Annotated in this window: 63 protein-coding genes (2 of these 63 running past the window's edge); 51 read left to right on the forward strand and 12 right to left on the reverse strand. The window is 31.3% G+C overall.

Annotated features, from left to right (window positions below):
* The 25 genes from ACCQ42_RS04360 to ACCQ42_RS04480 all read left to right on the forward strand — a co-directional run.
* A protein-coding gene (locus ACCQ42_RS04360; RefSeq protein ID WP_265236593.1) for a hypothetical protein crosses the window boundary here: on the forward strand, nucleotides 1-677 show its 3' end. Its footprint begins 808 nt before the window's first position; the window shows 677 of its 1,485 coding nt (coding positions 809-1,485); its start codon lies beyond the left edge, outside the window; the stop codon is at nucleotides 675-677.
* Nucleotides 678-726: 49 nt separating this feature from the next.
* The gene (gene rdgB, locus ACCQ42_RS04365) at nucleotides 727-1,323 is read left to right on the forward strand and encodes an RdgB/HAM1 family non-canonical purine NTP pyrophosphatase (protein ID WP_106460209.1); all 597 of its coding nucleotides are present in this window, start codon (nucleotides 727-729) and stop codon (nucleotides 1,321-1,323) included.
* Nucleotides 1,304-1,777, forward strand: a complete 474-nt coding sequence (locus ACCQ42_RS04370) for a YfcE family phosphodiesterase (RefSeq protein ID WP_106460210.1) — start codon at nucleotides 1,304-1,306, stop codon at nucleotides 1,775-1,777. The genes rdgB and ACCQ42_RS04370 overlap by 20 nt, the downstream gene beginning before the upstream one ends.
* A gap of 9 nt (nucleotides 1,778-1,786) precedes the next feature.
* The gene (locus ACCQ42_RS04375; RefSeq protein ID WP_106460211.1) at nucleotides 1,787-2,188 is read left to right on the forward strand and encodes a hypothetical protein; all 402 of its coding nucleotides are present in this window, start codon (nucleotides 1,787-1,789) and stop codon (nucleotides 2,186-2,188) included.
* Complete coding sequence (locus tag ACCQ42_RS04380) at nucleotides 2,181-2,924, forward strand: HAD family hydrolase (RefSeq protein ID WP_106460212.1); 744 nt, start codon at nucleotides 2,181-2,183, stop codon at nucleotides 2,922-2,924. Before ACCQ42_RS04375 ends, ACCQ42_RS04380 begins: the two co-directional genes overlap by 8 nt.
* A gap of 183 nt (nucleotides 2,925-3,107) precedes the next feature.
* Nucleotides 3,108-3,821: a hypothetical protein gene (locus ACCQ42_RS04385; protein WP_410035492.1), complete on the forward strand. Its 714-nt coding sequence runs from the start codon at nucleotides 3,108-3,110 to the stop codon at nucleotides 3,819-3,821.
* Between the two features lie 28 nt (nucleotides 3,822-3,849).
* The gene (gene ruvC / locus ACCQ42_RS04390) at nucleotides 3,850-4,344 is read left to right on the forward strand and encodes a crossover junction endodeoxyribonuclease RuvC (RefSeq protein WP_106460214.1); all 495 of its coding nucleotides are present in this window, start codon (nucleotides 3,850-3,852) and stop codon (nucleotides 4,342-4,344) included.
* Nucleotides 4,344-4,931: a Holliday junction branch migration protein RuvA gene (ruvA, locus tag ACCQ42_RS04395; RefSeq protein ID WP_106460215.1), complete on the forward strand. Its 588-nt coding sequence runs from the start codon at nucleotides 4,344-4,346 to the stop codon at nucleotides 4,929-4,931. The genes ruvC and ruvA overlap by 1 nt, the downstream gene beginning before the upstream one ends.
* Nucleotides 4,932-4,941: 10 nt before the next feature.
* On the forward strand, nucleotides 4,942-5,949 hold the full coding sequence (gene ruvB / locus ACCQ42_RS04400) for a Holliday junction branch migration DNA helicase RuvB (RefSeq protein WP_265236602.1): 1,008 nt from the start codon (nucleotides 4,942-4,944) through the stop codon (nucleotides 5,947-5,949).
* A complete protein-coding gene (queA, locus tag ACCQ42_RS04405) occupies nucleotides 5,950-6,972 on the forward strand; it encodes a tRNA preQ1(34) S-adenosylmethionine ribosyltransferase-isomerase QueA (RefSeq protein WP_265236604.1) in 1,023 nt (340 codons plus the stop codon).
* 8 nt (nucleotides 6,973-6,980) lie between these two features.
* Complete coding sequence (gene tgt, locus ACCQ42_RS04410) at nucleotides 6,981-8,099, forward strand: tRNA guanosine(34) transglycosylase Tgt (RefSeq protein WP_106460218.1); 1,119 nt, start codon at nucleotides 6,981-6,983, stop codon at nucleotides 8,097-8,099.
* Nucleotides 8,099-8,359 (forward strand): preprotein translocase subunit YajC, encoded by a 261-nt coding sequence (gene yajC / locus ACCQ42_RS04415; RefSeq protein ID WP_106460219.1) that lies wholly within the window; start codon nucleotides 8,099-8,101, stop codon nucleotides 8,357-8,359. Before tgt ends, yajC begins: the two co-directional genes overlap by 1 nt.
* Nucleotides 8,360-8,422: 63 nt before the next feature.
* The gene (recJ, locus tag ACCQ42_RS04420) at nucleotides 8,423-10,153 is read left to right on the forward strand and encodes a single-stranded-DNA-specific exonuclease RecJ (protein WP_106460220.1); all 1,731 of its coding nucleotides are present in this window, start codon (nucleotides 8,423-8,425) and stop codon (nucleotides 10,151-10,153) included.
* A 4-nt stretch (nucleotides 10,154-10,157) separates the two neighbouring features.
* Nucleotides 10,158-12,338 carry a RelA/SpoT family protein gene (locus ACCQ42_RS04425; protein ID WP_410035493.1) on the forward strand — a complete coding sequence of 727 codons (2,181 nt, stop codon included), beginning with the start codon at nucleotides 10,158-10,160 and terminating at the stop codon, nucleotides 12,336-12,338.
* Complete coding sequence (gene dtd / locus ACCQ42_RS04430; RefSeq protein ID WP_410035494.1) at nucleotides 12,338-12,787, forward strand: D-aminoacyl-tRNA deacylase; 450 nt, start codon at nucleotides 12,338-12,340, stop codon at nucleotides 12,785-12,787. Before ACCQ42_RS04425 ends, dtd begins: the two co-directional genes overlap by 1 nt.
* Nucleotides 12,787-13,389, forward strand: coding sequence for an MBL fold metallo-hydrolase (locus ACCQ42_RS04435; protein WP_410035495.1), 603 nt, complete (start codon nucleotides 12,787-12,789; stop codon nucleotides 13,387-13,389). The genes dtd and ACCQ42_RS04435 overlap by 1 nt, the downstream gene beginning before the upstream one ends.
* An 11-nt stretch (nucleotides 13,390-13,400) precedes the next feature.
* Nucleotides 13,401-15,149, forward strand: a complete 1,749-nt coding sequence (aspS, locus tag ACCQ42_RS04440; protein ID WP_106460224.1) for an aspartate--tRNA ligase — start codon at nucleotides 13,401-13,403, stop codon at nucleotides 15,147-15,149.
* Between the two features lie 6 nt (nucleotides 15,150-15,155).
* Nucleotides 15,156-15,569, forward strand: coding sequence for a SoxR reducing system RseC family protein (locus ACCQ42_RS04445; RefSeq protein ID WP_106460225.1), 414 nt, complete (start codon nucleotides 15,156-15,158; stop codon nucleotides 15,567-15,569).
* Nucleotides 15,570-15,612: 43 nt separating this feature from the next.
* The gene (der, locus tag ACCQ42_RS04450; RefSeq protein WP_106460226.1) at nucleotides 15,613-16,932 is read left to right on the forward strand and encodes a ribosome biogenesis GTPase Der; all 1,320 of its coding nucleotides are present in this window, start codon (nucleotides 15,613-15,615) and stop codon (nucleotides 16,930-16,932) included.
* The gene (gene plsY, locus ACCQ42_RS04455; protein WP_106460227.1) at nucleotides 16,929-17,507 is read left to right on the forward strand and encodes a glycerol-3-phosphate 1-O-acyltransferase PlsY; all 579 of its coding nucleotides are present in this window, start codon (nucleotides 16,929-16,931) and stop codon (nucleotides 17,505-17,507) included. The genes der and plsY overlap by 4 nt, the downstream gene beginning before the upstream one ends.
* 8 nt (nucleotides 17,508-17,515) lie before the next feature.
* The gene (locus tag ACCQ42_RS04460; RefSeq protein ID WP_410035496.1) at nucleotides 17,516-18,499 is read left to right on the forward strand and encodes an NAD(P)H-dependent glycerol-3-phosphate dehydrogenase; all 984 of its coding nucleotides are present in this window, start codon (nucleotides 17,516-17,518) and stop codon (nucleotides 18,497-18,499) included.
* 66 nt (nucleotides 18,500-18,565) lie between these two features.
* The gene (locus ACCQ42_RS04465; protein ID WP_106460229.1) at nucleotides 18,566-19,126 is read left to right on the forward strand and encodes a cell division protein SepF; all 561 of its coding nucleotides are present in this window, start codon (nucleotides 18,566-18,568) and stop codon (nucleotides 19,124-19,126) included.
* A gap of 27 nt (nucleotides 19,127-19,153) precedes the next feature.
* A complete protein-coding gene (locus ACCQ42_RS04470) occupies nucleotides 19,154-19,921 on the forward strand; it encodes a YlmH/Sll1252 family protein (protein WP_106460230.1) in 768 nt (255 codons plus the stop codon).
* Nucleotides 19,918-20,358: a signal peptidase II gene (lspA, locus tag ACCQ42_RS04475; protein WP_106460231.1), complete on the forward strand. Its 441-nt coding sequence runs from the start codon at nucleotides 19,918-19,920 to the stop codon at nucleotides 20,356-20,358. The genes ACCQ42_RS04470 and lspA overlap by 4 nt, the downstream gene beginning before the upstream one ends.
* Nucleotides 20,345-21,040: a uracil-DNA glycosylase gene (locus tag ACCQ42_RS04480; protein ID WP_410035497.1), complete on the forward strand. Its 696-nt coding sequence runs from the start codon at nucleotides 20,345-20,347 to the stop codon at nucleotides 21,038-21,040. The genes lspA and ACCQ42_RS04480 overlap by 14 nt, the downstream gene beginning before the upstream one ends.
* Here the strand turns inward: ACCQ42_RS04480 and ACCQ42_RS04485 are convergent.
* Entirely contained in the window at nucleotides 21,035-21,949 is a 915-nt protein-coding gene (locus tag ACCQ42_RS04485) for a ribonuclease H-like domain-containing protein (RefSeq protein WP_106460232.1), read from the reverse strand. The two genes, ACCQ42_RS04480 and ACCQ42_RS04485, sit on opposite strands and share 6 nt — an antisense overlap.
* Nucleotides 21,950-22,017: 68 nt before the next feature.
* On the opposite strand from ACCQ42_RS04485, the gene ACCQ42_RS04490 reads away from it, so the two are divergent.
* From ACCQ42_RS04490 to ACCQ42_RS04585, 20 genes are all read left to right on the forward strand, one after another.
* The gene (locus tag ACCQ42_RS04490; protein WP_410035498.1) at nucleotides 22,018-23,127 is read left to right on the forward strand and encodes a cysteine desulfurase family protein; all 1,110 of its coding nucleotides are present in this window, start codon (nucleotides 22,018-22,020) and stop codon (nucleotides 23,125-23,127) included.
* Nucleotides 23,127-24,290 (forward strand): tRNA uracil 4-sulfurtransferase ThiI, encoded by a 1,164-nt coding sequence (gene thiI, locus ACCQ42_RS04495; RefSeq protein ID WP_106460234.1) that lies wholly within the window; start codon nucleotides 23,127-23,129, stop codon nucleotides 24,288-24,290. The genes ACCQ42_RS04490 and thiI overlap by 1 nt, the downstream gene beginning before the upstream one ends.
* A 98-nt stretch (nucleotides 24,291-24,388) precedes the next feature.
* Nucleotides 24,389-24,700 carry a 50S ribosomal protein L21 gene (gene rplU, locus ACCQ42_RS04500; protein ID WP_265213177.1) on the forward strand — a complete coding sequence of 104 codons (312 nt, stop codon included), beginning with the start codon at nucleotides 24,389-24,391 and terminating at the stop codon, nucleotides 24,698-24,700.
* Nucleotides 24,700-25,017, forward strand: a complete 318-nt coding sequence (locus ACCQ42_RS04505) for a ribosomal-processing cysteine protease Prp (RefSeq protein ID WP_106460236.1) — start codon at nucleotides 24,700-24,702, stop codon at nucleotides 25,015-25,017. Before rplU ends, ACCQ42_RS04505 begins: the two co-directional genes overlap by 1 nt.
* The gene (gene rpmA, locus ACCQ42_RS04510; protein ID WP_072537410.1) at nucleotides 25,014-25,295 is read left to right on the forward strand and encodes a 50S ribosomal protein L27; all 282 of its coding nucleotides are present in this window, start codon (nucleotides 25,014-25,016) and stop codon (nucleotides 25,293-25,295) included. Before ACCQ42_RS04505 ends, rpmA begins: the two co-directional genes overlap by 4 nt.
* Nucleotides 25,296-25,348: 53 nt before the next feature.
* Nucleotides 25,349-26,629 (forward strand): GTPase ObgE, encoded by a 1,281-nt coding sequence (gene obgE / locus ACCQ42_RS04515; RefSeq protein WP_265236629.1) that lies wholly within the window; start codon nucleotides 25,349-25,351, stop codon nucleotides 26,627-26,629.
* 8 nt (nucleotides 26,630-26,637) lie between these two features.
* Entirely contained in the window at nucleotides 26,638-26,922 is a 285-nt protein-coding gene (yhbY, locus tag ACCQ42_RS04520; RefSeq protein ID WP_106460238.1) for a ribosome assembly RNA-binding protein YhbY, read from the forward strand.
* Nucleotides 26,922-27,518, forward strand: coding sequence for a nicotinate (nicotinamide) nucleotide adenylyltransferase (gene nadD, locus ACCQ42_RS04525; protein WP_410035499.1), 597 nt, complete (start codon nucleotides 26,922-26,924; stop codon nucleotides 27,516-27,518). Before yhbY ends, nadD begins: the two co-directional genes overlap by 1 nt.
* Nucleotides 27,511-28,095 carry a bis(5'-nucleosyl)-tetraphosphatase (symmetrical) YqeK gene (gene yqeK, locus ACCQ42_RS04530; RefSeq protein ID WP_265213184.1) on the forward strand — a complete coding sequence of 195 codons (585 nt, stop codon included), beginning with the start codon at nucleotides 27,511-27,513 and terminating at the stop codon, nucleotides 28,093-28,095. The genes nadD and yqeK overlap by 8 nt, the downstream gene beginning before the upstream one ends.
* Nucleotides 28,070-28,378: a ribosome silencing factor gene (gene rsfS / locus ACCQ42_RS04535; RefSeq protein ID WP_265213186.1), complete on the forward strand. Its 309-nt coding sequence runs from the start codon at nucleotides 28,070-28,072 to the stop codon at nucleotides 28,376-28,378. Before yqeK ends, rsfS begins: the two co-directional genes overlap by 26 nt.
* Nucleotides 28,379-28,402: 24 nt before the next feature.
* Complete coding sequence (locus ACCQ42_RS04540; protein WP_265213188.1) at nucleotides 28,403-29,056, forward strand: DUF655 domain-containing protein; 654 nt, start codon at nucleotides 28,403-28,405, stop codon at nucleotides 29,054-29,056.
* Between the two features lie 8 nt (nucleotides 29,057-29,064).
* Complete coding sequence (locus ACCQ42_RS04545; RefSeq protein ID WP_265213190.1) at nucleotides 29,065-29,466, forward strand: RrF2 family transcriptional regulator; 402 nt, start codon at nucleotides 29,065-29,067, stop codon at nucleotides 29,464-29,466.
* Nucleotides 29,467-29,475: 9 nt separating this feature from the next.
* Nucleotides 29,476-32,094: an alanine--tRNA ligase gene (gene alaS / locus ACCQ42_RS04550; protein ID WP_410035500.1), complete on the forward strand. Its 2,619-nt coding sequence runs from the start codon at nucleotides 29,476-29,478 to the stop codon at nucleotides 32,092-32,094.
* A 4-nt stretch (nucleotides 32,095-32,098) separates the two neighbouring features.
* The gene (locus ACCQ42_RS04555; protein WP_106460245.1) at nucleotides 32,099-32,359 is read left to right on the forward strand and encodes an IreB family regulatory phosphoprotein; all 261 of its coding nucleotides are present in this window, start codon (nucleotides 32,099-32,101) and stop codon (nucleotides 32,357-32,359) included.
* Nucleotides 32,352-32,771, forward strand: coding sequence for a Holliday junction resolvase RuvX (ruvX, locus tag ACCQ42_RS04560; RefSeq protein WP_265213194.1), 420 nt, complete (start codon nucleotides 32,352-32,354; stop codon nucleotides 32,769-32,771). Before ACCQ42_RS04555 ends, ruvX begins: the two co-directional genes overlap by 8 nt.
* Nucleotides 32,764-33,006, forward strand: a complete 243-nt coding sequence (locus ACCQ42_RS04565) for a DUF1292 domain-containing protein (protein ID WP_106460247.1) — start codon at nucleotides 32,764-32,766, stop codon at nucleotides 33,004-33,006. The genes ruvX and ACCQ42_RS04565 overlap by 8 nt, the downstream gene beginning before the upstream one ends.
* Nucleotides 32,996-33,436 (forward strand): Fur family transcriptional regulator, encoded by a 441-nt coding sequence (locus ACCQ42_RS04570; protein ID WP_106460248.1) that lies wholly within the window; start codon nucleotides 32,996-32,998, stop codon nucleotides 33,434-33,436. Before ACCQ42_RS04565 ends, ACCQ42_RS04570 begins: the two co-directional genes overlap by 11 nt.
* Nucleotides 33,436-35,112, forward strand: a complete 1,677-nt coding sequence (locus tag ACCQ42_RS04575) for a ribonuclease J (protein ID WP_106460249.1) — start codon at nucleotides 33,436-33,438, stop codon at nucleotides 35,110-35,112. Before ACCQ42_RS04570 ends, ACCQ42_RS04575 begins: the two co-directional genes overlap by 1 nt.
* Nucleotides 35,099-35,725: an O-methyltransferase gene (locus tag ACCQ42_RS04580; RefSeq protein WP_106460250.1), complete on the forward strand. Its 627-nt coding sequence runs from the start codon at nucleotides 35,099-35,101 to the stop codon at nucleotides 35,723-35,725. The genes ACCQ42_RS04575 and ACCQ42_RS04580 overlap by 14 nt, the downstream gene beginning before the upstream one ends.
* 1 nt (nucleotide 35,726) lies before the next feature.
* On the forward strand, nucleotides 35,727-36,962 hold the full coding sequence (locus tag ACCQ42_RS04585) for a peptidase U32 family protein (RefSeq protein ID WP_265213202.1): 1,236 nt from the start codon (nucleotides 35,727-35,729) through the stop codon (nucleotides 36,960-36,962).
* 74 nt (nucleotides 36,963-37,036) lie between these two features.
* Here ACCQ42_RS04585 and ACCQ42_RS04590 read toward each other — a convergent pair whose 3' ends face one another.
* Together ACCQ42_RS04590 and pepT are read right to left on the reverse strand one after the other, a co-directional pair.
* A complete protein-coding gene (locus tag ACCQ42_RS04590; protein WP_265213204.1) occupies nucleotides 37,037-37,267 on the reverse strand; it encodes an elastin-binding protein EbpS in 231 nt (76 codons plus the stop codon).
* A 79-nt stretch (nucleotides 37,268-37,346) separates the two neighbouring features.
* Nucleotides 37,347-38,567, reverse strand: coding sequence for a peptidase T (gene pepT / locus ACCQ42_RS04595; RefSeq protein WP_311530746.1), 1,221 nt, complete (start codon nucleotides 38,565-38,567; stop codon nucleotides 37,347-37,349).
* A gap of 78 nt (nucleotides 38,568-38,645) precedes the next feature.
* On the opposite strand from pepT, the gene dut reads away from it, so the two are divergent.
* The 6 genes from dut (at nucleotide 38,646) to ACCQ42_RS04625 (ending at nucleotide 46,254) form a co-directional block, all read left to right on the forward strand.
* Nucleotides 38,646-39,071, forward strand: coding sequence for a dUTP diphosphatase (gene dut, locus ACCQ42_RS04600; RefSeq protein WP_311530748.1), 426 nt, complete (start codon nucleotides 38,646-38,648; stop codon nucleotides 39,069-39,071).
* Nucleotides 39,071-39,601: a hypothetical protein gene (locus ACCQ42_RS04605; protein WP_311530750.1), complete on the forward strand. Its 531-nt coding sequence runs from the start codon at nucleotides 39,071-39,073 to the stop codon at nucleotides 39,599-39,601. The genes dut and ACCQ42_RS04605 overlap by 1 nt, the downstream gene beginning before the upstream one ends.
* A gap of 64 nt (nucleotides 39,602-39,665) precedes the next feature.
* Complete coding sequence (mutS, locus tag ACCQ42_RS04610) at nucleotides 39,666-42,275, forward strand: DNA mismatch repair protein MutS (RefSeq protein ID WP_311530752.1); 2,610 nt, start codon at nucleotides 39,666-39,668, stop codon at nucleotides 42,273-42,275.
* A complete protein-coding gene (gene mutL, locus ACCQ42_RS04615) occupies nucleotides 42,275-44,053 on the forward strand; it encodes a DNA mismatch repair endonuclease MutL (protein WP_199792144.1) in 1,779 nt (592 codons plus the stop codon). The genes mutS and mutL overlap by 1 nt, the downstream gene beginning before the upstream one ends.
* On the forward strand, nucleotides 44,043-44,987 hold the full coding sequence (gene miaA / locus ACCQ42_RS04620; protein ID WP_410035501.1) for a tRNA (adenosine(37)-N6)-dimethylallyltransferase MiaA: 945 nt from the start codon (nucleotides 44,043-44,045) through the stop codon (nucleotides 44,985-44,987). Before mutL ends, miaA begins: the two co-directional genes overlap by 11 nt.
* Entirely contained in the window at nucleotides 44,977-46,254 is a 1,278-nt protein-coding gene (locus ACCQ42_RS04625) for a methionine gamma-lyase family protein (RefSeq protein ID WP_311530755.1), read from the forward strand. Before miaA ends, ACCQ42_RS04625 begins: the two co-directional genes overlap by 11 nt.
* 44 nt (nucleotides 46,255-46,298) lie before the next feature.
* Here ACCQ42_RS04625 and ACCQ42_RS04630 read toward each other — a convergent pair whose 3' ends face one another.
* From ACCQ42_RS04630 to priA, 9 genes are all read right to left on the reverse strand, one after another.
* Nucleotides 46,299-47,288, reverse strand: coding sequence for a tyrosine recombinase XerC (locus tag ACCQ42_RS04630; protein WP_311530757.1), 990 nt, complete (start codon nucleotides 47,286-47,288; stop codon nucleotides 46,299-46,301).
* Between the two features lie 452 nt (nucleotides 47,289-47,740).
* The gene (gene rny / locus ACCQ42_RS04635; RefSeq protein WP_106460261.1) at nucleotides 47,741-49,297 is read right to left on the reverse strand and encodes a ribonuclease Y; all 1,557 of its coding nucleotides are present in this window, start codon (nucleotides 49,295-49,297) and stop codon (nucleotides 47,741-47,743) included.
* Between the two features lie 102 nt (nucleotides 49,298-49,399).
* A complete protein-coding gene (gene epsC / locus ACCQ42_RS04640; protein ID WP_410035502.1) occupies nucleotides 49,400-49,927 on the reverse strand; it encodes a serine O-acetyltransferase EpsC in 528 nt (175 codons plus the stop codon).
* Nucleotides 49,914-50,831, reverse strand: coding sequence for a cysteine synthase A (gene cysK, locus ACCQ42_RS04645; protein WP_410035503.1), 918 nt, complete (start codon nucleotides 50,829-50,831; stop codon nucleotides 49,914-49,916). Before cysK ends, epsC begins: the two co-directional genes overlap by 14 nt.
* Nucleotides 50,832-50,969: 138 nt before the next feature.
* On the reverse strand, nucleotides 50,970-52,508 hold the full coding sequence (gene nhaC, locus ACCQ42_RS04650) for a Na+/H+ antiporter NhaC (RefSeq protein ID WP_410035504.1): 1,539 nt from the start codon (nucleotides 52,506-52,508) through the stop codon (nucleotides 50,970-50,972).
* Between the two features lie 263 nt (nucleotides 52,509-52,771).
* A complete protein-coding gene (gene tsf / locus ACCQ42_RS04655) occupies nucleotides 52,772-53,440 on the reverse strand; it encodes a translation elongation factor Ts (protein ID WP_265213226.1) in 669 nt (222 codons plus the stop codon).
* 14 nt (nucleotides 53,441-53,454) lie between these two features.
* Nucleotides 53,455-54,294 carry a 30S ribosomal protein S2 gene (gene rpsB, locus ACCQ42_RS04660; RefSeq protein WP_265236659.1) on the reverse strand — a complete coding sequence of 280 codons (840 nt, stop codon included), beginning with the start codon at nucleotides 54,292-54,294 and terminating at the stop codon, nucleotides 53,455-53,457.
* 129 nt (nucleotides 54,295-54,423) lie between these two features.
* A complete protein-coding gene (gene ftsY / locus ACCQ42_RS04665) occupies nucleotides 54,424-55,698 on the reverse strand; it encodes a signal recognition particle-docking protein FtsY (protein WP_410035505.1) in 1,275 nt (424 codons plus the stop codon).
* Between the two features lie 9 nt (nucleotides 55,699-55,707).
* On the reverse strand, nucleotides 55,708-57,671 hold the 3' portion of the coding sequence (priA, locus tag ACCQ42_RS04670; protein ID WP_410035506.1) for a primosomal protein N'. The gene runs 406 nt beyond the window's last position; 1,964 of the gene's 2,370 nt are visible here — the last part of the coding sequence; the start codon falls outside the window, past its right edge — the gene reads right to left on this strand; its stop codon occupies nucleotides 55,708-55,710.

A 57,671-nucleotide genomic window follows, 5' to 3' on the forward strand; every position in this document is an offset into this window, starting at 1 on the left:
AGAAATATACTTTTAAAGATATAAACTTTAATACACGATTAAATTTTGTATCTAAAGATTTCATATCAATTGATTATACTGATAAAAATAACGAAAACCCAATCAGAAAATACGCACTAATGGAAACTGATAACATATCGACGAAGCAGTTTATATCTCTTGAAGAATTTACTGGAGAGGAACAAAGTGATCAGATATTTAGGGAGAAAGTAAAAGAAGAGCTTAAAAAGGCAATCCCTAATGCTAATCCAGAAAAATTTGCATTTGATAATACAAACTTTGGTATAATCAGAAATCAGGGATACTGGGCTTTCCAATCATCAATATTTGCAGGCAAAGGCGATAGCTTTATTCAAAACTTTTTCAATGTGGATATTGCAATTGGAGACTCACTACTTAATCCTACAAATGCTATTATTACAAGAGATCAAGTGTATAATATAAATACACAATTTAAGGACTATGTGGTATTAGCTAATCAAAGGTATATTGCTATTCAAACACCAGATGAAATTTTAATTCACAGGATTAAAGATGGATTAATAGAAAAATCACCAGTATATGCAATTGCAACAAGGATGCCAGCCACAATCATTAGCATTGACCAATACTTAGGTTCAAATGCTCTAGATTTGGAAGAAGCTTTTACTAAATATAACTTAATTATAGAAAAATAAATTTTGACTTAAACTAATGATATTTGTTATCATGTTAATAGGAGATTATATGGAACTATTATTTGCAAGCAATAATGCTAATAAATTAGAGCAAGTTAAATTATTGCTAGATCATGAAAATGTCCTTCTACCAAAAGATATAGGAATCTTGGACTTTAATGTAGTAGAAGATGGAAACACTCTTAGAGAAAATGCTTATAAAAAAGCATACGCTCTTTTTAAGCTATCCGGAAAGAAAGTTTTTTCTGATGATACGGGTCTTTTTGTAAAAAGCTTAGATGGAAGGCCAGGTCTTTACTCTCATAGATATGCTGGAAATGATGCTAGTGATAAGGATAATAGAGATAAGCTTTTATCCGAGCTAGAAAATAACGCCGATAGACAAGCTTACTTTTTAACAGTCGTTTGTTTCATAGATGAAAATGGCAGAGACTATTATTTTGAAGGTAGGCTTGATGGAAGAATTGCCGATAAAGAATATGGGACAGGTGGTTTTGGATATGATAAAATATTTTATGTCGATGAATATTCAAAAACTCTTGGACAAATGGATATAGAATTTAAAAATACAATAAGTCATAGGGCAAAGGCAGTGCTAGCATTTAAGAAGTTCTTGGTTGATAATTATGAAAATATTAATTACTAGTGATAGTCATGGAAATTATAATAAAATTTCAGATTTTATACTAGAAAGTGGAGATATTGATCTTATGCTACATGCAGGAGATGGTGTAGAAGATTGCAAATATATTTCTTATGAAACTGGTATAAAATACTATGTAGTTAAAGGGAATAATGATTTTTTTGCAAATGAAGCTTATACAAAAATTCTAGATTTAGATGGTGTTAAAATTCTTTTAACACATGGGCATAAGTATGGAGTAGATTTCTCTCTCGATGGACTTATGAGAAAAGCTGTTGATAATTCTTGTGATGTAGTTATTTTTGGTCATACTCACACATACACACAAGCAAATAAATCGGGTATATTATTTTTAAACCCGGGTTCTGTAAGCCTACCTAGAGATGGAAAAGCAAGCATGATGCTAATGACCCTTGATAATAAAAATATTAATATCGAAAAGATATATGTACAATAAGGAGAAACAATGTCTGGTTTAATTAATTTAATAAGCGAATTTTCTTCAAGCCTATTTATCCTACCCATTTTGGTATTGATGAATGTTATTATAACTATAATTATTTACTTTATAAATGATAAGAAGGTTTTAAAATATTTGCCTTCAATTATAATAGGTGTTATATCGATTTTGATAGGGATATATTCAATAATTATCTTTACAACACCTAGAGGATTGAATACATCGTGGATTGCTATATTTTTATTGACAACGGCAATTGTTGGTATAGTGACCGGATTTATAATAGATTTATTTGTATCCTTAAGAAGGGATTTGGGTATTAATAAGGGCAATGTTAAAATAAACACAAGAAAAAATAAAACATTCAAAGCTAAGAGACGAAGAGAAAAGGAAAACTTAAATGACTAAGAATAAAGCAGCCTTTTTTGATATAGATGGAACACTTTTTAGAAATTCACTTCTAATAGAGCATTTTTTAAAGTTAGTTGAAGATGGAATTTTAGATAAAAAAATTTGGACAGATGAGATTGGACCTCTTTACAGTAAATATGAAAACAGACAGGGTGCTTATGAAGATTATTTAGACAAATCTGCTTTAGCCTACCAAAAATCCATGCGAGGTCTTGATAAAAAAATTATAGATAAATATTCTCAGATAGTAATAGAGGAAAATAAAAATAAGGTTTATAATATTACAAAAAATGCTGTAAATAAGCATTTAGAAGATGGATTTTTAATTTTCTTTATATCAGGGTCACCAGACTTTTTAGTAGGTGATTTTTCTAAGCTTTACAGTGCCACCGAGTCTATTTCTACTATTTATGAATTTGATGAAAATAATAAATTTACTGGTAAAGTATTACCTATGTGGGATGGCAAGAGTAAGTTATCAGCGGTAACAATTCTTAAGGATAAATATGACATAGATCTTAATAATTCCTATGCCTATGGTGATACAAATGGAGATATCACCATGTTCCAAATGGTAGGAAATCCACATGCTATAAATCCATCATATGAATTGATAGAAAAATTATATGAAGATGAAGATTTAAGAAAAAAGTCAGTTATTAATATCGAAAGAAAAGATGTAAATTATTCTTTTAAATTAAATGATTTAAAAGTTGACTTTACAAAATTTTAAAAAAAATCCTTTGAATTTTTTTTAATATGATATTTTTAAAAAGCTAAAACAACAAGACATATATACAATAATTAGTTAGTTATGTATATTTTTACTATATTTTTAGCTTTTTTTATTTTCGAGAAAAATATATCTAAATAAAAGACTTTTAATTTGTGGTAAAATAGTAACTGAGGTAAGACAATGAAGGCAGAATTAAGTAAATCTTTTCCAATAATTGAAAAACTTGAATATAATTATCTTGTTGATAAAGATGTATACTCACTTAATACACTTATGTCTTTATTGTATGACAGATGTCTAGCTAGTTTTTCTAAGCATTCTTATTATGCAAAAGATTATTGCTTTAAGAATCTTAAGAAATATTTTTGGAATTTAGTAGATATTGATGAGATAATCAACAGCTTAAGTAGAAATATTGGTAAGGATATAGATAGGTATGAATATTTAATATCAATTAAGGCTCAATATAGGGCGTTTAATTCCAAAAAAGATGTAGATAAATTAGAGCTACTAATGATAGAAACACTAGGGGTTGAATATCTGGTAGAAGGCAGGAATTATTTTTATAATAGAGAAGATAAAAGAATGCTTGAAATAGGAGATAATTTGAAATCTTCTATATTGGATAATAAATTATTGCTAGCTAAACTAAAAGAAGATGTTTATAATTTTTCTGATATAGTTTTGAAGAATAAGATATATGGCATCGATTTATCTACAAATAAACAGCTCACTTTTAATAGAGAAAGTATTTTTACAGAAGACATTACAATAAAACAAACCCAAAAGATATATGAAAAAACTATCAGCTACCTTTCTAGGTCCATAGTTGATATTTATGCTGAGTATTATTATAGGGGTTTGATAAGAGAAGTATTTGAAAGGTATCAATAGGGCTTAATTAGCCCTTTTTATTTTGTTTATGATAGTTTTAGGAATAGATCCAGGTATAGCCATTATGGGCTATGGTGTGATTGAATTTAATGGAAATAAAGTTAAAGTATTAGAAAACGGAGTAATTACTACTTCGTCAAAGACAGAGACTCCAAAAAGATTAGAGATTCTCTATGATAATTTAGATAATATTATAAAAGAATATAAACCTGATGAGTTTGCAATTGAGGAATTGTTTTTTAATCAAAATGTTAAGACTGCTATAACAGTAGGACATGCAAGGGGAATTCAAGTACTCTGCGCTCAGCAAAACAATATTGATATCTACGAATATACTCCTCTCCAAATAAAGCAGGCGATTACTGGTTATGGTAGGGCAAGCAAAAAGCAGATGCAAATGACAATAACAAGCTTACTAAATCTAAGGTCTATACCCAAACCAGATGATGCTGCTGATGCTTTATCAGTAGCTCTCTGTCATGTACTTAGTCAAAGATTTAAAGAACAGTTTAGGATGAAATAATGATTTCTTATATAAAAGGTGATGTAAGAGCTATTAGTGAAGAAGGCTTTATTTTAGAAGCAAATAACATAGGTTATTTTATAAATTCATCACTTACAACTCTTGCTAATATTAAAATAAATAATGAGTATAAAATATATACTTCAATGCAAGTAAGAGAAGATGATATATCTCTTTTTGGCTTTGAATCTGAGGAAGAATTAGAGATGTTCTTACTCTTGATTTCTGTATCAAGTATTGGGCCAAAGATTGCTATTGGAATGCTTTCATCGATATCTTCAGATGAAATAAAACTTGCGATAGTAAATAATGACATTGACAAGTTAACAAAAGCTAAGGGAATTGGCAAAAAGACTGCATCAAGAATTATCTTAGAGTTAGTTGATAAGGTTAAGAAAATGGCAATTCCAGAAATACCTGATAGCAAAACTGAAGATAATTTTACTAATGATTATGAAGTAGCAAGACAAGCTCTTAAGAACTTAGGCTATCTCGATAATGAAATTGCAAGAGTTTTAAGAGAATTAAAAGATGAGAACTTAAGTCTTGAAGCATTGATAAAAGAGAGTTTAAAAAGGCTAATATAGGTGATTTTGTATGTATGATGAAAATCAAAGGATTGTAGGAAGTAACGAGCAGATTGAAGATATAGGCCTTGAAAATTCTATAAGGCCTAAATGGCTAAGTGATTATATCGGGCAAGATAAGATAAAAGAAAAGTTAGATATTTTTATAAAATCTTCTTTATCAAGAAAAGAGCCTCTTGACCACGTACTTTTACAAGGACCTCCAGGACTTGGTAAAACTACTCTGTCGACAATTATTGCCAATGAACTTGGTGTAAATCTTAGAGTGACAAGTGGTCCGGCTATTGAGAGGCCATCAGATCTAGCAAGTATACTTACAAATCTCCAACAAGGTGATGTACTATTTATAGATGAGATTCACAGGATTAATCGCTCTGTTGAAGAGATACTTTATTCTGCTATGGAAGACTTTGTTTTAGATATAATAGTAGGTAAGGGTCCTAACGCCCAATCTATAAGGATAGATTTAGAGAAATTCACCCTAATAGGAGCTACAACTAGAGCAGGTATGCTATCAGCCCCTCTCCGTGATAGGTTTGGTGTTTTACTTGCTTTAAACTTATACGATAGTAAAGATTTAACAACTATTGTAAAAAGATCAGCAAATATACTCGATATACCGATAGATGATGAGGGAGCTGTAGAGATAGCTAAAAGATCTAGAGGAACTCCTAGGATTGCAAATAGGCTCTTAAAAAGAGTAAGAGATTATGCGATAGTAAAGGCAGATGAAAAGATCGACTACGAAACAAGTAAAAAGGGTCTTGAGTTACTTGAAATAGATCCGATGGGCCTTGATAATATGGACAAGAAAATTATCTACACCATGTATGATAATTTTGGGGGTGGACCAGTTGGCGTGGATACAATAGCAGCATCAACTGGTATAGAAAATGTAACGATAGAAGATGTTTATGAGCCTTATTTATTACAAATAGGTTTTATTTCACGAACACCTAGAGGAAGAGTTTTAACAAGAAAAGCCTACGAGCACTATGGCTTAAAATATGAGGATTAAATGAAAACAAGCGAATTTGATTATTACTTACCAGAAGAATTAATAGCCCAACATCCTTCAGCTAAAAGAGATGAAGCTAGGATGATGGTTTTAGATAGAAAAAGTGGAAAGACTTGCGATAAATATTTTTATGACATTATCGATTATCTCAAGGAAGGTGATGTCCTTGTAATGAATGATACAAGGGTAATACCAGCTAGATTATTTGGATCAAGACCAGGAAAGTCTGAGAAAATTGAGGTATTTTTACTAAACAACACAGAAGGTGCTAAGTGGGAAGTCTTGGTTAGACCAGGCAAGAAGATGAAAATAGGAACAGAGGTAGTATTTTCCGACGAATTATCATGCAAGGTGATAGATATAAAGGACGATGGAAATAGGATTGTAGAATTTTATTTCGAAGGAATATTTAATGAAATCCTAGATAGACTTGGCAATATGCCACTTCCTCCTTATATAAAGGAAAAACTAAAAGATAATGAAGATTATCAGACAGTTTACGCTAAAAACCCTGGTTCTGTAGCAGCACCAACAGCCGGTTTACATTTTACTAAAGATCTTCTTAAAAGAATAGAAGAAAAGGGCATAAAATTAGCTTATCTTACCCTAAATGTAGGCTTAGGAACTTTTAGACCTGTAAGCGAAGATGACCCAACAAATCATAAGATGCACTCAGAATTTTACACAATCTCACAAGATACTGCGGATATCATAAATGATGCAAAGGATAAAGGAAACAGAGTTATAGCGGTAGGAACAACATCTATTAGGACTCTAGAATCAGTTTATCAGAAGAATAATAAAGTTTGTGAGGACTCTGGTTGGACAGATATCTTTATATATCCAGGTTTTGAATTTAAGGTAGTAGATGCGATTATAACAAATTTTCACCTACCTAAATCAACTCTCATTATGTTAATAGCAGCCTTCACAAGCAGAGAAATTATACTAAACGCCTACAATGAAGCAGTTAAAAAAGAATATAGATTCTTCTCATTCGGCGATTGTATGTTCATAAAATAGGGGGAAAGATGCCTTTAAAATACGAATTAATTAAAAAAGATAAATACACAAATGCAAGGGTTGGTGTGATTCATACAGCCCATGGAGATATTCCTACTCCTATCTTTATGCCAGTAGGAACTCTAGGTACCGTAAAAACAATGACTGTAGATGACTTAAAAGAAATGAAAGCAAGGATTATCTTAGGTAATACCTATCATTTATACTTAAAGCCAGGTATGGATATAATGGAAAAAGCAGGTGGCCTTCATAAATTTATGAATTGGGATAGGCCAATTCTTACTGATTCTGGTGGATTTCAAGTTTTTTCTCTAGCTGATAATAGAAAAATAAGTGAAGAAGGAGTTATGTTTAGGTCTCATATAGATGGATCAAAACACTTCTTTACACCTGAAAAAGCAATAGAAATTCAAAATACTATACATTCTGATATCATGATGAGCTTTGATGAATGTGTAGATGCGAGGGCTGATTACGATTATGTGAAAAATTCAATGGAGAGAACTCTAAGATGGGCAAAACGAGGGCTTGATTATCATAAAGAACATTCTCATCCTGACCAATCACTATTTGGCATAGTACAAGGTGGAATGTTTAAGGACTTAAGAGAAATATCTGCAAGAGAAACAACAGCAATGGATTTTGACGGATATTCTATAGGCGGCCTATCTGTTGGTGAAACAAAAGAAGAGATGATTGATATCTTAAATTTTACAACTCCTTTATTACCAGAAGACAAACCAAGATATAATATGGGAGTAGGTACACCTGATTATTTATTTGAATCATTCCAAGCTGGCATTGATATGGCAGACTGTGTTCTTCCAACAAGAATAGCAAGAAATGGTACAGCAATCACATCTAGAGGCAGACTAGTTGTGAAAAATGCAACCTATAAGGAAGATTTTTCAAAATTAGATCCTGATTGTGATTGTTACACTTGCTCAAATCATTCAAGGGCTTATATAAGACACCTTATAAATGCCAATGAAATCTTAGGGGCAAGACTTCTATCCTACCATAACCTATATTTTTTACTAAAAATGTGCGAAAATATAAGGGAAGCTATAATGAATGATTCTTTCTTAGACTATAAAAAAGAATTTTATAGTAAATATGGTTACTAATGAAATTAGAATATATAATCTTAATTCTCTTAGCTTCAGGATTTTATTATACAAATATAAAAGAATACAGGAAAGAAAGAGAAAAAAATAGGTATATAGAAAATAATTTGAAAGAATCTAATAAAATTATCACTAAATCTGGAATAATAGGTTACGTTACAAATATTGATAAAAATGTTATTACAATAATTACTGGTGAAGGAGCAAAAACATCCTATATCACCATAGAAAAATCATATATCGAAGACATTTTAGATTAAGGGCCAGGGGCCCTTTTCTTTATATAAAGCAATTAAAGAGTATAATTTCTATGAAAGGATTTTATGGCAAACTGGTTTATATACAATAAAAAACAAAATTACATTAATAATTTAAAAATAGAAGATATTACAAAATTACAGGCATTAATATTAGGAAATAGGGATATAATCGACCCTAAAATAGTAGATATGTTTATAAGGCCTAGTCTTGACAAATTACACGACCCTTTTCTACTAAATGATATGGACAAGGCAGTCGATTTGATTATAAAGACAATGCAAGAAGGTGGAGAAATAAGAATTTTTGGAGATTATGACCAAGATGGTATAGCATCTGTTATGACCTTGATGGATGGAATGTTGTTTTATTACGATAATATATCTTATGATATTCCTCACAGGGTAGATGAAGGCTACGGCATATCTTCAAAGATGAGTGATAAGGCTATAGATGATGGGGTATCTTTGGTAATAACTTGTGATAATGGTATAACAGGTTTTGAACAAATAGATAATTTAAGGGCTAATAATATAAATGTCATAGTGACAGACCACCATCAAATTGAAAAAAAAGAAAATGATGAATGGGTAGAACAAGTTCTTCCAAAGGCCAATGCAGTCATAAATCCTAAAAGATTAGATTCTAATTATCCTTTTGATGATTTATGTGGGGCAGGAGTTAGCTTTAAGCTGATGCAAGGTCTTTACCAAAAGCTAGATGGAGATATGTACTATTTGTATTCTTTACTTGAATATGTAGCCATGGGAACAGTTTGTGATGTCGTCTCCCTAACTGATGAAAATAGGATATTTGTAATCGAAGGACTCAAAAGGCTAAATCAAACAGAAAAAATTGGTATCAAAGCCCTCTTAGATGAAGCAGGTTGGGAAAAAGAAGTAGATGAATACACTCTAGGCTTTATTTTAGGTCCTCTAATGAATACTACAGGCAGGCTTAAATCAGCCAAAATGGCCATCGACCTTTTGATAGAAGAGGATATAGATGATATTTATGATAAAGCTCGTGAATTAGTCAAGCTTAACAACGAAAGAAAGTCGCTGACTGAATCTGCTTATAAGAGAGCGTGTGAAATAATAGAAGAAAATTCCTATGACAAGGATGATGTAATAGTAGTCTATGATGAAAATTTCAATGAATCAATCTGTGGGATAGTAGCTGGTAGGATAAAGGAAAAATACTACAGACCTACAATAGTTTTAACCAAATCTAAAGATGAAAATATAGCAAAAGGTTCGGGTAGATCAATAGAAGCTTATAATATTTATGAAGAAATTTTACCCTTTAAAGACCAATTAGCTTCATTTGGAGGTCACCCTATGGCCTGTGGACTTTCAATAGAAATTACTAATATTGATGAATTTAGAAAATTTTTAAACAAAAATTCAAAGCTTACCGCTAAGGAAAAAGAAAAATCAATCAATGTAGATAGTCAAATAAATATCTCTAACCTATCATTAGAATTTGCCGAAAGCCTTTTAAAATTAAAGCCTTTTGGTAAAGAAAATGATAAGCCTTTATTTGCAAATAAGGATGTTTCGATTGCAAGCCTTTCAATGATAGGCAAGGATAAAAATACTATGAGGCTATCACTGTTTCAAAATGGCTCCTACTATAATGCTATAAAATTTGGAGCTGAGAAAGAATTTCAGTATTTAAAAGATAAGTTTAATGGCCAAATAGTTGGACAAAAAATAGATATAGTTTATTATCCAGATATAAACGAATTTAGGGGTCAAAGATCCCTACAACTTAAATTAATAGATATCAGGTGATTTTATGGCAACAGATTTTAACAAAGAATTTATAAAATTTAAAGAAATTATACTAAATAATAATCCAAAGGCTGACATTGATCTTATTAAAAAAGCCTATGATTTTGGTGTGAAAAATCATGATGGACAGAAGAGAAATTCTGGAGAAGACTATTTTATCCACCCAATAGCTGTTGCCGAGAATTTATCTAATATGAAATTAGATGATCAAACTATATGTGCAGGTTTGATGCATGATGTTTTAGAAGACACTCCTGTAACAAGAGATGAAATGAAAGAAATCTTTGGCGAGGAAATAACCTTCTTAGTTGATGGTGTAACTAAGCTAAAAAACTTAAATTACAACTCTCGTGAGGAAAAACAAGCTGAAAATATTAGAAAAATGGTAATGGCTATGGCTAGCGATGTTAGGGTTGTTCTAATAAAGCTAGCAGATAGGCTTCATAATATGAGAACTCTTGAGTATATGACAAGAGAAAAACAGATACAAATAGCTAATGAAACTATCGAAATTTACGTACCTCTAGCCCACAGACTTGGAATTTATTCATTAAAATGGGAATTAGAAGATTTGTGTTTTAGATACCAAGAGCCTGATAAGTATTATGAACTTGCTGAGATGGTAAGTGTAAAAAGACGAGAAAGAGAAGCATATATCAATGAAATAATTGATACTTTGACAAAATCACTTACTAATACAAAAATAAACTTTGAAATTTCAGGAAGACCAAAGTCTCTATATTCTATCAACAAGAAGATGGAAAGAAATAAAATTGCCTTTGAGGAAATTTACGATTTGACAGCTATTAGGGTACTAGTGGATACAATTGCTGAATGTTACGCTGTTTTGGGAAAGGTTCACTCAATCTGGAGACCTATACCTAATAGGATTAAGGATTATATAGGTCAACCGAAACCAAATGGATATAGGTCCTTACACACAACTGTATTTGGCGATGATTCAAGACCTTTTGAGGTACAAATCAGAACAAGGCAGATGCATAGAGAATGCGAATTCGGTGTAGCTGCTCATTGGAGATATAAGGAAAATAAAAATACCAAATCAGACTTTGATGATGCAATGAGCTTTTTAAGGCAAATTGTAGAATGGCAAAAAGAAGGTGGCAGAGAGCAAAATAACCAAGAATTTATGGAAACTTTGAAAAACGACTTCTTCTCAAGAGAAATTTATGTTTATTCTCCTGCAGGTGAAGTTTATTCATTGCCAATAGAGTCTTGTACAATAGATTTTGCCTATAAAATCCATACCGAAGTTGGTAATTCTTGTGTAGGGGCCAAAGTCAATGGCAGGATGGTGCCCCTAACCCATAAGCTAAAAACAGGAGACCTTGTTGAAATAATCACAAGCAAAAATTCTCAAGGGCCAAGCAGGGATTGGCTTAATATTGTACAATCAAACCAAGCCAAATCAAAAATAAAACAATACTTTAAAAGGTATGATAAAGAAGAAAATATTGAAATAGGAAAAAGTTCTGTAATAAAAGAACTTAAAAAATATAAGCAACATTACAAAAGCCTCTTAAAGCCAGAATGGCTAGACGAGATATCTACAGACTTAGGGTTCCCATCAGAGGATGAAATGTATGCATCTGTAGGCTATGGAAGGACAACACCAGAGCAAATAAGCCAAAAACTTATTAGAAGAGAAAAAGAGCTTGAAAACCAAGAAAAAATAGATAAGTCTTTTGAAATTAACAATAGGGAGATTAAAACTCAGGTTACAAACGAGATTAGAGTTTCTGATTTAACGGAAGATGTTGAGGTTAAATTTGCAAAATGTTGTACACCAGTTCCAGGGGACCCAATAGTCGGCTTTATAACCAAGGGTAATGGTATATCAGTCCACGTAAAGACTTGCCCAAATATAATGAATTCTAAGTCACCAGAAAGACTCATAGATGTTTATTGGCAAAATCTAACCACTGACAAATTCCCCGTTAAGATTCAAATAATATCTCTAAATAGTCCATCAACTTTATTTGAGGTATCAAAGATAATTTCGACATTTGATGTCAATATTCTAAGCATAAATGCGAGAACAGATTCTGATGAAGGAATAATGGATCTTATAATTGAGGTTAAAAGCACACAAGAATTAGAAGATGTAATAAAAAAATTAAAGACGATAAAAACAGTATCGGATGTATTTAGGGTGAAAAATTAATGAGAGCAATTATACAAAAAGTTACACAAGCTAGTGTTGTAGTGGATGAGGAAAAGATATCTGAGATAAACAATGGTTACTTAATTTTGTTAGCTGTTAAAGAAACAGATACAGATGAAGACCTTGCCTATATACAAAGAAAAATAAGCAATTTAAGAATATTTGAAGATGAAGAATGTAAGCTTAACCTAAGTCTCAAGGATAAGGGAGGAGAAATTTTATTAGTTAGCCAATTTACTTTATATGGAGATGTAAGAAAAGGCAATAGGCCATCCTTTACCCAATCAGCAAATTTAGAAAAAGCAAATGATTATTATTTAAAATTAAGGGATAATTTAATTGGAGAGGGATTTAAGGTAGAAACTGGCAAATTTCAAGCCCATATGCAAGTATCTCTTATAAATGATGGTCCAGTAACCATAATATTAGATAGTGAGAGGATTTTTTGATGAAAGTTAAAAGATTTACCCTAGGGCCAGTTATGACAAATATGTATGTGGTTTCAGTAGATGGTAAGGGCTTTCTAGTAGATTGTGCTTATCCATCTCCTGCCGTAGATAAGTATATCGAGGATAATAATATTAAGATTGAATTTATCCTTCAAACCCATACTCACTTTGACCACGTGACAGGACTTAAGTATTATAAAGATAAGTATGGTGTTCCAGTTTATGCTAGCGAAGATGCAAAAGATATAGCTGAAGATAAAAATTATAACCTAGGACATCATTTAGGGAATCTAGAAGTTCCAATTGATATTTATCTAAAAGATAATGAAGTATTTAGTAAATATAAAATTAGAGCAGTTAAAACTCCGGGCCATACGATTGACTCAATGTGTTTTGTAATAGATAAGGCAATATTTACAGGCGATACACTTTTTAGGTTGTCAATAGGAAGGACAGATTTTCCTGGCGGTTCAATGGTAGAAATAATAGATTCTATCAAAAATAAACTTGCAAGCTTTGATAGGGATTATATAATTTATCCTGGACATAACGAAGAAAGCCTTTTGGGCTTTGAACTAGATAACAATCCATTTTTAAATTAATGGGAGGAAATATGGAATTTAAAAGAACAAATATGTGTGGAAGCCTAAGAATTGAAGACTTAGGTAAAGAAGTAGTTTTGATGGGCTGGGTTGGCAAAAAACGTAACCTTGGATCTCTTGTATTTATAGATTTAAGAGATAAGACTGGTATTAGCCAAATTGTGGTCAGAGAAGAAGATGCTGATAACTATCAGGTAGCAAAAAGCTTAGCTCAAGAATATGTAATAGAAGTTAAGGGAAAAGTTTTTGAAAGAGAAAGCAAAAACTCTGAGATTCCTACAGGTGATATTGAAATAATCGCTGATAAGATCAACATCCTTGATAAGGCAAAGACACCACCAATTTATATCAAGGATGATGATGATGTTAGCGAAAATTTAAGGCTAAAATATAGATATCTTGATATGAGAAAACAATCTGTTCAAAGAAATCTAAAGCTTAGATCTGATATTGTTAGGACAATGAGAGAATATATGTATGACAATGATTTTACAGAAGTTGAAACTCCTTTTCTAACAAAACCAACCCCAGAAGGCGCTAGGGACTATCTTGTACCATCAAGAATAAACTCAGGTAAATTTTATGCTCTTCCACAATCACCACAGTTACTAAAACAAATTTTGATGATTGGATCTCTAGATAGGTATTTCCAAGTTGTAAAATGTTTTAGGGACGAGGACTTAAGGGCGAATAGGCAACCAGAATTTACTCAGCTTGACCTTGAAATGAGTTTTTCAAACCAAGATGATGTAATAGCAATGAATGAGGGTTTACTAAAGACTTTATTCGATAAGTACACAGACTATGACTTAAAACTACCAATAGCAAGGATGGATTATAGTGAAGCAATTGAGTCATACGGTTCAGACAAGCCAGATTTAAGGTATGGTTATAAAATTCAAAATGTATCTGATATATTTGTAGATAGTGACTTTAAAGTATTTTCAGACAATACATCAGACGGTAGATCTGTAAGGGCCATTAACTTTACAGGCTTAGAAGATAAATATTCAAGAAAACAACTTGATAAATTAACAGATTTTGTAAAAGATTATGGACTCAAAGGACTTTCTTATATTAAATTTAACTCCGATATGCAATCATCAATCAAAAAATTCTTAACTGATGATATTATAGAAGGATTGAAAAATAATCTAGGAGCAAAAGAAGGCGATTTAATATTCCTAGCAGCCGATAAGGATAAAACAGTTCTAGAAGCCTTGGGAGCCCTAAGAGTAAAGATTGCAAAAGATAATAACCTTTATGAAAAAGAATATGCCTTAACATGGGTAGTAAACTTCCCAATGTTTGAATATAGTGAAGAAGAAGATAGGTATGTTGCACAGCACCATCCTTTCACTATGATGAACGAAGAGGACATAGACCTACTTGAAACTCAACCAGAAAAGGTAAGAACCCAAGCGTACGACATAGTTATAAATGGTGACGAGATGGGTGGAGGCTCAGTAAGGATTAATAATTCAGACCTACAAGAAAGAGTCTTTAAAGCTTTAAAACTAAGTAAGGAAGATATTGAAAATAAATTTGGTTTCTTTATTGAAGCCCTACAATATGGTACACCACCACATGCAGGACTAGCTTATGGTCTTGATAGGTTATTAATGCTATTTGCAAAAACTGATAATATCAAAGACATAATTGCATTCCCTAAGACACAATCAGCAACTTGTCCTTTAACAGAAGCACCATCAATCGTTGATGATAAGGCTTTAAATGAGTTAAATATTAAATTGAGGTGATAAATAATGTCAATGACTAAAGAAGGTTTAGTCCTTGAAAATAATAATGGAAATCTTAAAATTCAAGTTGATAGGAATAGCGCGTGCGGCTCATGTGCAGCAAATGGCTCTTGTGCAGAAAGAAAATCAACTATAATTGAAATGTTTTCAGCGGATGATATAAAAAAAGGAGATACAGTACTATTAGAAAGTGATGCGAATGAAATCAATAAACTTTCTGCTATTGTATATATATTTCCAGTAATAATGGTGATGATTGGAGCTATAGGCCCATCATTACTATTTAAAAATTCTAACTTGGATTTAAATCTTATTTCTTTATTAAGCGTATTAGTATTTTTAGCTATTTCAATCTTAATAATAAGAGGGATAGATAAGAATTTTAAAAAAGAACAATTAATGAAGATAAGAAAATTATGATAAGCGATATTGAATATTCAATATCGAACAATGGAGTGATAAAATGGCCTTACCAATAGTAACCCTAGTAGGTAGAACAAATGTAGGTAAATCTACGCTTTTTAATAGACTAGTTGGCAAAAGAAAATCAATTACTGAAGATATATCAGGAGTTACAAGAGATAGGATTGTCGATAAAGTAGAATGGCAAAATAATGAATTTCAGCTTGTTGATACTGGCGGTATAGATATATCAAGTAAAGAGATGATGAATGTCGAAATCAGAGGGCAAGTAGAAAAAGCTCTTCTTGAGACAAATTTAATACTATTTGTAGTCGATGGTAAAGAAGGAGTCAACCCTCATGACGTCGATATTGCAAATGAAATAAGAAAATATAATAAGCCAGTTATAATCGTAGCAAATAAAGTCGATAATATGATAATGCCAGATGACATTTATGATTTTTATCAATTTGGATTTGATGATTTGAAAATTATATCAGCAGAACAAGCAAAGGGACTAGGAGACCTATTAGATGCAGTTACATCTTATATTGACTTTTCTCAGTTTGATTCACCAGAAGACGAGACAAGAATTGCCATAATAGGTAAACCAAATGCTGGTAAAAGTTCTCTTGTCAATCTGCTTTTGAATGAAGATAGGATGATAGTAACAAACATCGCTGGTACAACTAGAGATGCTGTAGATTCTTATTGGCAATACAATGACAAAAACTATGTCTTAATTGATACTGCTGGCCTAAGGAGAAAGGCAAAAGTTAAAGAAAACATAGAATATTATGCCAATCAAAGGACTTTTGATGCTGTAGATAGTGCAGAAATTTGCTTGTTTTTGATAGATGCTACAGTAGGAGTTACAGAGCAGGATGCAAAGATAGCCGGTTATGCCCACAACAATAAAAAAGCAATAATAATTGCAGTAAATAAGTGGGATTTGGTTGAAAAAGAGACTAATACAATGGCTGATATGGAAAAAAAAATCCGTGAGACTCTATCTTTTGCAATGTATGCACCAATTGTCTTTATGTCAGTTAAGGATAATAAAAGAATAGATACCCTATTAGATATGATAGAAGCTGTAGATAATAACTATAGAATGAGAATTAAGACTGGTGTTTTAAATACAATTTTACAAGATGCAATGCTATTAAATCCACCTCCACAAGATAAGGGTAAGAGACTTAAGATTTACTACATGAGCCAGGTAGGAACTATGCCACCAAAATTCTTGTTGTCAATAAATGATAGAGATTTAATTCACTTCTCCTATACTAGATATCTAGAAAATCAAATCAGACAAAATTATGCATTGACTGGTGTACCTTTTAGTTTTGTATTCAAAGAACATAAGGCAAAATCATGAAATATATATTAGTAATTCTGCTATCCTACCTAATAGGATCAATACCAGCTGGTTATGTGATTGGAAAAATATTTTTTAAACAAGATATAAGGAAAATGGGTTCTGGCAATGTAGGAAGTACAAATGCCTTGAGAAATTTCGGGAAATTAGCAGGTTTAGGAACATTTCTATTTGATTTTTCAAAGGCTATTGTTGCTTGCATAATTGGTAAAAAACTTGCTGGGGAAGAAGGAATTTATCTAGCGATGTTTTTTGTCGTCATTGGGCATATGTATAGCTTCGTCCTTAATTTTAAGGCAGGAAAGGGAATAGCAACAATTTTTGGAGCTTTGGTATATATCAATCCTGTATTTGCCCTAACCCTATTTGCTGTATTTTTAGTAGTTATGATTGCAAGTAGAATAGTATCTCTTGCTTCTATGAGTGCTGCTCTTGTAGCTATTGTATACGGTATATATAAGTTTGGAATTAATAGCTTTACTATATGTTTATCTATTTTGGCATTGATGATAATTTATAAACATAAGGATAATTTTAAAAGACTTATCAAGGGTGAAGAGAAAAAAATATTTTAGGTGATTAAATGACAATATCAATTTTAGGAGCTGGTTCTTGGTCGACAGCTATAGCAAATATTCTAGCAGAAAAAGATGATGTTTTGATATATGCTAGAGATCAAAGATTGACAGATTCCATAAATTCAAACCATATAAACTGTAAATATTTTCCAGATATAAAACTTAATGAAAAGATAAGAGCTACTTCTGATTTAAAAGAGATTTATGAAAATAAATATATAATCAATGGTATACCAACCCAAAATATAAGGTCAGTCTTGGAAAAATCTAGAGATTATCTATGCAGCAATCATGTTATTATCAACTTATCAAAAGGTCTGGAGCTAAACACTCATAAGAGAATATCAGAAATTTTTAATGATTTTAATAAGGATATTAAATTTGCAGTATTAAGTGGCCCATCACATGCTGAAGAAGTTATTTTTAAGATGCCAACAACAATAGTTTGCGCTTGTGAAGATGAAAGTTTAGCAAAAGAATTACAACAGCTATTTGTTAGAGACTATTTTAGAGTCTACTCATCACAAGATGTAGTAGGTGTTGAATTAGGTGGAGCTATTAAAAATATACTTGCTTTTGGAATAGGTATGTCAAGTGGACTAGGATATGGTGATAATGCGAAGGCAGCCCTCATCACAAGGGGGATTCATGAAATGAATAGGTTTGCGAAAGCATTTGGTGCAAACCCTAAAACTATAAATGGTTTGGCAGGGGTTGGCGATTTGATAGTGACAGCTACTAGTAAACATTCTAGAAATAACAGAGCAGGGATTTTAGTAGGTCAAGGTTTAAGCATAGAAGAACTTGAAAAAGAAATCCATATGGTTGTTGAAGGTATACCTACAACAAAGGCAGTTTATGAATTAGCTAAGGAAAAAAATGTTGAGCTTCCAATAACAAATGAGATATATGAAGTTCTTTTTGAAGGTAAAGATTGTGACCAATCGGTAAAAGATTTAATGAATAGAGAAATTAAGAGCGAATATTAATTTTTACATATATTAAAATTAGGATATAATAAGTGTAAGAATTTAAAAAGAAAAAGGGTGGTTTAAATGTTAGATAGGTTTAAAGAATTCATTGGAATTGATGATAATTATGACGATTATGATGATGAGCAAATGTATTATGATGATGAAGATGCCAAAGAAGAAAAAAAAGAAAGTAAAACTTATAGCAATCTATTAGATGATGACAAGACACCATCATATTCATCAAACACTTTTTCATCAAGCTCTTATGGTAAAAATAATACTAATACTTATAAAAGCTCATATACAAGCAGTGTGGATGATAATGTAGTTAGCATGAACAGTAATAATTTTTCTAGGAGTAATAATATGAGAATTTCAATTCAAGAACCATTAGATTATGATAATGATGGTCCAGTAGTAATAGAAGAAATCCTAAAAAATAGAGTAGTGGTTCTTAATTTAGAGATGGTTGATAATGACCTTAGAATGAGGATATTTGACTTTGTTAGTGGAGCAGTATACGCTCTCAAAGGTAATATGAAGAAGGTTACTAAAGGTATATTTGTAATCACACCTAATGGTGTTGAGATAGATTCTTTTGTAGCTGATCAAATATCAGAAGGTAATTATAACCAATTATAGATCGATTAATTTCGATCTTTTATTTTTATGGCTTTAATATATAATCTCGACCATATTTTAGATAAACAGACAAAAACAAATATAAGGAAAGCCTTGGCTTTTTTAGAAAAAGCTTATTATAGAAAAGTCGAAACAACAAGCTTTTTCTTAGATCCCTATGAACAAAAAGTGATAAGTGATATTGCTACTAAAAATAATATCGATATTGCCTTTATTGGTGGTAACCCTGATGCTGAAAGAAAGATGTTTGTTGCAAACTACTACTATCTACCTCTATATGAGCCTAATTATCTAAGTGTATTAGAATTTGACTCATGCGAAATAAGCCATCCTGATGTACTTGGAGCTTTATTAAGTTTAGGTGTAGATAGAAATCAGATAGGTGATATTTCTATACTAGATTCCAGGGTAGAATTTGTTATCGATAAGGGGATAGCTTCTTTTGTAGAATTCAATTTAACAAAAATTAAAAATGAAAAGATACAATTAAAAGAAAAAGAAGCTGGACAAATTTCTTTAATTCCTTTAGAATATGAATATCATAAAGGATTCGTTTCAAGCCGAAGACTTGATAATCTTGTAGCAGAATTTATATCTACATCAAGAGGCAAGGCCAAAGAACTAGTTGCCGCCAGAATGGTTAAGGTTGATTTTCAGACTATAGATAATCCATCATATAGAGTAAATGAATCTTCCCTGATTTCTATTAGAAAAAATGGAAGATTTATATATGATTCCATAAGCGGTTTAAGTAAAAAAGGAAACTACCACATAGAATATAGGAAAATTAAATGATATATATATTTATAATTATAGCCGGTCTAATTTTAGATAGACTTAGCAAAATTTACGCAATTAATAATTTTATAGGTAACCCAATCGAAGGTCCAATAATAAATCTCACTTATTTAGAAAATAGGGGAGCAGCTTTTGGGATTTTACAAGATAGGAGGATATTTTTCCTGCTTATTACGGTAGGAATAGTTTGTTATTTAATATATTATTTTATTAAAAATTATAAAAATAATCCTCTCATATTAAATGTAGCCCTATCATTTATTATATCAGGAGCTTTGGGTAATTTTTATGATAGAGCCTTTAATGGTTATGTTGTAGATTTTATAGAGATCTCTTTTGTAAATTTCCCAATATTTAATATTGCAGATATCTTTGTCACAATAGGTTGTGGCTTATCAATAATATATATACTTTTTATTCATGAAGAGAATTAAAAACATTATAGGAAATGATTGGGATGAAATATTAGAAGCTGAATTTGCTAAGTCCTATTTTAAAGAAATAACTGATTTTTTAGAAGAGTCTTATAAAGAAAACACTATATTTCCTCCAAAAGATGAAATCTTTAATGCTCTTAGACTATCCTCTTATGAAGATACTAAGGTTCTTATTTTGGGCCAAGATCCTTACTATAATTTTGGCCAGGCAAATGGATTAGCTTTTTCAGTTAATGAAGGTGTAAAGATACCGCCTTCACTTAAAAATATTTATAAGGAATTAAAATCAGATTTAGGCATTCCAATCGCTGATACTGGTTCACTAGTTTCTTGGGCTAAACAAGGAGTGCTTTTACTTAATACAAGTCTAACAGTTGTGGAAAAGAAACCTAATTCTCATAAAAATATTGGTTGGCAAATTTTTACAGATGAAATTATTAAGATACTAAATAAGAAAGAAAGTCCATGTGTCTTCATTCTCTGGGGAAATAACGCCATAGCTAAAGAAAAATTCATAACGAATCCTAAACACTTAATTATAAAATCATCACATCCTTCGCCTTTATCAGCAAGGAGAGGATTTTTTGGATCAAAAGTTTTTTCAAGAACAAATCAATTTCTAAAAAAGAATAATGAAAAAGAGATTGATTGGAAAATAGAGACTCTAGATAGTTTATAGGCTATCGAGAGTCTCTATTATTTTTTTTGCTAATGCTAAGAGATTTTTATAATTATATAAAAAATCTTGTCTGATAATTAAGAGATTTTCGTTAATTTCAGTATTTGAATTATTTGTAATATTTAAAGTATTAATTGCAACATGACCATTTGACCCATCTGGGAAATTTCCGTATAGGACGAATAGGTTGAGTCTGATCAAATTATCTTTTATTACTATTTGATAGTTGTCTTTAACCAAATATGTTTCATTCAGATTATTATCTGATATAAATTCTATATTTGCTATGTCTTTATTAATATTAGCATTAGAGATGTAAATATTACCAAACTTTGTAGCAATTCCTAATTTTTCTTTAAGTATTTCTTTTATATCGGCAAGCTCTGCCGTAGCTATTAAATCATTCTCATTGTGCTTTAATATAGGATAAGGCTTATCTCTTTTTTTAAGGTCATCTTTTAGTTTAGAAATTACCTTGTATCTACTTGGATCATTTCTATTAATACCGATTAGTTTTTCTATATCGATAAGCTTCATAGAATCAAAATAGATAAATTTTGAACTTCTTTTAATTATCCTATAAATGTCGAAACTATCATCTACTATTATTGGAAATTTCTCATGAGCTAATAAACGTGAATTTAAAAATTCGAAGTCAAATATTTCCCCATTAAAGCTAATAACTCTTTTATCTTTAATTTCTCGTAAATATATGTTAAGTAATCTTTCTTCCTCACTATCATCTTCTGCAAAATATTGAAAGATATATGTTTTATTATTTATAAGTTTCACAAGACCAAGCAAAACAAGCTTATCCCTTTTAAAATCTAAGCCAGTAGTTTCAATATCCAAAACAAGGTCGTGACTTGTTATTTTATTTGATTTTAAATATTTTTTAATTGTAATCATAACATTATTATACTATAGATTTGTAATCTAACTTACTTCTAATATAATAGAAATATTAAGGAGTATGTATGATCTATTTAGATAATGCTGCGACTACAAAGATGTATGATGAGGCAATAAAAGCGTATGTAAAAGCTCAAGAAGAGACCTTTGCAAATCCAAGTGCCCTCCATTCATTTGGTATGGAAGCAGAAAATTTAATAAAAAAAAGTAGGAAATATATAGCTAGTGTTATCTCGTCTGCCGAGAGTGAAGTATTTTTTACAAAATCAGCTAGTGAATCAAATAATATAGCCATCAAATCTTTTGATGGGGTGGCGTTAACAAGTAAAATAGAGCATTCTTCAGTGTACGAAGCTTTTAAAAAATCTGATTTTGATAAAGTCATTTACCTAGATAACGATAAATATGGTTTTATTGACCTTAATGATTTAAAAAAACAATTAAAAAATGATATCAGTTTTGTATCAATAATATATGTAAATAATGAAATAGGTTGTATTCAAGATATTAGAAAAATTTCTGAAATTATAAAATCTTATAACAAAAATATTATTTTACATGTTGACGCAACGCAAGCTCTAGGGAAGATAAACTGTGATGTTAAGTCACTAGGTGTTGATATGATGAGTTTCTCCGCCCATAAATTTCACGGTCCGAAACAAATGGGTGGACTTTATATAAAGAAGGATATAACCGCAAAGGTTAAACCTATTTTGGATGGAGGCTATCAAGAAATAATATCATCTGGAACAAGCGATGCCCCATCAATATATGCTATGGCGATTGCCCTAAGAAAACAAATTGAAGCTAATGAGTATGAATATATTAAAGAAATTAACTTATATTTTAGATCTTTAATAAAAGATAGTATTGATGATTACTATATAATTTCTCCAGAAGAAAATTGTTCTGCATATATTCTAGATGTTGCTTTTGCAAATATTAAGGCTGAGGTTTTACTCCATATGCTGGAAGAAGAGGAAATTTATGTATCAAGCGGCTCTGCCTGCTCAAAGGGTGATGATAGCAGGATTTTATCTGCTATAGATTTAGATGAAAAATATATGGATGGGGCAATTAGATTTTCTTTCAGTGGAGAAATAAGCAAAGAAGACCTTGATTTTACAATAGATATTCTAAAAAGAAGTATTGAACTAATAAGGATGGTAATATAATGGAATGGATGATTGCTGTTAGCTTTGGCGAAATATTTTTAAAGGGTAAGAATAGAAATATTTTCTACAAACAAGCAATTAATAATATAAAAAGAAATATAAGAGAAATCAAACACGGCAAGATGTATACAGAATCCTCAAAACTCTATATTGAAGCTGATAGGCAAGATTTCGACAAATTAAAGGAAAATATCTTAAAGGTATTTGGGATTTCTTATCTTGCCTATGTTTTAAAAACAAATAAAGATCTTGATTCTATATATGAAGCAACAAAAGAGGTTGTTGAAAACTCATATGCTGACAATAAATACACTTTTAAGGTAGAAAGTAGAAGAACTGATAAAACTTTTAAGCTAAAAAGTCCTGAATTAAGTGCGAAAATAGGTGGATTTATGCTAAGGGATTTCCCAAACTTAAGGGTGGATGTTCATAATCCTGATTTTAAGCTTTATATAGATGTAAAAGAAAATGTTTATGTATATGCCGATAGGTTTGAGGGCTTAGGAGGCCTTCCAATTGGTTCTTCAGGAAAGGGTCTATTGCTCTTATCCGGTGGAATTGATTCACCAGTGGCTGGGTTTATGGTAGCAAAAAGAGGAATGAAGATTGACTGCTTACATTTCCATTCATATCCTTTTACTTCAAAAAGAGCCTTGCAAAAAGCGATTGACCTAGGAGAAATTTTATCTGCATATACAGGCAAAATGACAATATATTCGATAAATTTAGCTGATATTTATAAGGCAATAAATCAAAACTGTGATAGGAGGGAAACGACCATCTTATCCAGGAGGTTTATGATGAGGATAGCCAATAAAATTGCTGAAAATAAGGAGTATCAAGCTTTAATTACAGGTGAAAGCTTAGGCCAAGTAGCAAGTCAGACTATAGAATCTATTTCTGTAATAAATGATTCATCAGAAAGGCCGATTTTAAGACCACTAGTTGCTATGGATAAGAAGGATATTATTGATATATCATATAAGATAGGTTCTTATGAAAAATCTATAGAACCATATGATGATTGTTGTTCAATATTTGCCCCTGATTCTCCACTCACAAAACCTAAGTTAAAATATATAAAGATGTCTGAAGAAAATCTAGATATAGAAAAGTTAGAGAATGAAGCTATTGAGAAGATGGAAATAATAGAAATATCTTGACAAAACTATTAAACAGAAGTAGTATATATGAGTAGACCGCTCAGCTAGGGCTCTGATCCCCGAATGCTGGCGAGAATTTAAGAAATAGGAGGATTTCCATGTACGCAATAATCAAAACAGGTGGAAAACAATATAAAGTATCAGAAGGTGACTTGGTAAGAGTTGAAAAACTTAATTACGAAGTTGGTGAAACTGTTGATTTTGAAGAAGTTTTATTAGTATCTAACGATGGAGATATCAAAGTTGGTAGCCCAGTTGTTGAAGGTGCAAAAGTATCTGCAACTGTTGAAGATCAAAATAAAGCTAAAAAAATCGTAGTGTTTAAATATAAACCTAAAAAACAATATAGAAAAAAACACGGTCACAGACAACCTTATACTTTAGTAAAAATTAATAGCATAAGTCTTTAATGATTAATGTTGATTTATTAATCGATAATAAGGACGAAATAGTAGGATTTGAAATCAAAGGTCATGCTGAATACGATGAATATGGCAAAGACCTTGTATGTTCAGCTGTAACCATACTTGCCTATACTTGTGTAAATAGTCTTGATAAATATGCTGATGATGTGATTTTTACAGATGATGAAGTTATGATGTCTGTAAATATTACTAGTCCAAATAGGGATACAGATGTTATATTTGATTACTTTAAGACTGGCATAGAGACACTTTTAGGTAATTATAGCAGCTATGTAAAATTAAAATATAAGGAGAAATCATGATATTAAATATTAATTTACAAAGATTTTCAAGTAAAAAGGGAGTTTCATCTTCAAAGAACGGTAGAGACTCAAGAGCTAAAAGACTTGGCGTTAAAAGAGCTGATGGTCAATTTGTAAACGCTGGAACAATCATTGTTAGACAAAGAGGAACAAAAATCCACCCAGGTAACAACGTTAAAAGAGGTGCTGATGATACTCTTTATGCATCATGTGAAGGTGTTGTAAAATTTGAAAGAAAAGGCAAAAGCAGAAAACAAGTATCTGTTTATGCACAATAATTAAGAAAAATTAAGCTTGCCTTTGGCAAGCCTTTTTTTATGAAAGGATAAATATGATAGATTTAGCAAAAGTAAGCTTAAAGGCAGGCGATGGTGGTAATGGCGCAGTAGCCTGGAGAAGGGAAAAATATGAACCAACTGGCGGACCAGCTGGTGGTGATGGAGGAAATGGTGGCTCAATAATTATAAAAGCCACAAGGAACCTCTCAACCCTTGATGAATTTAGATATAAGAAAAAATTCCATGCAGAAAATGGTGAACAAGGCGGAAAAAATAAGAAATTTGGGAAAAAGGGTGAAAATTTAATAATCCCAGTTCCAGTAGGAACCATTATAAGAGAAGAAGAATCAAATATTATAATAAAAGATTTAAACAAAGATGGTGAAGAATTTTTAATTGCCAAAGGTGGTAGAGGTGGTAGAGGTAACGTCCACTTTAAAAACTCTATTAGACAAGCTCCAAGGTTTGCTGAGTCAGGAAGAAAAGGTCAAGAAATCAATGTAATCTTTGAGTTAAAAGTACTAGCTGATGTAGGACTTGTAGGCTTACCAAATGTAGGTAAATCAACTCTTTTATCCGTAATAAGTAAAGCAAAACCAAAGATTGCTAATTATCATTTTACAACAATTGATCCTAATCTTGGGGTAGTCCAAGTTGATAGTGAGAGAAGTTTTATAGTTGCAGATATTGCTGGTCTAATCGAAGGTGCAAATGAAGGACAAGGTCTAGGTCATGATTTTTTAAAGCATGTAGAAAGATGCAGGATACTAATTCATGTTGTAGATATAGCAGGACTTGAAGGAAGAAATCCAATTGATGATTTTAAGCTAATTAATAAAGAATTAGAACTTTATAATGACGATTTAGCTAAAAAACCAATGATAATCGCCCTTAATAAATCAGAATTAGATTCTAATAATAATGCCGAAGAGTTTATAAAAGAATTTGGAAATTCTTATAAAATTTTCAAAATATCAGCTGCTACCACTCAAGGTATAAAAGATATGATTGATTATGTAGCTTTTGATCTAGATAAGAGAAAAGAAGAAGAGTTTGCTCTTATGGAAGAAGTAGACGAAAACTTCTTAGATGAATTTTATAATAAAGAAATTGAATACGATCTTAACTTTACAAAAGAAGATGATATTTATATAGTTTATGGTAAAAGAATTGATAATCTAATAAAAAAAATAGATATAGATGATTATGATTCAAGAATGTACTTTGAATCAACTTTAAGAGAGATGGAAGTATTTGATAAACTAAAAGAAATGGGAATAAAAGATGGAGACAGTGTTGCAGTAGGCGATATTGTTTTTGAGTACTATGAATAGGAGGAAAAATGTTAACAGGAAAGCAAAGAGCTATGCTTAAGCAAGAAGCTCATGATTTTAAACCAGTGATAAATATAGGTAAATTTTCAGTGACAGATCAATTACTAGAAGCAATTGATGAAGCTTTAGAAGCTAGAGAACTAATAAAAATTAAAATATTAAATAATAATCTAGATGATGCTGATGAAATTATTGATACTATAATTAACAAATTAAATTGTGAGTTTATTTCACATATAGGATCAATAATTACAATTTACAGAAAAAACGAATCAAATTCTTATAACTTATAATGAGGATAGGACTTTATGGAGGAACATTTGACCCAATACATTTAGGTCATCTAATAGTGATGGAAAATGTGATTAATTATATGAATCTTGATAGAATTATCATATTACCGTCATCTAATCCTCCTCATAAAAAAGATAAGAAGATTACAGAAGTCAATACTAGAGTTGAAATGGTAAGCGAGGCTATTAAAGACAATGATAAGATAATCTTATCTACCTTTGAATCTACTGATCAGGTAATCAGGTACACCCACGATACAATAAAATATTTTACAGATTCTCTAAAGGAACATGAAATATTTTATATAATGGGTGAGGACTCATTTATGACTATAGATACTTGGAAGAATTATAAATATATATTAGACTCAAATATAATTGTTTTTTCCAGGGAGAGTATAGATCCTCATAGCAAACTTGTTGACAAAGTAAAAAACATTAGGAAAGATAATCCGAATATATTCCTAGTAAATAGTTTAAGTATCAATATATCCTCAACTCTAATAAGGTCTTTAGTAAAGGATGAGAAAAGTATTAAATATCTTGTAAAAGATGGAGTTGACTACATTATAAAACAGAGGAATTTGTATGCATAATCTTGATTATATTAAAGAAAAAATATTAGAAGATATAGGCGAAAAAAGATACAACCACAGTCTAAGAGTAGCTAAAACAGCAAGTAATTTAGCAAGGGTCTTTGGAGTAGATGAAAACAAAGCTTATCTTGCAGGAATCCTACATGATTGTGCAAAATACAATGAAAAGAGAATTATAAATAAGCTAGGAATTGATATTAAAAAGTATCCAGTTAGTTCAGAAAATGACCCAGTTCTTCATTCGTTTTTAGGAGCGGAATTAGCAAAAAAAGTGTATAATATTAACGATGAGGATTTATTATCAGCAATAAGTTTTCATACTACTGGCAAGAAAAATATGACCAAATTAGAGAAAATAGTATTTATTGCTGATGCTATAGAACCTAATAGGGATTTTAAAGGAATTGAAGATATTAGAAGAAAATCGGTTGTTGATTTAAACGACACTATGCTTATGCTGCTTGACAGCAGTATAAAGTTTTTAATATCAAAAAAATCAATTATAAATCCACTAAGTATTGAAGCAAGAAATTACTTAATAGAGGAGAAAAATGCAAAAACTAGACATAATAGTTAAAACACTTGAAGACAAATTAGCCGATGATATAAATGTAATAAAATTAGAGGACTCTTCTGTAGCTGATTATTTTGTTGTAGCCACAGGTAACTCTGTAAATCAAACTAGAGCCTTAGCTGATTATATAGAAGAAGCCTTGGCAAAAGAAGGCTATGACGTCTTATCGAACGAAGGATTAAGAGAAGGTGAATGGATTTTAATAGATGTAAGTGATGTTATTGTCCATATCTTCACTCATAAACAAAGAGAGTTCTATGATATAGATAATCTATGGGAGAATTAACCCCATAGATTATTAGGAGTAAGTATGCCTAAAGATAGAAAAGACAAATTTATATTTGCAGCTATCATAGCTTTAGCCTTTTTAGTAGCCAATGTTTTTTCAGATAATAGTATAATTGATAAATTTACTAAAAAGGAAGAAAGCATAATTGTAGAAGAACCTGACCAGAAAAATAAAGAACAAAAAGAAAATGCAAATGAAAAAGATGTAGACTCAGATTTAGAAAATCTTGATAAAAAAGTATACATATCTGGAGAAGTATTACATTCTGGTGTTTATGCTATAGAAGATGGTGATAGATTAGATGATTTAGTAAAAAAGGCAGGTGGGCTAACAGAAAGGGCAGATATAAATGCGATAAATCTAGCCTTAAGGTTAGAAGATCAGATGAAAATATACATACCTAATATTGATGAGAATCAAAACATAAATGCTGATAACCCACAAACATTAGGGCAAAGTCAATCTATTTCCAATCAAAGATTACAGGCTAAAATTAATATAAATATTGCCAGTAAAGAAGAACTTATGACCCTACCTAACATAGGTGAAAAAAGGGCGGATGCTATTATAGAATATAGGAAGCAGAAGCGATTTGAGAAGATTGAAGAGATAAAAAATGTTAGTGGCATAGGTGATAAATATTTTGAGGCAATGAAAGATTTGATAACAGTATAGGGGTATATATGAAATTATCAACAAGAGGCAGGTATGGGCTTAGAGCAATATTCTATATAGCAGAAAATGAAAATAAGGGCTATGTACCTGTTTCTGAAATTAGTGAGAATTTAAACTTATCAGAAAATTATTTAGAACAATTAGTAAGAATGCTAAGAAAAGATGACTTGATAAAATCAAGCCGTGGCCCAAAGGGCGGATACAAGATAAGTAAGCCACTTAAAGAAATTTCCATTGGTCAAATTCTAAGGAGCTTAGAGGGAGACTTAACAATGAGTGAATGCGTAAGTGGAAAAGTTGAGTGCGCTGAAAAATGTGATGCATATGATGTATTTACAAAATTAGACAGTCTAATAAATGAGGCTGTCGATTCCATAACTTTGGATAATATTGTCAAACATGAAATTTAAGGAGAACAGATGAAAAACTTAGGAATGAATGAGCTTAGGAAAAGCTACTTAGAATTTTTTGCAAATGAAAAAAAACATACACTTTTAAAATCATTTCCATTAACACCAATTGATGATGATACTCTTTTATTAATAAATGCTGGTATGGCACCTCTAAAGAAATACTTTACAGGTGAAAAAAAGATGAAGAACAACAGAGCCACTTCATCTCAAAGATGTGTTCGTACTGGTGACATAGAAAGAGTAGGAAAAACTGAGCGTCACGGTACATTTTTTGAGATGCTAGGTAACTTCTCTTTTGGTGATTATTTTAAGAGAGAAGCAATTAGCTGGGCTTATGAATTTCTAACTGATAGATTAGGTATAGACAAAAATGATTTATGGGTAACTGTGTATAAAGACGATGATGAAGCCTATAATATTTGGCATGACGAAATAAAAATGCCAGCTGAAAGAATTCTTAGACAAGGAAAAGAGGATAACTTCTGGGAATTAGAAGTAGGACCTTGTGGACCATGCTCAGAAATCTTTGTTGATAGGGGAGTTGAAAGAGCTATTGATGAAAATGACAACATGCCTGGCAACGATGATTCAGATAGATTTATGGAAGTATGGAATCTTGTATTTACACAATTTAATAAAGATAACCAAGGCAATTATACAAATTTAGCACATCCAAATATCGATACAGGCATGGGTCTAGAAAGAATTGCAATGGTTCTTCAAGGAAAAGATAATATTTTTGAAATTGATGTAATGACAGAGATAATATCTGAAATTGAGAAATTATCTAACAAAAAATATAAAGAAAATAAAAAAGACGATGTATCAATCAGAGTTATAGCAGATCATGCTAAGGCAATGACATTTTTAGTTTCAGATGGGGTTATTCCATCAAATGAAAAACGTGGATATGTTCTAAGAAGACTTATAAGAAGAGCTTACAGACATGGTAAATTATTAGGTATTGAAGGCTCATTCTTAAATAAAATTGTTGACAAGGTAGTAGAAACATATAAGGCTGAATATGATGAATTAGTAGATAATCAAGATAATATTCATAAAGTTATAAGTGATGAAGAAAATAGATTCCAAAAAACAATAAACCAAGGATTGGATATACTTAATGATCTTATAGCTACAACAAAAGCAAACGGACAAAAGGTATTAGATGGGTCAGATGCTTTCAAATTATATGATACTTATGGATTCCCACTTGATCTTACAAAGGAAATACTTGAGGAAGAAAATCTTGAAGTAGATGAAAAGAAATTTGAAGAAGAGATGGAAAAGCAAAGAAATCTTGCAAGAAATGCTCGTAAGGTTGACAAGGGTTCAAACCATGATAATCTGATAACAGATCATATTGAAAAGACAGAATTTGTTGGTTATGATGAATTTGACGTCAATGCTAAAATAATAGCAATATTTGTAGATAATGAAGAAAAAGAATCGATAAAAAATTCTAACAAAGGTATAGTAATAAGTAATAAAACTTCGTTTTATCCAGAAGGTGGCGGACAAGTAGCTGATACCGGATATATATTAACAGATAATGGTAAGGCAAAAGTCATAGATGTACAAAAGAAAAATGATATAATATTTCACTATGTTGAAATTATAGAAGGTGAGCTTGCTGTAAATGTTGATGCGGAATTTAAGATTGATTTGGAAAGAAGATATGATATCCAGAGAAATCACTCTGCAACTCACTTACTTGACCAAGCATTAATAGATGTACTTGGCAAAGATATAAAACAAGCAGGTTCTCTAGTAGACCCAAATAAGCTTAGATTTGACTTCTCTTATAACAAAGCTTTAAGTAAAGAAGAAATATCACAAATAGAAAAAATAGTCAATGAAAAAATAAGAGCTGAACTTCCTGTTAAGAAGGAATACATGGATTATAAAAAATCGGAAGAAATCGGTGCTATTGGACTATTTGAAGATAAGTATAAAGAAACCGTAAGAGTTGTATCTATGGGTGATTATTCTAAAGAGCTATGTGGTGGTTGTCATGTTAATAACACATCTGAAGTCTTAATCTTTAAGATAGAATCTGAATCATCTGCAGCAGCTGGTGTTAGAAGAATCGAAGCTATCACAGGAAGAGCTGTTTATGATTTAATATTAGCTCAAGAAAATAAATTAAAGAGTATTGCTGATAGCTTAGATACTAAGGTTAATAATATTGAATCTAAAATAAAATCTATTAAAAATGCTCTGGATAACAAAGATGATGAGATTAAGAGATTAAAATCTCAATCAAATAAAGATTTATTTGGAGAGTTAAAAGAAAAAATCGAAGAAGTAAATGGCATTAACCTACTAGTAGCTAAATTTGATAATGTAAGCGTAGATGAATTAAGAGATTTGGAAAATAGGATTAAAAACCAATATTCTAATTTAGTCATTGTATTTGCAACTGTTACAGATAAGATCATATTCACTGTATCAGTAGATGATAATTTAACAGACAAATATAATGCAGGTCAAATTGTAAAAGAAATGGCAAAAGTTGCCGGCGGTAATGGTGGAGGAAGGAAAAACTTCGCACAAGCTGGTGGAAATGACATATCTGCATTAGATAAAGCCTTAGACAAGGCTTGTGAATTAATCAAGGAGTAATTTTATGACTGATAATAATAAGTTTAATGAAACTATGCTCTTTAAGAGAGAAGATGTAGAGAAAAATGATATTAGAGAAATATTAACTACAGTATATAAAGCTCTTGAAGAAAAGGGTTATAAGCCAAATTCTCAAATAGTTGGATACCTATTATCTGGTGATCCTACTTATATAACAGCACACAACGGCGCTAGAAAGCTTATTAGAGCAGTTGATAGAGATAAGATATTAGAAGAATTATTAAATAATTACATCAATGACTAGAATAATGGCTTTAGATGTTGGAGATAAGACCATTGGGATTGCTCTAAGTGACCCAATGCTTATTACTAGCCAACCATTAGAAACAATAAAAAGAACAAAAGTAAAATTCGATATCGATAGGATAGAAGAGCTTGTTAACGAAAATGAAGTTTCTACGTTAATAGTAGGACTTCCTAAAAATATGAACAATACTATTGGCCCTCAGGCTATGCGAGTTATAAGCTTTGTTGATCTTATCAAGAAAAGATTAGATATAGAGATAATATATCAAGATGAAAGAATGACAACGTTAGAATCTGAGGCAGTTCTTATTGATATGTCTGTAAGACGTGAGAATAGAAAGAAACATATTGATAAAATCGCTGCTAGCTTTATCTTACAAAGCTATTTGGATAGGAGAAATAATGGATAGCATCTTTTTACTGGATGAAAATAATAATGAAGTTGAATTTAATATAGAAGACACTTTCGGAATTGATGATAATAATTATGCAGCTTTAAGAAATCCAATAGACGATATGATATTAATTGTAGAAGTAATAAATGAAGCTGATGAAGTTATATTTAAATCCATAGAAGATCAGAATCAATTAAATGAAATAATTGAATTTTATGAAGAGATGAAAAGAGAAATTAATGAACATTGAACAAGTAAAGAAGATTTTTGAGAATAACAACCAAAAATTTACTAAACAAAGACAGCTGATATTTACTGTTTTGAAAAATTCTTCACAAAAGCATTTAACACCCGAAGAACTTTTCTCTATTGTTCATCAAGACCATAAGCAGGTTGGAATTGCAACTATTTATAGAACTTTAAATATATTTGAAGAGTTAGGTATAGTTAATAAGCAAGAATTTACCGACCAAGCTTATACTTATGAATTAATAGACCCAGAAAGTGATCACCATGATCATATCATTTGTACAAAATGTGGGAAAATATTAGAAGATGAGTTTTTATCCGTGGATGAAGTAAAAAACTCATTGAAAGAAAATTATGACTTTGATTTGTCTTATTATTCTTTGAGGATTTATGGAGTATGTTCCGATTGTCAGAAAAATGAGGAGAAATAATGACAAATGAAAAGAAATTAAGAATAATCCCAATGGGGGGATTACATGAAATAGGAAAAAACTGCACAGTAGTAGAATATGGAAATGACATGATCATGATTGACTGCGGTCTAACATTCCCAGATAGCGAAATGTTAGGTGTTGACATAGTTATTCCAGACTTTACCTATGTAGAAGAAAATAAAAATAAATTACGAGGTATATTTGTAACCCATGGTCACGAAGACCATATAGGTGCAATCCCATACTTTTTAAAAAATGTTGATACAAATGTCTATTGTTCTAAGTTGACTAAAGGACTTTTAGGAAACAAATTTAAAGAGCACGGATTAAATACTAACAAGATTAAAATGGTAAATGTAAATAATACAGTTAAGGCAGGAAGCCTAAGTGTAGAATTTATAAGAGTAAGTCACTCTATACCAGATGCTTGCGCTATAGCTGTTAAGTCACCAGTAGGAACAGTAATCTTTACAGGTGACTTCAAGATGGATTTCACTCCAATTGATAACGATCCAACAGATATACAAAGACTTGCTGAACTTGGAAGAAAAGGTGTATTAGCCCTATTTGCTGACTCAACAAATGTTGAAAGAGAAGGATTTTCTGTAAGTGAAAAGACAGTAGGCGAAACCTTTATAAAAATATTTGGCCAAGCTAAGTCAAGAATTATAGTGGCTACCTTTGCATCAAATCTTCACAGAGTCCAACAAATCATTACAGCAGCAGAAAAATACAATAGAAAAGTTGCCCTATCAGGTAGGTCAATGTTAAATAACGTCAAGATTGCAACTGAGTTAGGTTTCCTTAAGATTAAAAAGAACACCTTAATAGATATGAAAGCAATTAAAAAATATGCTGACGATGAGCTTGTAATTCTATCTACAGGAACCCAAGGTGAACCTCTCAGTGCCCTAACAAGAATGGCAAATAAAGAACACAGACAGATTAGTTTAAACGAAACTGACACAGTTATCCTATCTTCATCACCAATTCCAGGCAATGAGATGGCAATTAATACAACAATTAACAACCTTACAAAAATTGGGTGTAAGATAATATATTCTTCTCTAGCTCAAGTCCATGCATCTGGGCACGCTTGCCAAGAAGAAATTAAACTTATGTACCAGTTAGTTACACCAAAGTATTTAATCCCTGCTCACGGTGAGATAAGAATGCTTAAAAAACATGCTGATATCGCAGTAGATATGGGCCAACTAAGGGAGAACATCTTTATAGTTGAAAATGGGGATGTAATCGAATTTAGTAAAAAATCTGCCCAAATTAAAGGTAAGGTTCAAGCAGGAAATGTACTTGTTGACGGATCAGGTATAGGTGATGTTGGAAATATTGTATTGAAAGATAGAAAACATCTATCTGAAGATGGGCTAATGGTTGTATCCATAACCTTTGATAAACATACACAAGAATTACTGGCAGGACCTGAGATAGTATCACGTGGTTTTGTTTATGTAAAAGAAAACCAAGATATAATCGAAAATGCAAGAGATATCGTGTTAAGATCTATAGACAAATGTAAAAAAGACGATATTAAGGCCTTAAGTCAAATAAAATATCAGATTAGAGAAGACCTAAAATCATATATTTATAATGAACTAGGTAGGGATCCAATGATATTACCTGTAATATCTGGAATAGAAAATGGGAAATATTAATTATAAATACAGCTCCCAATTTATAGAAGATTTGCTTGAAGATGTAGATTTTATTGAATTAAGAAAATATGCCAAGGAAAATAGAGTTCCTATTATGAATAGCCAGACAAAAGAATTACTGGTAAGTCTAGTAAAAATTGCTAAGCCTAAAAAAATACTTGAAATAGGCACAGCTATTGGTTATTCTTCCTTAATTTTTTCTAAGTATTCTGATGCGCAGATTACAACTATAGAATTAGATGAAAACACAGCAAAAATAGCAAATAATAACTTTAAAAAATATAAAACAAACATCAAATTAATAAATGATGATGCTATGAAAGCCTTGAGAAATATTGATCAAGGCTTTGATTTTGTTTTCATTGATGCTAATAAGTCTAGATACCTAGACTATTTTAAAATTACAAGCAAATTACTTAATGAGGGAGGGATCATTGTAGCAGATAATGTACTTTTTAGAGGTGAAGTTTGTAACGATGATCTGATAGAAAAACGAAAGATAACTTTAGTTAAAAATTTAAGAAAATTTTTAGCCTATATAACAAACAACGAAGATTTCATAAGTTCAATTATCCCCATAGGTGATGGACTTACAATCAGCGTAAGGAGATAAAATGGAAAATAAAAAAGTAGAACTACTTGCCCCCGCGGGAGATTTTGAAAAACTACAGACTGCTATAAAATTTGGGGCGGATGCAGTTTATCTTGCCGGAGATAATTTTGGTTTAAGGGCAAATGCGAAAAACTTTAATGATGAAGAATTAAAAAAAGCTGTAGAATATGCTCATTCTAAGAATGTCAGAGTGCATGTTACTATGAATATTATGCCCCATGATGGTGATATGACTGGTATTGTCCAATACCTTGAACACTTAAATACAATAGGTATAGATGCCTTAATAATATCTGATCCAGGTATATTTAATTTAGCTAAAAAACATACAGATATTGATTTACACATTTCAACCCAGGCTTCTGTAACAAACTCAGCTACTGTTAATTTTTGGTACGAAATGGGTGCTAAAAGAGTAATATTAGCTAGAGAGCTATCTTTAAAGGAAATAACTGAGATTAGAGCGAATACTCCAAAAGATATGGAAATTGAATGTTTCATACATGGGGCAATGTGTATATCTTATTCGGGAAGATGCTTATTATCATCATATATGACTGGAAGAGATGCTAATAGGGGAGATTGCGCACAACCTTGTAGGTGGAAATACTCTCTTCAGGAAGAAACCAGACCTGGCGAATATTATCCAATAGAAGAAGATGGTAATGGTGGAACTTTTATCATGAATTCTAAAGACCTATGCCTAATTGAGGAAGTAGATAAATTAATAGAAGCTGGTATAGATAGCTTTAAAATAGAAGGAAGAATGAAGACGCCTTTTTATGTTGCAACCGTAATTAGGTCATATAGACAGGTAATTGATGCATATTATGATGGCAATTTTTCAAAAGAATTAGCAGAAAAATATTTTAAAGAAATAAACAAAGCAAGCCATAGGCACTTCACTAAAGGATTTTTCTATAATAAACCAGATGAAAATGATCAAATTTATGGTACATCTTCTTATATAAGAAATTATGATTTTATAGGTCTTGTCAAAGCTTATGATAAGGATACTAAAATTGCAACAATTGAACAAAGAAATAGGTTTTTCAAAGGTGATCATATAGAAATATTTGGTAATAGTAAGGATTTCTATGATTTTGAAATTGATTATATGGAAGATGAAAATGGCGAAGAAATTGAAGTTGCAAACAAGCCAAAACAGTTAATTAGAATTAAAATCGACTTACCTTTAGAAGTAGGAGATATTTTAAGAAAAGAGATAGAAAAATAAGATAATTTTCATATAAACATTAAAAAAGACGAGATTTTGTTTTCTCGTCTTTTTTTAATAATAAGTATCCGCTATTAATCTTCAGAAGGATTTTCTGAAAAATCTGCTCTTGTTCTTCTTGCTTCAACACCAACGTTTGAATTTTCATCAGCTTCATCAGAAATTGATCTAAGATTTTCTTGGTCAGGACTTAGTTTTTTATCTAAAGATTCACCACCGGTTTCTTTGTTTTCTTCTCTAACTTTTTTATCTAGTTCTTTGTTGCCTTTGTATTGGTTGTCATTTGTAACTTTGTTATCTGCCATAATATCTCCTTTTTTATCTACATTAAGCATTCTTATATTAATATGATAACACATTTAAGAAAATTTTACAATCATTTTCCTAATATGACTTCTCTATTAATTTAATAATTTCGACTATAACATCACTTGCTTTTTGCATATGTTCAATTGGTATAAGCTCATAAATGCCGTGAAAATTCATGCCACCAGTGAAAATATTAGGTGTTGGTAGTCCCATAAAAGAAAGTTTAGATCCATCCGTACCGCCTCTTATTGGACTAACAAGTGGAATGATATCTAGATTTTCCATGGCATTTTTAGCAATATCTACTATATCCATATGATTTTTTATAACATCACCCATATTATAATAAGAGTCTGATAGATTTACATCGATAATATTACCATATTTCTTGTTTAGGTAAGAAGCATTATCTTTAATTTCTTCCTTCATTTTTTCAAAAGTATCTCTATCGTGATCACGAATAATATAGTGCAGTTTAGTAATTTCTGTTTCACCCTTTATATCTAATAAATGGAAGAAGCCCTCATATCCTTCAGTATGCTCAGGACGTCTAACATCACCTAATAGTCTATCAAATTCATTTGCAACGCTTATAGAGTTAATCATAGTGTTTTTAGCAGAACCAGGATGTATAGATTTACCTCTTATAGTAATTTTTGCGTCTGCAGCATTAAATGATTCGTATTCTAATTCACCTAAAATGCCGCCGTCGATAGTATAGGCAAAATCAGCTCCAAACTTTTCTACATCAAAAGAGTCACAACCGGTACCTATTTCTTCATCAGGGGTAAAGGCAATTTTTATATCTCCGTGTTTAATATCAGGATTGTTTACAATAAAATCTATCGCATGCATGATAGCAGAAATTCCAGCTTTATCATCAGCACCCAATAGAGATTCGCCTCTTGTTGTAATTAGAGTAGTACCTATTAGCTTATTTAAGTAAGGAAAATCTTCAATCTTAATAGATTTTTCTTCATTTAGTTTTATATCTCCACCTTGGTAATTGATAATTTGAGGATTATCAATTTTCCCATACATTTCAGGTGAAGTATCCATGTGAGATATAAAACCAACTTTTGGCAGGTTTTTCACTGAGTTAGATTTTATCTCAGAAAATACAAATCCCTCATCATTTATTTCCGCAACAAGACCTAAGTCCTCAAGTTCTTTTTTTAATTGTCTTGCTAAAACTAATTGGCCTTCTGTAGATGGTTTTTGAATTTCACCTTTTTCTGGGTCGCTTTTGGTATCAAAACTTATATAATTTAAAAATCTTTCTTCTATTTTTTTCATAGCATCTCCTTTGTTATAATTATACTTGTAATTGTAAAATGAGCTAAAATTGGTATACTAAATAAGGAAGGTGATAGGATGAAATTAAAGATTATAACAGACAATCAAGTACCAGCTTATGCTACAGAACATGCAGCTGGTATTGACTTATATTGTAAGACTAAGGATGACATTACCATTAAACCTAATGAAACTGTTAAGGTATATACGGGGTTAAAAGTAGAGATACCTGAAGGATTTTTTGGTGCAGTTTATCCAAGATCATCTACAGGAGTAAAAAGACAGCTTATGCTCGCCAATACATTGGGTGTAATTGACTCTGACTATAGGGGAGAGTTAATGATGTTTTTTTATAATTATGGTAAGGAAGAACAAGTTATTAAAAACGGCGATAGGCTTGCCCAGCTTGTTATTCAGCCTTATTTAAGATGTGAAATTGAAGAAGTAGAAAATTTATCAGCAAGCCAAAGAAATGAAGGCGGATTTGGTTCTACAGGAAGATGATGAATAAGTATTATAAATTATTTAAAAAGAATAAATACAAACTCTTTCTATTGGGATTATTTGCTATAGTACTAGTCTTTGTTGCCGTGTTTATTAAGAAAAAGTATGAAGATATGACAATGTCAAAATACAATAATAATATTGTAATAATAAAGGGGAATGGCGATGAACTAAAGTCTTTTTCGATCAAAGAATTGAAATCTTTAGGCTCAAATAAGACAGAAGTATACATTAATAACGGTTTAGAGAAAGTTGAAATTGAAGGAATATCATTAGAAAAGCTAATAGGAAATTTAGATTATAACTTCAGGGATAGACCAACTATAGAAATAGAAGATACTAATGGAAGTGCAACAAGATATCCTATGTCAGTAGCGCTTGAAGTAGATAGAATATATTTAGTTTATAAAATAGAGGGACAACCTCTGCTTGAATTTAATCCTTCATATGGCACTTTAGCAATAATCGATACGAACTCTAAGAGTGCAAGTAGCTGGATAACAAATGTTAAAACCTTAAACTTACAATAACTAAGCTCATGATAATTCATGAGTCTTTTTTCTTAAGAGGTATAGTAGAATAGAGAGGTATAAGATGAAAAGCAAGTTTAAATATGAAAAGTTAACTCCAATGTTAAAGCACTATGTAGATATGAAAAAAGATTTTAAAGATGCCTTACTCCTTTATAGAGTGGGTGATTTTTATGAAACTTTTTTTGATGATGCTATAATAACTGCTAAAGTATTGTCTTTGACCTTGACAGGAAAAGAATGTGGTCACGAGGATAGGGCGCCTATGTGTGGTGTACCTCATCATGTAGTTGATACTTATGTAAATAAACTTGTGAAAAAAGGATATAAGGTAGCCTTATGTGATCAGGTAGAAGATCCAAAAGAGGCTAAGGGACTTGTAAAGAGAGCTATAACTAAGGTAATAACTCCAGGAACTTTAACCGATATAGAATCTCTTGATAGGAAAGAAAACAACTATCTTTTATCAATTTTTGAAAATGAATATGGTATAGCCATGTCTTATTGCGATATATCTACAGGAAAGCTTGTATGTCTTGAAATAAAAGCCTTAAGTAAGAGCTTAGGTAAAAAAGCGATTGATCAAATTGAAAAGATAAATCCAGCTGAACTAGTTATAAATTCAAATTATTCCAATCAAGATTTAAAACAATACTTTAATTTAAATAACAATATTTTTCTTAACTACATTAATTTTACTAGTGATTTTGAAAATAGGATAAAAACCATAGTCAAATATTTGGGTAAGGAAAATTTAGAAAAGATATCAGATAAGAGACTTGCAATAATTTCTTTAGCAAATCTACTTGACTATATATATAAGTACTACAATGAAAAATTAGAACATATTAATAATATTGAACTTTTAAAGATCAATGAATATATGGAAATAGAAGCTAATACGAGAAAAAACCTCGAGCTTACAAGGAATTTAAACAACAATAGTAAGGAAAACACACTAATTTCTTTATTAGATGAGGCAGATACAGTAATGGGATCTAGGTTAATTCACGATTGGTTAGAAAGACCCTTAATAGATAGGGATAAGATACAACGAAGGCTTGACTTAGTGGGTGGATTTTATAAGGATAATATTTTATCTAGGAATGTGTCTAATATTTTTGATAGCATATATGATTTAGAAAGAATACTTGCTAAAATCTCTTATAAAAGAGCAAATGCAAGGGATTTAATTTCCCTAAAAAATTCCTTGAAGGACATTCCCAAGCTAAAAGAAATACTAAAAAATTCCAATAATAAGTTAATATCAGCCCTAGGTATTAATCTACCAGATATTGGTGATATTTATGATTTAATTGATAAATCAATAGTAATTGAACCTCCTATAACAATAACTGAGGGAAATTTAATAAAAGAAAACTATAACAAAGACCTTGATGAATTGAAAAACCTATCTAATAACGCGGAAGAAAGGCTTTTAACCTATGAAAAGGAACAAAGAGATCTTACCGGAATTAAGAGTTTAAAAATCATCTATAACAAAAATAATGGTTATTCTATCGAGGTTACAAAATCTAACACTGATAAGGTTGATAAGACATATATAAGAAAACAAACGCTTAAAAATCAGGAAAGATATACTACAGAAGAGCTAGAAAATATTAGCTCACTTATCCTAAACGGTAAGGATAAGATTAATATCCTTGAATATGAGCTTTTTAATAATATTGTAGATAAAATATTAGAATCAACATCAAGACTTCAAGCCCTATCAAAAATGATAGCTAATATTGATTCAATCAATTCTTTAGCTAAAATAGCAGTAAAACATAATTATGTTAAACCAATAATAAATGACGAGCCTGTAATAAAGATAGAATCGGGTAGACATCCTGTTATAGAAATAAATCTAAAAGAAAATGAATTTATAGCTAATGATACAGATATTGGACAGGATGAAAATCTAATACAGATTATTACTGGTCCTAATATGGCAGGTAAATCAACATATATGAGGCAAACTGCACTTATAATAATAATGACTCAAATCGGTTCATTTGTGCCTGCAAAGAGTGCCCAAATAGGGATTTGCGATAAGATATTTACAAGGATTGGTGCAAGTGATAATATATCAAAAGGTCAGTCTACCTTTATGCTTGAGATGAATGAAGTTTCTAATATTTTGGAAAATTCCACAGATAAATCTTTTGTTATTCTGGATGAAGTTGGTAGGGGAACAAGCTCTGATGATGGCCTAAGCATTGCTATGGCCTTGGTTGAATACTTGTCAAAGCATAAAAAGGTTAAAACTGTTTTTGCTACTCATTTTCATGAATTAACTATTCTAGAAAATGAACTTGATAATGTAACAAATCTTAAAATGGAAATACTTGAAGAAAATAATAACTTAGTGTTTTTAAGAAAGATAAGTAAGGGAAAATCTGACAGGTCCTATGGTATAGAAGTCGCTAAACTAAGCGGGTTACCTGATGAGATAATAGATAATGCAAATAATATAATGAATAGGTTATCAAATGAGGATTTCTACGAGTTAGACAAGCAAAAAGAGCTTAAAAATTCAATTGATGAAATAAAGGATAAAAAATTAGAAGATTTAAGAAATTTATCAGAGGAGATAAATATTAACGAGCTTACTCCTCTTGAAGCACTAAATAAACTTAATATATTAATAGAAAGAATAGGTGAATTATAGTGCCTATAATTAGACTTGATAAAGATACAATTGAAAAAATAGCTGCAGGAGAGGTAATAGAATCTCCTCTTTCTGTTGTCAAAGAACTAGTTGAAAATTCGATTGATGCAAATAGTAAAAATATAACCATTGAAATAAGAAATGGTGGCAAGTCATATATAAGGGTTACTGATGATGGTTCTGGCATCGAAAGTGATCAGCTGGAACTTGCCTTTAAAAAACATGCTACAAGTAAAATTACTGCTTTTGACGATTTGTATAAGATTTCCTCATTGGGTTTTAGAGGTGAAGCACTTCCAAGCATAGCAGCCGTGAGTAAGCTTACCGCTATTTCTAAGACTGAAGATTCACCTATAGGTAGTAAGCTTGTGATAAACTCAAAAGATGCCAGCAAGAGCTCGATTGCTACAAATAAAGGTACAAGTATTATAGTAGAAGACTTATTTTATAATATACCTGCTAGGAGAAAATTCTTAAAATCTGACCTAGCAGAGTCAAATAAAATTACAAAGCTTCTATATGCTTTTGCTATAGGTTATCAAGATATATCATTTAAATATATAAAAGATGATAGATTACAATTTAGATCAAGTTCAAATACATCATTCAAGTTAAGTATTGCAGACCTTTTAGATAGTTTACTTGAAGAAAATTTGATAGAATTAAGTGATAATAATGATATTTTTAAGATAAAAGCATATATATCAAACTCAAACTATTATCGTGGAAACAGATCGATGCAATATATATTTGCAAATAAAAGGTTGATTGAAAATGATGAAATAAATTGGGCAATAGAATATCAATATCAAGGCTTGATTCCAAGTGGAAGGTACCCAGCCTTCTTCTTATTTATAGATACCAATCCCAAAAATATAGATGTAAATATTCATCCTAATAAAAAAATAGTTAAATTCTCCTACGAGGCAGAACTTATTGATCTCATAACTAATTCAATTAATAAGACTTTTCAAAAAAATAAAGATATAAAAACCATTAGACAGGAAAGTCCCAAGGAAAATAAAAGTCTTGATTTTAGTGATTATAAGGCTATACTTGACAAATACTCTCCAGTTGAAAATTTAATTAGAGAAAGTCCGAGGGATTATTCGACTGAATATTCTGATAACTTTTTTGATGAATCTTTACCATTGGATTTAGGGGATTTAGAAGATAATAATGATTTTCATGAAGAAGTTATCGAAGAGAAATTTATAGACGATATACCAACTTATAAGACAAGTTTATTTTCAAGGTATTCAATCTTTGAAGAAAAAGGTAAAGCCTATATACTCGATCATAGAAGAGCGGATGAGAAAGTTAGGATGTCTAAATATATTAGGGAATTTAAAGAAGGGAATATAGCAAAACAGGTTCTCACAGATCCAATAGTCATAGAACTTAAAGTCGATGATGTAAAAAGAGTTAAAGATAAGGTCCAACTTTTTGAGAATATGGGTTTTGATTTAGATTTTATTACGAATAGTAAATTAATAATAAGAGAAATGCCTTTGATATTTGATTTACCAGAAAATGGAGATTTCTTTTATGATTTGCTAGATCTAGATTATGATGACTCAAATAAATTTTTATATAAAAAATTTAGAAAATTAGCAAAGGCTTTATCATTTAGAAAAGGCCACACAATAAACGAAGAAGAGGCTTTATCACTTTATAAAAAGCTTATGGACGAGGAAAATCCATATAAAAATTACGATGGACAAGCTACTTTAATTATGATAGAAAGTAAAGATTTGGAGAAATATTTTGAAAGATAAACTTATAATAATAACAGGTCCTACTGCAAGTGGAAAGAGTGATATAGCTATAAATTTAGCTAGAAAAATAAACAGCCAAATAATTTCTTCTGATAGTCAACAAGTCTACAGATATATGGATATAGGAACAAACAAGGTTGATGATTTCACGGTGGATCATCATCTAATAAATCTTGTTAATCCAGATGAGAATTTTACAGTTGAAGATTTTAGAAATGAGGCCCTTAACATTATTAGAAAATTAAATGATAATGGTCTTACCCCGATTATGACAGGTGGAACTGGATTTTATATAGATTCTATTTTATTTGATATGAATTATGGGAATGTTAGTAAAAATCAAGAATTAAGAGATAAGTTAGTTTCTGAAGCAGATGAATTTGGAAATGATTATTTATTTGAGAAACTAAAGGAGGTTGATCCAGAAAGTGCAAGTAAATATCATCCGAATGAGAGGAATAGAATAATAAGAGCTCTTGAAATTTATAAGGAAACAGGTGTAAAGGCTTCAGTTCAAAGGACTGGAGAAAGAGTCCTAAATAATGATATAGACCCTATTTTGTTTTTCTTAAATTACGAGAGTAGAGATATATTGTATAAAAAAATCAACATTAGAGTTGAGCAAATGATTGACCAAGGCCTTATTGAAGAATTTAAATATTTGATTGAAAGGTTTAATCTTACACCTGATAACCAGTCTATGTCTGCAATAGGATACAAGGAAATATTTCCATATATAAATGGAGAAATAAATAAGGATGAGTTAATAGAAACTATCGCTCAAAATACAAGACGATACGCCAAAAGACAAATAACATGGATGAAAAGATATAAGAATTATCCATTTTGCCACGAGATACTAATGGACAAACTTAGTAAAGAAGACGCAGAAATGATAATAGAAAGCATAATAAAGGATGTTTATGGACTATAATGATATTTACAATAATTATAATTTAGATGATTCTTTTGATAAAATTATAGAAGACTCAGAGAAAGAATTAAGAGAAATATTTGAAAAGCACGAGGCTATTAGTGAATTTAACCAAGCTAAGGTTCTGAGTGCTTTTAATAAGAATGCTTTACAAACAAGTGATTTTAACTCTTCCACAGGTTATGGATATGCAGATACTGGTAGGGATACTATAGAAAATATCTTTTCAAGTATCTTTAAGGCTGAGGATAGTTTGGTAAGACCCTCTATTGTATCAGGTACTCATGCTCTATCTATTGTTTTATTTTCACTATTAAACTATGGTGATAAACTTTTATCTATAACTGATGATCCATATGATACAATGCAGCAAGTAATAGGTATAGCTGGAAATAAAAAAGGAACCTTGCTTGAAAAGGGAATCTTGTATGATAAACTTGACTTAAATGATGATGGATCAATCAAATATGAAGAGATTAAAGATAAAATAGATGATAAGACTAAGGTCATTCTAATTCAAAGATCGACTGGTTACAGCCAAAGAAGAGCCTTCACAATAGAAGAGATAAAAAAGGCTATAGACGAGATTAGAATATCCAATAAAGATGTTATTATTTTTATTGATAATTGTTATGGAGAATTTACTGAAGATAAGGAACCTATAGAAGTTGGTGCTGATATAATAGCAGGTTCATTAATTAAAAATCTTGGTGGGGGAATAGCGGTGACAGGAGGTTATATAACGGGTAAAAGCGATCTCATAGAATATTGTTCAAACACCCTTACAGCTCCAGGTATTGGCAAGGATGAAGGATTAAGCTTTGGAACAAATAGATTGGTAGCAGAAGGCTTGTATTTTGCTCCGCATGTTGTTAAAGAATCAATAAAAGTAGCGCTTTTATTTGCATCTGTGTTTACAAAATTAGGTTATGAAGTAACTCCGAGCTTAGAAGATCCAAGGTCAGATATAATATTGGCTATAAAACTAGAAGATCCAGATAAGCTTAAAACTTTTTGTAAGTCAATCCAAGAAGCTTGTACTGTCGACTCAACTTTCATTCCTGAACCATACCCAATGCCAGGATATGAAGACCCTGTAATAATGGCTGCTGGAGGGTTTGTAGAAGGTGCTACATCTGAACTATCAGCAGATGGACCATTAAGAGAGCCATATATGGCTTATTTGCAAGGCGGACTTAATTACTATCATGGGAAATTAGCTCTAAAGATAGTCTTAAACAGATTAAAAAATAATAATTTAATATAAATTTTATCGCCCAAAGAGCTTCTTGCTTATAAGGGCGATTTTTATTATAAATTCAGTTTAGATAAAGGGTTCTTATTAATTGCATTCTTAAGATCTTCATCATCTAGGTGGGTATAAATTTGTGTGGTAGATACTGAGGCATGTCCTAAAATATCTTTTAGGGCTCTTATGTCAACATCTCCATACTTATACATTAGAGTTGCAGCGGTGTGTCTTAACTTATGGGTTGAGTATATACTTGTGTCAAAGCCGGATTTCTTGAGGTATTTATCTATTGTAGCCTGGACAGCTCTATTTGAAATTCTATTTTTTCTAGTGGATATAAATAGTGCGTTAATATTATCGTCTTTAAGATAATCAGACCTAATTATAATATAGGAATTGATGAGGTCTAAGCAATTTTTGGTTAAATAAACCGTGCGCTCTTTATTCCCTTTTCCTATAATATTGAAACTATCTTTATTAACATCAGATAAGTCTATACTTACTAACTCTGATAGACGCATGCCGGTGGTTAAGAAGGTAAAAACCATAGCAAGATCTCTAGATCTTAAAAATTCATTCTTTTCTTTGTTTATTTCGTTAAGTAAGACCTCAGTCTCTGCAAGAGTTAAATAAACAGGTTGTCTTTGGCTGATTTTAGGGTTTGTGAGTTTGGTGGCGTTGTTAGTATCTATGATTTCAATTTCATTGTACATATATTTATAGAAAGATTTGATAGCTGAAATTTTTCTTGACCTAGTGGTAGCTGAATCATTTTTATCATTGTCTAGATAAGAGAGGAATGCATAGAAATCTTGCATGGACATCTGTTCGAAAAACTTACTATCTATATAGGAGTTTATTTTGGTAAAATTAACATTTTTAATGTAAGAGTCTTTGTCTCCAGAATATATTTTTCTTATAATTTCAAATTCGATAAACATCATAAGATCATATTCATATTCTTTAATGGTAGATACAGAAAGACCTTTAATGGATTTTAAATAGTTTAGATAATCTATAAGTATAAGTGGTTTAACAAATTTTTCCATAATTACTCCTGATAATATTTATAAAAATCTTAAAAATGACTTCACATTAATATTTATATAGGTATTATACTCAAAGTTTAATCAAAAACAAATTATTGCACAAAATTGTTATTTTGTGCAATAATTTTGCAGCTGACGTATATCCTATTCTCGGACTTTTTGAAGAAATATTTCATTGGATAAGATGATTTTTATGGTGTACTTCTACGGATTTTTTAGTATGATTGTATCAGTTGTAATTTAAACTTTTATCAAGTAAGAACTTAGATTTGAATTTTTTTATATTTTAAGTTAAAATCCTTAAAACTAATTTTCATTAAAGATTGAAAATATACACGCTCTATTTTGACTTCTAAGCCATTTTAAATTTTTGATGGTGTATTTATACCTTTAAAATTCCACTAAAAAACTGCCAAATTACTTGGCAGTTTGTTTAAATAATTAATTAAACATTATTTTGCAAAATCTATCGCTTTGGACTCTCTTAATAAGTTCACTTTGATTTCACCTGGATACTCTAATTCATTTTCGATTTTCTTTGCAATATCTCTAGCTATTACAACCATTTCGTCATCTGATACCTTGTCTGGTTTGACTAATATTCTTAGCTCTCTACCAGCTTGTAGAGCAAATGATTTTTCAACACCATCGAATGAATTTGCAATTTTTTCTAGATTCTCAAGTCTCTTGATATAATTTTCAAGACTTTCACGTCTAGCTCCTGGTCTAGCAGCACTTATTGCATCTGCTGTTTGAACTAGGATTGATTCAACACAATTTGGTTCAACATCTCCATGATGTGATTCTATAGCGTTAACTACATATTTGTTTTCGCCGTATTTAATAGCTGCTTCTACTCCTAGTGTGATGTGTGTACCTTCTTGCTCTTGGTCTATCGCTTTTCCAAGATCGTGTAGCAACCCACCACGTCTAGCTAATTGGGCGTCAGCACCTATTTCTTCGGCTAGCATTCCAGCTAAGAGCGCTACTTCTACTGAGTGATTCAAGATATTTTGACCGTAGGATGTTCTAAATTTCATCTTGCCCACCAGCCTTATTAACTGTGGATGAAGATTCATTATTCCTACTTTTTCTGCAGCTGCCTCACCATCTTCTATGATTCTAGCTTCTACTTCGTCTGTAGCCTTTTGAAGCATTTCTTCAATTCTAGATGGATTTATTCTTCCATCTTGAATTAACTTCTCTAATGCAACTTTGGCTATTTCACGTCTTACAGGTTCAAAACATGATATCACTACCGCTTCTGGAGTATCGTCTATTATAAGGTCAACTCCTGATGCTTGTTCGAAAGCTCTTATATTTCTACCTTCACGACCTATAATTCTACCTTTCATTTCATCTTTTGGAAGGGAGATTACAGATACTGTATTCTCTGAAACTTGCTCTGGGGCAAATCTTTGGATAGTGGTAGCTAATATTTCTGTTGCAATCTTTTTACTTTCAGATTTAATTCTTTCTTCAGCTTCCTTTATCATTCTAGCTGATTCATGAATTGTCTCTGATTTTACTCTAGCTAATATAATTTCTTTAGCTTCGTTGTTGGTTAGTCCAGCGATATTTTGTAGCTCCAACTCTTGTTGTTCTATTAACTTGTCAATTCTTTCTTCTTTTTGTTTCAATTTTTTCTGATCACTAGAGATTTGATCAGACTTCTTGTCAATCAATAAAGATCTATTGTCTAAACTTTCTTCTTTCTTTATCAAACGTGCTTCTCTTTTGTTAAGTTCGGCTCTTGTTTGATTTAGCATTTCTTCATTTTCAGATTTCAACTTTGATATTTCATCTTTAGCATCGATTAGAGTTTCTCTTCTTAATGCTTCTGCTTGTTTATTAGCGTCATCTATGATTTGCCTACTTAAATTTTCGGCACTACCAATCTTAGATTCACCAATTTTCTTACGATAAAGATAGCCAAAATAAAAAGCTAACAATACGAAGGCGACAACTATGATGAGAACAACTATTGGATTTAAATTATCAAACATCATATCACCTCCAATAATATGGAAAATTCATTCCAATAATTATTATACCCGATTTTTATAATTATACGAAATAGTTTTCATTTGAAATAAAAAAAGCAGCCTAAGCTACTTTTTGTGAGGTATTATTCTTGCTGGAGAGCCAACTGCAGTTGAATCACTTGGAACATCAGAAAGAACAACAGAGTTTGCTCCAATCATGCTGTTATCTCCTATGTGAATATTGCCTAGCAATACAGCACCAGCTCCTATCATTACATTGTTACCGATAGTTGGATGCCTTTTAACTTTTTTATTTGTAATTGCGCCTAGAGTTACTGAATGATATATTAAGACATCATCACCAATTTCAGCTGTTTCTCCAATAACTGTTGCCATTCCATGGTCTATGTAACATCTGCGTCCTATTTTAGCTCCTGGATGGATTTCAATACCAGTTTCCATTCTAGCTTTATAGGCAGTTTCCTCTGCCTCATACAATTTACCCTCTAGAAATAAATTATGAGCAATATAATGGGCTAGTAGAGCCTTAATTCCAGCAGAGAAGAGGACTGCCTCCTCTTTACTCTTTAATGCTGGATCTTTTTTTAGGGCGTTTTCTATTAATTCTTCTTTATATTGGTTATAATTCAACATTTCCGTATAACTCAGTTGATAGATATCTCTCACCTGTATCAGGTAGAACAGTTACCACAACTTTCCCCTCTCCTAATTTATCAGCTATCTCTATAGCGCCTTTAACATTGGCACCCGATGATATACCAACAGCTAATCCTTCGTTATTTGCTAAAAATCTAGACATTTCTATTGCATCATCACCTTTTATATCTACTATTCCATCGACTATATCAAAATCAAGGTTCTTTGGTATGAAGTTACCACCTATACCTTGGATCTTATGGCCACTGGCCTTGCCTCCTGATAAAAGTGGACTTTCAGCAGGTTCGATAGCAAATATTTTGGTATTTGGGTTAGCTTCTTTTAATTTTCTACCAACACCTGTTACAGTTCCTCCTGTACCTACTCCTGCTATAAAAGCATCTGGACTAATTTCTGCTAGAATTTCAGGTCCGGTTGTTTCGTAGTGCGCTTTAATATTAGCAGGATTTGAAAATTGGTCCGGCATGAAATAGCCGTTTTCTTCAGCTAATTCTTTAGCTTTATCAACGGATCCTTGTAAGGCGCCTTCTGTAGTTCTTATGACTTTAGCGCCATATGCCATAGCAAGTTTTGCTCTTTCTATACTCATAGATGCAGGCATAGTTAGGATTAAGTTGTAACCTTTTGCAGCTGCTAGAGCAGCAAGGGCTACACCGGTGTTACCGCTAGTAGGTTCTACAATTGTTCCGCCTTTTTGTAATTCTCCATTTTTTTCTGCTTCTTCTATCATGTAGAGAGCAATCCTATCCTTGATAGAACCAGCTATATTGTTTTTTTCCACCTTTACATAGATATCAGCTCTTCCCTCTTTTTTAAGAGAATTAAGCTTTAGTAATGGTGTGATACCTATTAATTCTGTTGGATGATTTTTAATAGTCATAAATATCCTTTCTTTTTATATATAATCATTAACAAATGATTTAAAGTATTATTTCTTACATTTTTACTATACTTTAAAAAGCAATCTTTTAAAATTTTTATAAAAAAAGAGAGCGCAAGGCTCTCTATATTAAGTATTTTAATTTAATTGAGGTGCTTTCCCAGCTTTTCTTAATTTATCTAACTGTTCCAATGCGATTTTTAATGAGTCTTTAGGTGCTTTTGCTATTTTTTTCATTTTTGTTTTACCAAATAGGTTTGTATAAGAACCATCTGCCCAAAAGATATTTCTTTTAAACATTGCTGTAATTAGGGCATAAATTGGATTTAGAAGATTTACAAATGCAAAAGGGAAGAAGTTTATAGGGCTTACACCTAGAGTTTTCATTTGGTATGCACCGCAAGCAGTCCAAGGAAACATTACAGCCCATAGGGTGCCTGCATCTTCTAGAGTTCTTGATAACATATTACGAGAAAGTCCAAGTTCATCGTACTTATCTTCGTATAAAGGAGCTGGTACTCCAATTCCTAAAAATTGGTCACACATGGTAGCATCACAGAAAATTGATGTAAGCATGGTTAAACCTACTAGACCACCAACTGTATCAATTTTTTCTTTTAAGTGAGAGAAAAGTTTTTCAATTATACCAGCTTTTTCTAATGCTCCTCCAAATGAAACTGCCAGGAGTATGAGATTAACTGTCCACATCTGATTATCCATTCCTCCTTTTGCAAGTGCCTTGTCTACAAAGTCGTTTCCCGTTTCTATACTTGGTCCGTAGTGAAGGATAGCAAATATTTCAGCAAGTGATCTTTGCTTTTGAAAAATTATTGAAAATACTAAGCCAACGCATACAGAAATAATTACTCCAGCAAGACCTTCAATTCTTAAAACACAAAGTAAAATAATTAATAATATTGGCAAAAGAACTAGTGGATTTAAATTAAAATTGCTTACGAGTGCACTTTTTATTCCTTCAGCTATATTTGGATCATAGTTTACAACATTAGCCCTAAGTCCTATTAGGCTATAAAGGATAAGGGAGATTATAAATACAGGGCCTGTTGTAGAAACCATTGCTGTTACGTGATCAAATAATCCTGTCTTAGCAACACCAGCTGCAAGGTTCGTTGTATCTGATAATGGAGAAAATTTATCGCCTATGTAAGCTCCTGAGATTACCATACCAGCAGTTATGGCAGGATTTATTCCAAGACCCTGTCCTATAGTCATAAAAGCTATACCTATTGTTGCTGTTGCAGTCCATGATGACCCGCATGATAGACTGACTAGAGATGTTATTATACATCCAATTGGTAGAAAAAGTTTTGGATTTAATAACTCTAAACCGTAGTAGATTAGGGCAGGTATTGTTCCAGAAATCATAAAGGATGATATTAATAAACCAACAGTTAATAATATTAAAATGGCATCGAGAGTTGTTCTAATTCTATCTATCATTCCATCAAGCATTTCTCTAAAGCTTCTTCCACACATAAGCCCTACAAGAGAAGCTACAATAATTCCGCAGATAAGTGGAAGGTGGGCTGCATCATAAATATTTTCCTCACCATTTTTGGCGATTACAAAGACATAAATCATTAGACTTACCATGGTAAATATTGGAAGAACTGCTTCAAATAAATTTGGTAGTCTAATCTTAGTTTCATTTTTCATAATAACTCCTCAAATACATTATTGTAATAAATTATCTATATATATACTACACTTTATTGATAAAAAAATCAACTATTAATTTAATTTATTATTTAAATAACTCATTACTTAGATTAGTGAAGATCAACGGTCATAAGATTCTTATACTATTTAGGCTGAATTTAGAGGCCTAAGCTTATATCTTTTAATAAAAAAATCTCTCACAAGGCATTATTCTACACCTTATGAGAGATTTATTAGAGATATAATCTCCTAATATTAAATTATAGGTTCATTTGACCTGCTACTTCTGCTGCGAAGTCTTCTTCTTTCTTTTCAAGACCTTCGCCTACTTCAAATCTAGCAAATCTTCTAATTTTGATGTTTTCTCCAACACCATTAGCTGTATCTCTTAGTAATTGTTCTATTGTTTGATCAGGATTTTTAATGAATGCTTGATCTAGTAGGCATACTTCAGAGAACCATTTTTTAAGTCTTCCTTCAACCTTTTTCTCAGCTATCATTTGTTTTTTATCTTCTGGCATATTTTCATTTGCCTCATTCATAGCTTGTTTGATTAGGATTTCTTTTTGTTCAGCTACATCTGCTTCGTCAGCATCTGCTTCTGATATATATTTAGGATTGCTTGCAGCAATGTGCATAGCAAGGTCTTTAGCAAATTGCTTAACAGAATCTGTGTTTGCTGAGAAATCAGTTTCAGTATTGATTTCTACAATTACACCAATTTTATCATTGTGGATGTAAGAACCAATAACACCTTCAGCAGCAATTCTACCTGCTTTTTTGTCTAGTGTAGCTTGACCTTTTTCTCTAAGGATTTTTTGAGCCTTATCGATGTCACCGCCGGCTTCTTCAAGGGCCTTTTTACAGTCCATCATTCCAGCGCCAGATCTCTCTCTTAATTCTTTTACTAATTTTGCACTAATTGCCATCTTTTACCCCTTTATTATTCTGCTTCGTTTTCTTCGAAAGCTTGTGTTTCAATTTCTTCAGCTGCTTCTTTTAGTTCTTCTTCAGAAACTTCTTCTTTAGTTTCTATAGAATCATCAGCTTCTTCAGCATCGTCTTCAAATGCTTCCTCGTCTGCTGATGGGTCAAATTCGTTACCTTGATTAGCTTCTATTACAGCATCTGCCATAACTGATGTTATAAGCTTTACAGCTCTTATTGCATCATCGTTTCCTGGTATTGCAATATCAACTAAATCTGGGTCACAGTTTGTATCGACAATTGCAACTACTGGGATTCCAAGAATTTTAGCTTCATGTACAGCTATAGATTCTTCACCTGGATCAACTACGAATAATACATCTGGTAGTTCAACCATATCTTTGATACCGCCAAGGTTTCTTTCTAGTTTATCCATTTCTTTTTGATATTGTAGAACTTCTTTTTTAGGTAGAAGATCAAATGTTCCATCTTCTTCCATCTTTTCATATCTTTGAAGTTTTTCTACACTTTTTCTTATTGTTTTGAAGTTTGTAAGCATTCCACCTAACCATCTGTGAGATACATAGTATTGACCAGATCTCTTTGCTTCAGTTTGGATAGAGTCTTGTGCTTGTTTTTTTGTACCTACAAATAGAACCTTACCTCCATCAGCTACTATATCTCTAATAGCTTTGTAAGCATCTTCTATTTGGTTAGCTGTCTTTTGAAGATCAACTATATAGATACCATTTCTTTCTGTGAAGATGTATTTTGCCATTTTAGGATTCCATCTTCTAGTTTGGTGTCCAAAGTGTACACCGGCTTCTAATAATTTTTTCATTGAAACTACTGCCATATTTACCTCCGTTTGTTCTTCCACTTACTTCAACTGCTTATATAACCTAATAGGCAACGATATAAGCATCCCTAAGTGTGATTGTTGTAGTACTGATATAATATACCTCTAAAAACCTATATTTCAACATTAAAACATAGCTTCTACAAAAGATTTTGAATCAAATTTTTGTAAGTGGTCTATTCCTTCACCAACTCCTATATATTTGACTGGTACTTTAACTTCTACTTGTAGAGGAAATATTACTCCTCCTTTGGCTGTACCATCAAGTTTTGTTAGGATAAGACCAGTTATATCCGTAACATTTTTAAATTCTCTTAGCTGACTTACTGCGTTTTGGCCAGTTGCTGCATCTAGAACCAAAAGATTTTCCCTATGGGCATTGACCGCGTGGGTGTCAATAGTTCTATTTATTTTATCAAGCTCCTGCATAAGATTTTTCTTATTATGAAGCCTACCAGCTGTATCGCATATAAGAACATCCACATCATTGCTTCTTGCAGATTTAATAGCATCAAATATTACTGCAGATGGATCAGCCCCTTCTTTATCAGCAATCATCTCTACATCAGCTCTTTGAGCCCATTCTCCCAATTGCTCAATTGCAGCTGCTCTAAATGTATCAGCAGCAGCAAGCATTACTTTTTTTCCTTCCTTTTTGAAATTATTAGCAAGTTTGCCTATTGTTGTTGTTTTACCTACTCCATTTACTCCTATGACTAGGATAACAGTTAAATCACCTTCCTTATAGGTGATTGAATTATCAAGATTGTTCTCATCTAGTTTGCTAATCATTATTTCTTTAAGAAGAGGATAGATTTGCTCACTTTCTTTTATTGATCTTTTTTTTATTTCATCCCTTAGTGTATCAACAATATCAACTGTTGATGTCATTCCAATGTCAGCAGATATTAAAATTTCTTCTAGGTCATCATATAAATCATCGTCGATTTTAACATTCCTTGTGAATAAATTCTTAAGATTTGATGTGAAATTATCTCTTGTTTTTGTAAGACCTTTTTTTAGCCTTTCAAAGATTGATTCACTTTTTTCTGTAGGTTCATTATCTCCTATAGAATCTGATACTTTCTCATCTTCGTTGGAATCTGAGATGGATTCTGATGTTTTCTCATCTTTTGTTAGATCAATGAATCTTCCTGATTTTTCTTTATTCTCAGTCTTTTTCTCTTGATTTTGAATTTCTTCTTCAGTATTGAATTTGTTGTATTCATTATAAGAATTATAGGTATTGAAATCATCATTATCTAGATTATTATCAATGGTTTCAGATTCTTCATTATCAGATTTATCCTCAATGGATTCTAACTCTGATTTTTCATCTATTATTTCTTCTTTTTTTTCAATTTCATCTTTTTTCTTTTTTCTTCTTAAAAAATCAAACATTTATACTCCTTAATTCATATTAGCCGGATTGATAGAAACTATAAAAGATGTATCTTTATATTCGTTTATAAAATCATTTCTTATCCACTTTATATGGTCTCTAACTTCATCAAGGTCCTTATCTGAGGCCTTTATAAGAATATTATACCTGAATTTATTATTTATTCTTGATATCTTACATGGGTTAGGTCCGATTATTTCAACATCTAAAAGTTCTTTGTTTACAACCCTTAGTGTATCAGTCATTTGTTTTGAAATTTCTACTGCTCTTACCCTATCGCTATTTACTACCCTAATAGATATCAAATTTTTATAGGGTGGGTAGGCAAAGGCATTTCTTATATTTAGCTCGCTTTTTAAAAAGCTTGAATAGTCATTATTTTTAACAGCTTGTATAACGAAATTATCTGGTTTATAGGTTTGAATTATCGCTCGTCCTAATTTAGATGACCTTCCTGCCCTTCCAGATACCTGGGTTAGGAGCTGGAAGGCTGTTTCCTGGGCAGAAAAATCTCCTACATTTAAGGAAAGATCAGCTGCTATTATTCCTACTAAGGTTACATTTTCAAAGTCAAGACCTTTAGCTATCATTTGCGTTCCAAGAAGTATATCAATATTACCATTTTTCATATTTTTATACATTTGATCGTATTTGGCTCTGTTGGTTGCAACCATAGAGTCCATTCTGAGGATATTTGCCCCCTTAAATAAGGACCTTACTTCCTCTTCTAGTTTTTCGGTACCAGCTCCAAATTCTTTGATTTTTTTTGAGTGGCAATTTGGGCAAATAGTAACTTGGTTTTTTGTTCGACCGCAATAATGGCAGACAAGTTTATTAACATTTTTATGATATGTCATTGCGACATCGCAGGCTTCACACTTTACGACATAACCGCAAGATCTACAAAAAGTAAAGGAATCATGTCCTATTTTATTTAGAAATAAAATTGTTTGTTCATGGTTTTCTAGATTTTTTCTTATTTCTTCTTGTAATCTCAATGAAAGCATAGAATAATTAGAATTTTTAAGCTCTTCCCTCATATCGATAATTGATAATTCAGGCATGACTTTATTTACCCTTTGTTTGAGAGTTAAGATTTCATATTTTCCATCCATAGCATCTTTCATCGTATTTATCGATGGTGTAGCTGATGCTAGTATTAGTTTGGCATTTTGGTAGTTTGCTCTAAAGTTTGCTATATCACTTGTATGATACTTTGGATCTTGGGCTGATATATATGATTTGTCATGTTCTTCATCTATTATTATGGCGCCCAAATTTTTAAATGGAGCAAAGATTGCTGATCTGGCTCCTATGGCTATTTTTACTTCACCATTTTTTATCATTCGCCATTGGTTAAATCTTTCTCTTGGAGTTAGCCTTGAGTGCATAATTGCTATTTTTTGTTTAAATCTACCCACAAATCTCTCTATGGTTTGAGGTGTTAGGGAAATTTCCGGGACCAAAATGATGGCTTCTTTACCTTCGTTAATAGTTTCTTCTACAACTTGTAAAAATATTTCTGTTTTACCAGATCCTGTTACACCGAATAACAAATATTTACCACTATCTTTTGACTCTATTTTGTTAAAAGCCTTTGCTTGCTCTTCATTTAAAACATGGCTTTTGTAGTCTTTGTGGTCGACTATTAGGGATTTTTCACTCTCTTTTTGAAATTTTTCAATAATTTTTTTATCTTCTAGAGATTTTATTGAGGAGCTGCTCGACGAAGTGGCCTTTAAAAGGAGTTTTTGTTCTGTTATTCCATTTTCTCTTAGATATTTTATAATTTCTAATTGTTTTTTAGCATTTTTAGGTATTGATTCTTCACTATTTGTAAGTTTGATATAGGTATCATACGTTATTTTTTGCTTATCTTTGGCATCATAAATTATTCTTACCATATCTTTTTCTATATAAGCATTAAGCTTGTCTAATTTGTCTGGAAATTGTTTAATAAATTCTTCTTTAG

This window comes from Anaerococcus kampingae (assembly GCF_046365475.1).
GTDB classification, from domain to species: Bacteria; Bacillota; Clostridia; order Tissierellales; family Peptoniphilaceae; genus Anaerococcus; species Anaerococcus kampingae.

Coding starts and splice junctions, on each gene's coding strand:
- ACCQ42_RS04480 (WP_410035497.1), top strand. CDS start 20,345: ATGAAGAGAATTAAAAACATTATAGGAAATGATTGGGATGAAATATTA.
- ACCQ42_RS04545 (WP_265213190.1), top strand. CDS start 29,065: ATGAAATTATCAACAAGAGGCAGGTATGGGCTTAGAGCAATATTCTAT.
- ACCQ42_RS04505 (WP_106460236.1), top strand. CDS start 24,700: ATGATTAATGTTGATTTATTAATCGATAATAAGGACGAAATAGTAGGA.
- mutS (WP_311530752.1), top strand. CDS start 39,666: ATGAAAAGCAAGTTTAAATATGAAAAGTTAACTCCAATGTTAAAGCAC.
- rpmA (WP_072537410.1), top strand. CDS start 25,014: ATGATATTAAATATTAATTTACAAAGATTTTCAAGTAAAAAGGGAGTT.
- epsC (WP_410035502.1), bottom strand. CDS start 49,927: ATGTTGAATTATAACCAATATAAAGAAGAATTAATAGAAAACGCCCTA.
- lspA (WP_106460231.1), top strand. CDS start 19,918: ATGATATATATATTTATAATTATAGCCGGTCTAATTTTAGATAGACTT.
- ACCQ42_RS04465 (WP_106460229.1), top strand. CDS start 18,566: ATGTTAGATAGGTTTAAAGAATTCATTGGAATTGATGATAATTATGAC.
- thiI (WP_106460234.1), top strand. CDS start 23,127: ATGGAATGGATGATTGCTGTTAGCTTTGGCGAAATATTTTTAAAGGGT.
- ACCQ42_RS04445 (WP_106460225.1), top strand. CDS start 15,156: ATGTCAATGACTAAAGAAGGTTTAGTCCTTGAAAATAATAATGGAAAT.
- yajC (WP_106460219.1), top strand. CDS start 8,099: ATGAAATTAGAATATATAATCTTAATTCTCTTAGCTTCAGGATTTTAT.
- ACCQ42_RS04485 (WP_106460232.1), bottom strand. CDS start 21,949: ATGATTACAATTAAAAAATATTTAAAATCAAATAAAATAACAAGTCAC.
- ACCQ42_RS04590 (WP_265213204.1), bottom strand. CDS start 37,267: ATGGCAGATAACAAAGTTACAAATGACAACCAATACAAAGGCAACAAA.
- ftsY (WP_410035505.1), bottom strand. CDS start 55,698: ATGTTTGATTTTTTAAGAAGAAAAAAGAAAAAAGATGAAATTGAAAAA.
- rpsB (WP_265236659.1), bottom strand. CDS start 54,294: ATGGCAGTAGTTTCAATGAAAAAATTATTAGAAGCCGGTGTACACTTT.
- ruvB (WP_265236602.1), top strand. CDS start 4,942: ATGTATGATGAAAATCAAAGGATTGTAGGAAGTAACGAGCAGATTGAA.
- ACCQ42_RS04375 (WP_106460211.1), top strand. CDS start 1,787: ATGTCTGGTTTAATTAATTTAATAAGCGAATTTTCTTCAAGCCTATTT.
- alaS (WP_410035500.1), top strand. CDS start 29,476: ATGAAAAACTTAGGAATGAATGAGCTTAGGAAAAGCTACTTAGAATTT.
- ruvX (WP_265213194.1), top strand. CDS start 32,352: ATGACTAGAATAATGGCTTTAGATGTTGGAGATAAGACCATTGGGATT.
- ACCQ42_RS04370 (WP_106460210.1), top strand. CDS start 1,304: ATGAAAATATTAATTACTAGTGATAGTCATGGAAATTATAATAAAATT.
- ruvA (WP_106460215.1), top strand. CDS start 4,344: ATGATTTCTTATATAAAAGGTGATGTAAGAGCTATTAGTGAAGAAGGC.
- ACCQ42_RS04565 (WP_106460247.1), top strand. CDS start 32,764: ATGGATAGCATCTTTTTACTGGATGAAAATAATAATGAAGTTGAATTT.
- tsf (WP_265213226.1), bottom strand. CDS start 53,440: ATGGCAATTAGTGCAAAATTAGTAAAAGAATTAAGAGAGAGATCTGGC.
- dut (WP_311530748.1), top strand. CDS start 38,646: ATGAAATTAAAGATTATAACAGACAATCAAGTACCAGCTTATGCTACA.
- ACCQ42_RS04380 (WP_106460212.1), top strand. CDS start 2,181: ATGACTAAGAATAAAGCAGCCTTTTTTGATATAGATGGAACACTTTTT.
- nhaC (WP_410035504.1), bottom strand. CDS start 52,508: ATGAAAAATGAAACTAAGATTAGACTACCAAATTTATTTGAAGCAGTT.
- ACCQ42_RS04385 (WP_410035492.1), top strand. CDS start 3,108: ATGAAGGCAGAATTAAGTAAATCTTTTCCAATAATTGAAAAACTTGAA.
- ACCQ42_RS04575 (WP_106460249.1), top strand. CDS start 33,436: ATGACAAATGAAAAGAAATTAAGAATAATCCCAATGGGGGGATTACAT.
- rny (WP_106460261.1), bottom strand. CDS start 49,297: ATGATGTTTGATAATTTAAATCCAATAGTTGTTCTCATCATAGTTGTC.
- der (WP_106460226.1), top strand. CDS start 15,613: ATGGCCTTACCAATAGTAACCCTAGTAGGTAGAACAAATGTAGGTAAA.
- ACCQ42_RS04605 (WP_311530750.1), top strand. CDS start 39,071: ATGAATAAGTATTATAAATTATTTAAAAAGAATAAATACAAACTCTTT.
- tgt (WP_106460218.1), top strand. CDS start 6,981: ATGCCTTTAAAATACGAATTAATTAAAAAAGATAAATACACAAATGCA.
- ACCQ42_RS04425 (WP_410035493.1), top strand. CDS start 10,158: ATGGCAACAGATTTTAACAAAGAATTTATAAAATTTAAAGAAATTATA.
- dtd (WP_410035494.1), top strand. CDS start 12,338: ATGAGAGCAATTATACAAAAAGTTACACAAGCTAGTGTTGTAGTGGAT.
- ACCQ42_RS04555 (WP_106460245.1), top strand. CDS start 32,099: ATGACTGATAATAATAAGTTTAATGAAACTATGCTCTTTAAGAGAGAA.
- rsfS (WP_265213186.1), top strand. CDS start 28,070: ATGCAAAAACTAGACATAATAGTTAAAACACTTGAAGACAAATTAGCC.
- yqeK (WP_265213184.1), top strand. CDS start 27,511: ATGCATAATCTTGATTATATTAAAGAAAAAATATTAGAAGATATAGGC.
- ACCQ42_RS04585 (WP_265213202.1), top strand. CDS start 35,727: ATGGAAAATAAAAAAGTAGAACTACTTGCCCCCGCGGGAGATTTTGAA.
- plsY (WP_106460227.1), top strand. CDS start 16,929: ATGAAATATATATTAGTAATTCTGCTATCCTACCTAATAGGATCAATA.
- recJ (WP_106460220.1), top strand. CDS start 8,423: ATGGCAAACTGGTTTATATACAATAAAAAACAAAATTACATTAATAAT.
- obgE (WP_265236629.1), top strand. CDS start 25,349: ATGATAGATTTAGCAAAAGTAAGCTTAAAGGCAGGCGATGGTGGTAAT.
- cysK (WP_410035503.1), bottom strand. CDS start 50,831: ATGACTATTAAAAATCATCCAACAGAATTAATAGGTATCACACCATTA.
- rdgB (WP_106460209.1), top strand. CDS start 727: ATGGAACTATTATTTGCAAGCAATAATGCTAATAAATTAGAGCAAGTT.
- ruvC (WP_106460214.1), top strand. CDS start 3,850: ATGATAGTTTTAGGAATAGATCCAGGTATAGCCATTATGGGCTATGGT.
- ACCQ42_RS04570 (WP_106460248.1), top strand. CDS start 32,996: ATGAACATTGAACAAGTAAAGAAGATTTTTGAGAATAACAACCAAAAA.
- ACCQ42_RS04490 (WP_410035498.1), top strand. CDS start 22,018: ATGATCTATTTAGATAATGCTGCGACTACAAAGATGTATGATGAGGCA.
- yhbY (WP_106460238.1), top strand. CDS start 26,638: ATGTTAACAGGAAAGCAAAGAGCTATGCTTAAGCAAGAAGCTCATGAT.
- aspS (WP_106460224.1), top strand. CDS start 13,401: ATGGAATTTAAAAGAACAAATATGTGTGGAAGCCTAAGAATTGAAGAC.
- ACCQ42_RS04460 (WP_410035496.1), top strand. CDS start 17,516: ATGACAATATCAATTTTAGGAGCTGGTTCTTGGTCGACAGCTATAGCA.
- ACCQ42_RS04540 (WP_265213188.1), top strand. CDS start 28,403: ATGCCTAAAGATAGAAAAGACAAATTTATATTTGCAGCTATCATAGCT.
- ACCQ42_RS04580 (WP_106460250.1), top strand. CDS start 35,099: ATGGGAAATATTAATTATAAATACAGCTCCCAATTTATAGAAGATTTG.
- queA (WP_265236604.1), top strand. CDS start 5,950: ATGAAAACAAGCGAATTTGATTATTACTTACCAGAAGAATTAATAGCC.
- ACCQ42_RS04435 (WP_410035495.1), top strand. CDS start 12,787: ATGAAAGTTAAAAGATTTACCCTAGGGCCAGTTATGACAAATATGTAT.
- ACCQ42_RS04470 (WP_106460230.1), top strand. CDS start 19,154: ATGGCTTTAATATATAATCTCGACCATATTTTAGATAAACAGACAAAA.
- rplU (WP_265213177.1), top strand. CDS start 24,389: ATGTACGCAATAATCAAAACAGGTGGAAAACAATATAAAGTATCAGAA.
- ACCQ42_RS04625 (WP_311530755.1), top strand. CDS start 44,977: ATGGACTATAATGATATTTACAATAATTATAATTTAGATGATTCTTTT.
- ACCQ42_RS04630 (WP_311530757.1), bottom strand. CDS start 47,288: ATGGAAAAATTTGTTAAACCACTTATACTTATAGATTATCTAAACTAT.
- pepT (WP_311530746.1), bottom strand. CDS start 38,567: ATGAAAAAAATAGAAGAAAGATTTTTAAATTATATAAGTTTTGATACC.
- nadD (WP_410035499.1), top strand. CDS start 26,922: ATGAGGATAGGACTTTATGGAGGAACATTTGACCCAATACATTTAGGT.